We start from the raw sequence: 55,530 nt of genomic DNA, 5'->3' as shown, positions 1-55,530 counted from the left end.
CGAGCATCACCGGCGGCGATTTTTTTCGATAAAGTCGCGAACGACAGACGCCTCGGAGGACAGCTTCTCGAAGACTTCAGTGCGCCCGGTCAGGCCAGCCACTCTTTCAGGCAGCGGACAGTTGCGGCCTGTCGCTTCTTCAACCGTCTCAGGAAACTTGGCTGCATGCGCGGTCGCAAGCACAATGTCCACTGTCTCTCCATCGGAGTTGAGGTTTCGGGCCGCGTGCGTACCCACGGCCGTGTGCGGACAGATCAGCCAGCCCGTCTCGCCCAACACCTGCCGCATCTCTGCAAGTGTCTGGGCATTTGAAACAGATGCCGCCGAAAGTCCGCTACATCCCAGCGGCCCCTTGATCCGGTCGGGCAATTCGACATCGCCGGACTGGGCGAACTGCTCGTAGACCCGCCGGAGCATCTCGGCGTCGCGTCCGGAGACTTCGAACGCAAGACGCTCAAAATTGCTTGGCACCGAAATATCCATGGCCGGGCTCGGCGTGGCCCGCGCCGGACGGCGCAGCATCCGGCCCTCGCCGAACAGGACATTCAGCGTGTCATTCTCATTGACGGCACAGACCGCTTCGAAGCCGGCCATCAGGCCACAGCGCGCCGCGACATAGCCGGCGAGCGCGTCGCCCATATTACCGCTCGGAACGATAAATCTGAGCGGTCTGTCCGCGCCCATCGCCGCCTGCGCGGTCGCATAATAGACAGCCTGCGCCGCAATGCGCGCCCAGTTGATCGAATTCACGCCCGACAGATTGGACGATTTCACAAAGTCGCGGTCGGCAAACAGTGATTTCACGATGGCCTGACAGACATCGAAATCGTCATCAATTGCAATATTGTGCACATTGCTCGCGCCCGTGGTCGTCATGAAGAGACGCTGGACCGGAGAGACGCGCTCAAAGGGATGCAGGATGAAGAGGTCGACCTGTGAGGCCCCCGCAAAGGCCGCTGCCGCTGCGCCGCCGGTATCCCCCGATGTTGCACAGGTCACGCTCATACGCTGGCCGCGCGCCGTCAGCACTTCATCGAACAGCTGGGCGATCAGCTGCATCGCAACATCCTTGAAGGCCAGCGTCGGTCCGTGATGAAGCTCCATGATGAAACGGTTGGGGCCCCACTGGACCAGAGGGGCGACGCTCTGATGCGCGAAGTTCGCATAGGCCCGCTCGCAGAGTCCCTGCACCGTCGACTCCGGCAGCTCCTCCTCGGCGAACGCAGAAATCACACGGCTTGCGACCGAGACATAAGGTTCATCCGGGCGCGCCGGCGCAATGGTCGGCCAGCGTTCGGGCACATAAAGCCCGCCATCCGGTGCAAGTCCCGACAGACAGGCATCGACAAAACCGACTGGAGGTGCCTCGCCGCGCGTAGAGATGAATTTCACTTGGATCTCCTGAAACTGAGGCGCCCTTGCGAGCGATGAAAGGCGAGATACACGCCGATCAGCCCGATTGCCATGCCCCACCAGGTGATCGCGTAACCGAAATGCCGTTCTGGCGGCAACGGATCACGCCCCTTCAGGGTGGCATAGGGGTTTTCGGTCTGTCGCGATCTCGACATGTCCTCGCCAAGGCGCACCGTCATCTTGTCCGGTTCGACAACGCGCGGATCACTCGTCTCATAGCCAAAATTATCCAGCATCGCCGGCCCATTGAAACCATACCAGAGGTCACGCTCAGGCTTGCTTGATGCGGCGAGCCCCCCCGTCTGTGCTGGACGCTCAAAGACGTTTGCACGGCCCTCAAAATCGCCAAGCCCATCTATGGCAAGAGGCATCGGATCCGTGCCTGCAACAGCGTCCCAGAGGAGAAGCACCAGAGGACCTTCGCCATCTATGCGGCCGGGCACATAGCGGCGCCAGACGGCTTCACCGTCGACAATACCGTAAACCTGCTGAGCACGACCGGACTTCGTTTGCGCCACCTCGACCCGAACAGTCTCGAAAGGATCATTGGCGACCGCACCCTGCGCCTTCTTCTCGCTATAGCGGGCATATTGCCAGTTTCCGAGAAGTATGAGGATGACCAGACTGGCAATCGTGAAGAGGGTCAGGAGCGGCATGGGCCGGAATGTCATGAGGCAGACCCGTCGCTATCGTTCCAGCGGACCTCTTCGGCATTATGCTTCCATTGCAGGGCAAACATCAAAGACTTGAACGGACGCAGGAGCCAGGCGCCAAGAAGCACGATCAAGGGTCCCCAAAGGATAACGTGGACCCAGACTGGTGGCGCAAAGACAATCTGTACCAGCAGCACAGGTGGCATGATCAGGATTGCCAGAAGGAACATTACAAAAAAAGCCGGCCCGTCTGCGGCGTCGGCCTTTGAAAAGTCGGCGCCACACGCAGGACAACGCGGTGCCATCTCCAGAAAGGATTTGAAAACCGGCCCCTCACCGCAGGCCGGGCATCGACAGGCGAGCCCAGCCTTTATGGGTGAGACGTAAGCTGCCAATCCGGCCTCCTAGTGACCGAGCACCAGATAGGGGATGACGTAAACAAAGGCGAAGAGGAACAGCCACACGACATCAACGAAGTGCCAGTACCAGGCAGCAAATTCGAAGCCGAGATGCTTTTTCGCGCTCATGCCACCGGTCATCAGGCGGATCAGACAAACGGTCAGGAAGATCGTGCCGATGACCACATGCGCGCCGTGGAAGCCGGTCGCCATGAAGAAGGCAGAGCCATAGAGCGTACCGTCATAGGTGAAGCCGGCATGCGAATATTCCAGCACCTGGAGCCCGGTGAAGGCGAGGCCAAGCAGCACGGTCAGGGCGAGCATATTGATCGCCGTCTTGCGGTGGTCATGCTGCAGTGCGTGGTGCGCGGCCGTAACGGTCGTCCCTGAAAGCAGAAGGACCAGCGTGTTCATGAGCGGCAGGTGGAACGGGTCGAACAGCTCGACACCAGCCGGCGGCCACTGACCGCCAACCGCCTGAAGCGCCTCGGCATAAAGCGGGTTCGATGCATCGAAGGAGTCACCGACACGGGCGCCGTGGAAGATGGCAAACTCGAAGAAGCTCCAGAACCACGCGACGAAGAACATGACCTCCGACGCGATGAAGAGGACCATGCCGTATTTAAGGCCAATCGAGACAACCGGCGTGTGATCGCCTGCATTGCCTTCCTTGATGACCTCACGCCACCAGCCGAACATCACGTAAGCGACGAAGGCGAGGCCGATCATCAGCAGCCACGGCGTGCCTTCCGGCATGCCAAACAGGCCTTTCATATAGGTGACGGCCCCGATTGCCAGAACAACCATCGCCATCGACCCCAGAAGCGGCCAAGGTGACGGGTTCACCAGGTGATAGTCATGTTTCACTTCATCATGTGCCATAGCCCGGAATCCCTATCGTCCATGTAATTCTTGCGCCTTTTAGCCCGCAGGCTATCGGAGTCGCAACCATCTAGTTAAGTGCCGCCGATTTAGCCGCACCCTGAAAATTGCCTGTTTCGTAAAACGTGTAGGAGAGCGTGATCGTGCGTACGTCGGCGAGATTTGAATCGCTGTCCATTTCCGGTGAGACAAAATAGACGACCGGAAGCTTCTTCGTCTCGCCAGCCTTTACGATCCGCTCGGAAAAACAGAAGCATTCAAGCTTGTTGTAATAGATGCCCGCCTTGTGCGGCGTCACATTATAGGAGGCCATCAGGCTGACATCGCGATCAGAGGTGTTGGTGACTTCAAAGAAGGCAAGGCCGTGCTCGCCAAGCTTGACGTCCATACCCGTCTGAAGCGGGCGAAACCGGATGGGCGCATCTATGACGTTCGCATCAAACCGTATGTGAACCGACCGGTCGAGCACATCGCTGGGCGCCGCTTCGGCGATCTGCGTCGTGCCGCCAAACCCTGTCACCCGGCAAAATGTGTCGTAAAGCGGCTTCGACGCGAAGGCGAGGCCCAGCATACAAAGCGCCGCAACTGAGAGAATGACCGAGATTTTCAGATTGCTCATTACATACGCTCCGGCACACCGCCGCCAAGCCGCAGCATTGTGGTTACCGCAACCAGCACCACAAAAGTCACGAGCGCCAGAGCGAGCCAGAGATTCCGGCGCTTCTGTGCCCGGCGGGCATCCTCATCGAGTTTTGCAGGTTCGAAACGCTCCTGGTTCATAGGATCCCCGCAAGGTCAAAATGGGCCCCCGCCCCGTGTTCGATCATGAGTGCGGCAAACAGAAGGAAAAGGTACAGGATCGAAAAGGCAAAGAGACGCTTTGCCGCCTTTGCGCTTTCCGGCCGAACGGGAACGGCGCCTGCATCGCTGCGCCAGACATCCACGGCAAGCTTCACGAAAACACCGCCGAGAAGCGTGGCCGTAGCCGCATAGATAACACCGCCCAGTCCGGTAAGGACCGGCGCAAGGGCCAGCGGCGCCAGAAGCAGCGTGTAGATGAGAATCTGGTTGCGGGTGACCTTTGCCCCGTGCGTCACGGGCAGCATCGGCACGTTTGCCTTCTTGTATTCGCCATGGGCCAGCAGGCTGAGCGCCCAGAAGTGCGGCGGGGTCCAGAAGAAGATAATCGCAAAGAGCAGCCATGCGTCGAGCGGCGCATTGCCGGTGACAACGGCCCAGCCAATGACCGGCGGGAAGGCCCCGGCCGCGCCGCCGATCACGATGTTCTGCGGCGTGCGGCGCTTGAGCAGCATGGTGTAGAACCAGCCATAATAAGCAATAGACAGCGCGAGCAGCCCCGCGGCCACTGCATTGGACGCCATCCACATCAGCAGAACCGAGACACCGCTCATGACGAGGCCCATGGCGAGGGCTTCCTCGCGGGGCACTGCTCCAGAGGGGATCGGACGGGTGGATGTGCGCTTCATCACCGCATCGATGTCCGCATCATACCACATATTGATCGCGCCTGCGGCGCCTGAGCCAAGCGCAATGGCCAGCGTGGCAATGGCTGCCATCACCGGATTGATCGCAATTCCCGTTACGCCGTGCGCGCTCACAAGCCCGGCCAGACCCGTGAAGACGACAAGCATCATGATGCGCGGCTTCATGAGCTGCACATAATCACCGGCCGTCGCGTATCGCGGCGTCTCCGGCGTCATATCTGCTGTATCGACATGCGACATTGGATCTGCGTGCTCCATCAAGATGGAAACGGCCCCTCGCGGCGTTGAACGCGAAGGGCCGTCCTGTTTCTGTCGTTCAACGGCCCGTTAGTGGTGGCTCTGCGGCTTCACTTCAGGCAGCTCGTTGAACTGGTGGAATGGCGGCGGCGATGAGAGCGTCCACTCCAGTGTGGTGGCACCCTCGCCCCATGGATTGGCGACACCCTTGCGGCGGCGCACAGCGGCCTCGATCACACCGATAAAGAAGATCGTCGTGGCAACGAGGGTCACCGCATAGCCCATCGACGACCAGAAGTGCCAGGTCGAGAAGGCGTCTGCATAGTCAATATAGCGGCGCGGCATGCCCTGGAGGCCCAGGAAGTGCTGCGGGAAGAACAGAAGGTTCGAGCCCACGAACATCGTCCAGAAGTGCGCATAGCCAATGAACTTGTTGTACTTCACGCCGAACATTTTCTCGAACCAGTAGTACCAGCCGGCAAACAGGCCGAACACGGCGCCAAGCGAGAGCACGTAGTGGAAGTGGGCAACGACGTAATAAGTGTCGTGCAGGACGTGGTCGATACCCGCATTGGCAAGCACCACACCCGTGACACCGCCGACGGTGAACAGGAAGATGAAACCGATGGCCCAGACCATGGGCACGGAGAAATCAATCGAGCCGCCCCACATTGTCGCGATCCACGAGAAAATCTTGATCCCCGTCGGCACCGCGATGACCATCGTGGCAGCAACGAAATAGGCCTTCATGTCGACCGGCATACCGACGGTGTACATGTGGTGGGCCCAGACAATGAAGCCGATCGCGCCGATGGAGACCATTGCATAGGCCATGCCGAGATAGCCAAAGACCGGCTTGTTCGAGAAGGTCGACACAATGTGCGAGATGATACCGAAGGCCGGAAGGATCATAATGTAGACTTCCGGGTGACCGAAGAACCAGAACAGATGCTGGAACATGATCGGGTCGCCGCCCCCGGAGGGGTCAAAGAATTGCGAGCCGAAATTCCGGTCGGTCAGGAGCATGGTCAGCGCGCCTGCCAGAACCGGCAGAGCAAGCAGCAGCAGGACGGCGGTCACCAGCACCGACCAGGCAAACAGCGGCATCTTGTGCAGGGTCATGCCCGGTGCGCGCATGTTCAGGATGGTCACGATGAAGTTGATGGCACCGAGGATCGACGCAATACCGGCCGTGTGAAGGGACAGGATCAGAAGGTCCATGGACGGGCCGGGGTGGCCGGTCGTGCTGGAGAGCGGCGGATAAAGGACCCAGCCGCCACCAAAGCCGAGGAACTGGCCGGTGCCCGGGATCAGCATGGAGATACACGCCATGATGAAAGCGGCAACCGTCAGCCAGAACGAGATATTGTTCATGCGCGGGAACGCCATGTCAGGCGCGCCAATCATCAGCGGGACGAACCAGTTGCCGAAACCGCCAATCAGGGCCGGCATCACCATGAAGAAGATCATGATGAGACCGTGATAGGTGATCACGACATTATAGAAATGCTTGGCATGCTCGATAGCCTGGTCGCCGGAATAGCCGAACCACTCCATGAGGCCTGTAAGCGGGCCGATGCCCGGCTGAGCCAGCTCAAGACGGATGAGGCCAGAAAGCGTGTAGCCGACAATGCCCGCGCAGATCGCGAAGACGAGGTACAGCGTACCGATGTCCTTATGGTTCGTGGACAGGAACCAGCGCACAAAGAAGCCCGGCTTGTGATCGTGGGCGTGGTCGTCGTGGACAGTCGAAACTTGATCCATTGCCATGTCAGAGATCCTCTCGGGTTCTACTCGGCCTGGGCAAGACGCGTTTCCGCGCTCGTCCGGTCGGAATTATTTGCAACTTGGGCGCTATCAATTCCCTCAAAGGCACCTTCGAAGTCACCTTCGCGAAGCGACGTGATCCAGGCGTCATAAGTGTCCTGATCGACAACGCGAATCTCGATCGGCATGAAGGCGTGGTCCTTGCCGCAAAGCTCTGAGCACTGACCGTAATAGGTGCCTTCTTCCTCGACGAGGAACCAGCCCTCATTGAGACGGCCAGGGACGGCGTCGGTCTTGATACCAAAGGCCGGCATCGCGAAGGAGTGAATCACGTCGGACGCTGCGGTCTGATAGCGGATGTAGCGGTTCACAGGCAGCACCAGCGGATAATCGACGGCAAGATTGCGCGGACCGCGCGCGGCGTCGAGATTGTCGCTGGAAAGACCACGTTGAAGCGGGTTGGACACAAACTCCACCGGATAGCCGCCATCATCGAGCTCATCGGGGAAGGAATAGGTCCAGTTCCACTGGTTGCCCTGGGCCTTCACCGCGATCCAGCCCTGCTCGGCTGCATCGGGATAGATGTTTGGATTGTCACCCTCGGCTGCGGCGATGGCTTCCAGATCCGGCTCGTTCTCCTGATAGAACAGGTTCGAGAAGGACGGACCGGCAATCGCAACGAGGATGAGGACAGGAACGACCGTCCAGATGATCTCGATCGGCGTATTGTGGCTGAACTTGCGGGCCACGGGATTGGCGCGCTTGTTATATTTCACGCAGACCACCACCAGCAGTGCCAGCACGAACAACGTGATGATCGTAATAATTACCACCAGATAATTATGAAACCAGTGTAGACGCTCCATGATGCGTGTCGCTGCATCCTGGAGATTTATTCCACCCTGCTCAGGAACGGCAGCGTGAGCAGCTGCGCCAATCGGCAAGATCGAAAGAAGAGCGACGAGAAAACGCACAGCCCGACTCCTTGGTAAAAACTTGTGTGATGCCATAGCTCCGACGACTCCCTGCGTCCACCCGGCCCTTCAGTGAATTCGAATTTGTCGCAGCCGCTTCGCTTTATCTCTCCCTAGCGCTATATTGCGCCCAACAGAAGAGGAGGTGGAAGAAATGTCGCGTGTCCTTCTATGCAGCCTTGCTTGCCTTGTCTGCGGCGCCACAGCCAGTGCGCAGGTCTTTGTCGTTGGCAGCGGTCTGGCACGTGACTGCTTCGACCAGGTCAAGTCCGGAAATTATTCATTCCGCTCAGCGGACGAAACCTGTTCGCGGGCTTTGCGCGAAGAAACGCTGACGCGGGAAAACCGCGCAGCCACTTATGTAAACCGCGGCGTCATCCGCATGCGGGAGGGCGACTATGACAGGGCGCTCGCCGATTATTCAAGCGCCACTGACATCCTGCCCTCGCTGGGGGCTGCCTACCTCAATGAAGGCGCGGCGCATATTTATACACGTAATTTCGATGAGGCGCTTGTCGCCCTAAACCGCGCAATCGAACTGGAAACGAATGACATTTTCGCGGCCTATTACAACCGCGCCATAGCCCGTGAAAACACCGGCGATGTACCGGGGGCGTACTTCGATTTCCAGAAGGCGCTCGAACTGCGTCCCGGATGGGAACTTGCGCAGCGCCAGCTCAGCCGATTCGAGGTTCAGCAGCAGTAAGCGTCCCCTGCCCGCTTGCAGGTCAGTCCGTGAATGTCCATTCTCTCTGAATGCTAGAAACAGACCTTCCTTTCGACCGCGCCGAGGCAACCCGTATCCTTGCCGAAGCCTGCGACGGCGCCGATGATGGCGACATCTATGTCCAGCGCGCCCGCTCTGAAAGCTTCATGTATGATGATGGCCGCCTGAAATCGGCGGCTTTCGATACCTCCCAGGGGTTCGGCCTCAGAGTTGTTGCGGGTGAAGCGAGCGGGAATGCGCATGCCGGTGAGTTGACACTCGATGCTATCCGGCGAGCCGCGACAACCGCCGCCGCCGCCAAGCGTGGCTATTCCGGCTCGCTGGCCGCCGGACCGATCCCGACGAATCGCAAGCTCTATGCGCCCATAGATCCGACCGAAGCCCCCGGCTTTACGGTCAAGACGGGTCTTCTGGCCGAAATCGACGCCTGGGTCCGCGCAAAGGATCCGCGTGTGGTTCAGGTCTCTGTTTCACTCGCCGGCAGTCATCAGGAAATCGACATCCTGCGCCCGGCTGGCGAAACCTTTCATGATGTGCGCCCGCTTGTGCGCCTCAACATTTCCGTGACGCTCGAAAAAGATGGCCGGCGCGAATCGGCCTCTTCGGGTGCCGGTGGCCGCGCCGAGTATGAGGAATGGATCAAGCCGGAACGCTGGCAGGCCATGGCGGAGCGCGCGCTCAGAAAGGCAGAGATCAATCTGGAATCCATCCCTGCCCCGGCTGGTGAGATGGAAGTCGTTCTGGGACCAGGCTGGCCCGCTGTCCTGTTGCACGAAGCGGTTGGCCACGGTCTTGAAGGGGATTTCAACCGCAAGCAGACCAGCGTCTACGCCGGAAAGATCGGCCAGCAGGTCGCCGCAAAGGGCGTCACGATTGTCGATGATGGCACAATTGATGCGCGCCGCGGCTCCCTTTCCTTCGATGATGAAGGCACACCGACGCAGCGTAATGTGCTGATCGAGGACGGTATCCTGAAAGGCTATATGCAGGATCGCCAGAATGCCCGCCTTATGGGCATGGCGCCAACCGGCAATGGCCGGCGGGAAAGCTATGATGCGGGCATCATGCCGCGCATGACCAATACGATGATGCTCGGCGGACAGGATGATCCGGACGAGATCGTCAAATCCATCAAACGTGGTATCTGGGCGGTCGATTTTGGCGGTGGCCAGGTCGATATCACGTCAGGGAATTTCGTCTTCCAGTGCACTGAGGCCTATCTGGTGGAAAACGGCAAGGTCATTGCCCCGGTCAAGAATGCGACGCTGATCGGGCACGGGCCCACTGTGCTCAACAAGGTTTCCATGATCGGCAATGATTTCGGGATGGATGACGGTGTCGGCACCTGCGGCAAGGCCGGTCAGAGCATCCCGGTCGGCGTCGGTCAGCCCACCCTCAAGGTCGACGCGCTGACTGTTGGCGGGGCCGGTTAGCGAAGGGTACACTCCGCCGAAGCTCGAATTAAAAACCCCCGCAAGTTTGCACCTTGCGGGGGTTTTTCAAATCTGGAGAGCGAAACCGGTTTAGCTCTCAGTCCGGTCCATCGACACGCCGGCCGGATCGACTTCGCTGCGCCGTTCCTTTTCATGCGGCCCAAGGCTGCGTTCGGCATGCTTGGTGAGATTGCGCAGCCAGGGGCTTAGAACCAGTAGCAGAACACCCAGACCGACCGCGGCGCCGCCAAGCTGGAGATAGACCGCATTGTAGGCTTCAAGACTGACCTCAGTCGGCGCCCCTTCAGGGACCTGCGTCGCCTGTGCAACCCCGGCGGCAATAACGTTCGCGTAAGAAGATGCCAGGAACCAGTAACCCATCATGAAGCCGACAATCTGCTTTGCCGACAGTTTGGTCACAGCGGACAGCCCCACTGGTGACAGGAAAATCTCCCCGGTCGTATGCAGCAGATACATCAGCATGATGAACAGGACGGAGATGCGAAGCGCCCCGTCCGCATCCGGCACGGCGGTCTGGATACCGAGGTTCAAGACGAAGAACCCTGCGCCGATCTGAATCATGGCCAGACCGAACTTGATGAAGCTATTGGGTTCGATTCCCTTATTGCCAAGCCATGTCCACATGACGGCGATAAGCGGGGCGAAATACATGATGTAGAGCGGATTGGCCGACTGAAGCACAGGTGCCGGGAATGGAGAGCCCATGACCTGATTGTCGACGTGGGCGGCTGCGAAGAGGTTCAGAGACGTCGGCCCCTGATCGAACAGCGCCCAGAACAGAACCGAAGAAACGGTGAGGATAAGCAGGCCGATCATCGCATTTCGTGTGTCGGCTTCCAGCTTGGTCAGCATGTAAACAATGATGCCCAGCGTAACGACCGCGAAGACGCCATGCATGGCGAGCGTCATGATGCTGGCGATCTGGAGCAGGAAGAAAGCGGCGACGGCGAAAGCAAGGCCTGCACCATAGACCAGCCATTCGCGGTTGAGGCCGGCAAAAACCGGAGTCTTCAGGTCCACACCGGCTGGCGGATCGGCACGGCCTTCAAGCCAGCTCTGGCCCCACACGAAAACGATGAGACCGGCCAGCATGCCGACAGCGGCCAGTCCAAACCCGGCCCACCAGCCAAGAGTCGCCGCTGCAAGCGCACAGAAAATACCTGAGAGGAATGAGCCGAGATTGATGCCCATATAATAAAGCGTGAAACCGGAGTCTCGGCGCCGGTCCCCCTGCTCATACAGGGCGCCGACACAGGTGGAGATATTGGGTTTCAAGAACCCGACGCCGGCCACGATGAGTGCGAGGGCAGCAAACAGGATCGTCGTGAAGAACGGGTTGCGGCTTTCCTCAAGCGTACCGACCAGAGTCGTTTCTTCACCATTCTGGACGAAGGTCACTTCGCGCGTGGTGGAGCCTTCCTCCGGCTGAACAAATCCGTCGACCGCTATCTCTTCACCGTCGATCACGATGAAGCGCTCGCGCGCTTCACTGTATTCAGGCCGCTCAAGCTCATAGACGGTGCCATCGACATTCAGGGTCTCTTCGGCGGAAGGACCATGAAGTCCCATAAGGCCGTGGCCGGCAACAAGCATGAGCGCCCCGAATGTCACCGCCTTGCGGAAGCCGATATATTTATCCGCGAGCCAGCCGCCGAGAAGTGGCCCGAGATACACAAGCGCCACATAGGCCCCATAAAGAGTGAGCGAGAAGCTGCTCTCGAACAGGAAATGCCAGGTCAGGTAAAAGATGAGGAGCGCGCGCATCCCGTAATAGGAAAACCGCTCCCACATCTCTGCGAAAAAGAGAATGTAGAGGCCTTTGGGATGTTTCCTGAGCTGCCACATGGTGAATCCAAGCGGCGGGACTGCCAATAGCGACAAGAACACAGAAAACATAAGCTGGATCCCTCAACCTCTGAACGCGCGCTTCCACGCTTTTAAGCGCTCAGTTTGACCACGCAGTTTCGCGTGGCTCAAGCAAAGATTTGCCATTTCTGCAGGGATTGGCGCAAATGCAGCCTAATAGGCCAATGCCTCAAAGGCGGGTTCAACCCGCCGATTCCACTTGCCGTAATAAAGCTCCAGCAGCCGGTCCGCTGGTGTCAGGCCGCTTTCGGCGATCTCGTCCAGTTCGCCAATGAAACCGGTCTCATCGTCGCCCGCACTGTTGTAGCGGGCACGCGCCTTAAGACCGTTGCGGCTGATCATCAGGACGTCCTTGGCCAGATCCTGCAGGGTGCGCCCGCCAGGAATCGGCGTTCTGAGACCAAGGACGCGGACAGACTGGCGGATCGATTCGCGTTCGGCCGCGGTCCAGTCCTTCACCAGCTCCCAGGCAGCATCGAGCGCGGCCTGATCGTAGAGAAGCCCCGTCCAGAAACCCGAGAAAGCACAAAGACGGCTCCACGGGCCTGAATCAGAACCCCGCATCTCCAGAAAACGCTTCAGGCGCACTTCCGGAAAGATTGTCGACAGATGGTCGACGAAATCATCCATGGCCGGCTTTTCACCAGGCAGAAGCGCCAGCTTTCCATCCATGAAGTCGCGGAAACTCAGGCCGGACGCATCAAGATACTTTCCGCCGCGGCGGACAAAATACATAGGTACATCAAGCGCATAGTCGAGATATCTCTCAAAACCTGCGCCATCCTCAAACATGAAGGGCAGCATGCCGGAGCGGTCCGGGTCGGTATCTGTCCAGATATGCGAGCGATAGGAGAGGAAGCCATTGGTACGCCCCTCGGTGAAGGGCGAATTGGCGAAGAGCGCGGTGCCGAGAGGCTGCAGCGCCAGAGAGACCCTGAATTTCTTCACCATGTCGGCTTCTGAAGAGAAATCGAGGTTCACCTGTACGGTACAGGTGCGGAACATCATTTCCCGGCCCAGCCTGCCAACCTTCAGCATATAGTCACGCATGATGGCGTAGCGGCCCTTGGGCATCATCGGCGTCTCGTCCATCGACCAGAGCGGCGAGGACCCCATGCCCAGAAAGCCTATGCCTAGCGGATCAGCAATCTCGCGCACCTCTTTGAGGTGATCGCCGACCTCATTACAGGTCTGGTGAATATGGTCGAGCGGAGCGCCCGAAAGCTCGAACTGGCCGCCTGGCTCCAGACTGACACTCGCACCGTCCTTCTTCAGACCGATGAGCAGGCCGGATTCCTCGATCGGTTCCCAGCCGAACTTCTCGGACAGGCCTTCCAGCATGGCCCGGATGGACACCTCTCCGTCATAGGGAAGCGGGCGCAATCCGTCCCTGATGAAGCCGAATTTTTCATGTTCCGTGCCGATCTTCCAATCGGTACGCGGCGTACAGCCCTGCTCCATCCACTCCACGAGCTCATTTCTGGACTCGATACGCGGGGCGCTCTCGTCAATGTCGGACGTCGGTGTCGTCATGGAAGGCCCCTTTAGCCGTTTCCGGTCTCAGGCAGATAGGGATGTTCCTGCCAGTCGCCAACACCGGATTGCCAAAGTGTGAGCGCAGCAACAACAGCTGTTTCAGCACGCAGGATACGTGGGCCTAGCGTAACGGGCTGAATATTCGGGTGTTTCCGGATCCAGTCGCGCTCCTTCGGAGAAAAGCCTCCCTCCGGCCCGATGAGGAGGCCTGCTGCCCCGCCCCGCGCCTCCTCTAGAACGTTCCGCATCGGCCGCGCATCGCCCGCCTCATCGCAATAATAGAGAGGCTGGCCATCCGGCCATGCCTCGAGTGCGGCCTGAAGGGTTATATCATCGAAAACCTCAGGCACATCCATACGCTCGGTCTGCTCGGCCGCCTCGATGACGACCGACTGCAGCCGGTCACGGCGCACGCGGCTCGACTGGGTGCGCTCTGTCATGACGGGCTGGATCCGGCGCACCCCTAATTCGCATGCCTTTTCCACGACGAAGTCGGTACGTGCCTTTTTCAGGGGCGCAAAGAAAAGCGTGAGGTCGGGCGTCTCCACTTGGGGGCGCGTTTGCCGCTCAGGCACAATTGAGGCACGTTTCCCGCTCTCGGGTCGAAGACGTGAAAGCCACTCTCCGTCGCGCCCATTGAAAACGCGTACTTCGTCGCCTTCCGACAGGCGCATCACCCGCAGAAGGTAATTGGCCTGATTGTCGCTCACTGGCGTTGCAGCGCCTGCGGCAAGGTCAGCATCAATGAAAAGGCGTGGCACGGAACTCATGGCGCCCATATAGGCTTCTGTTGTCAGAGAGTTAAGCCATAAACCAGCGAGGCCTGCCCATGAGTGTCAGCTCGATCAATCCCGCCAATGAAGAAGTCATCGAGACCTTCACCCCACACACAGAGGTTGAGGTCGATGCCGCCCTTGCCAAAGCGGAGGAGCATTATTCAAACTGGCGCCTCACCACTTTCGATGAGCGCGCAAAGCTCATGAACAAGGCGGCCGAGGTGCTGGAATCCCATGTCGATGACTGGGGGCCAGCCATGAGCCGGGAAATGGGCAAGCCGCTGGCACAGGCGCAGGGCGAGCTTAAAAAGTGCGCCTGGGTCTGCCGGCACTATGCCGAAAATGCCGAAACCTATCTGAAAGACGAGCCGATCAAGACCGATGCAAGCAAGGCATTTGTGCGGCACCTGCCGATTGGGCCGGTGCTCGCCGTGATGCCCTGGAACTTCCCTTATTGGCAGGTCTTCCGCTTTGCCGCACCGGCGCTAATGGCTGGGAATGTCGGACTGCTTAAGCACGCCTCCAATGTCTGGCGCAGCGCGCTAAATATCGAAGACGTCTTCAAGGAAGCGGGTTTTCCCGAGGGCTGTTTCCAGACTCTGCTTATCGGCTCAGACAAGGTGGAGAAAGTGGTGCGCGACCGGCGTGTGCGCGCCGCAACGCTTACCGGCTCTGGGCCGGCTGGCGCCTCGGTCGCCAGTATTGCAGGCGACGAGATCAAGCCGACCGTACTGGAACTTGGCGGGACGGACGCGTTCATCGTCATGCCCTCTGCCGATCTCGATGCGGCGGTCGATACCGCCATCGATGCGAGGACGCAAAACAACGGACAATCCTGCATCGCGGCGAAACGCTTCTTCGTCCATGGCGATATCTATGACGAATTCCGGGATAAATTCGTTGAAGGCATGAAGGCGCTGAAAGTCGGCGACCCGCTTGCGGATGGAACGAATATCGGCCCACTGGCGATGAAGTCGATCCGGGATGACCTTGCCGAACAGGTGGACAAATCTGTCGCGGCAGGTGCGAGAGCGCTTCTGGATCAACCCGATCTGCCCGAAAAGGGATGGTGGTACGCGCCCCAGATACTGGAAGAAGCGCCTGAAAACGCCCCCGCAGCCAAGGATGAAATGTTCGGCCCTGTGGCCTCCCTCTGGAAGGTCACGAGCCTCACCCAGGCCATCGAGCGGGCAAATGACAGCCCCTTCGGTCTTGGCTCCTCTGTCTGTACGACCGACAAGGGCGAGATGGAGCAGGCGATTCGCGATCTTGATGCAGGATCGACCTTCATCAATTCGAAGGTCGCCAGTGATCCGCGCCTGCCCTTTGGCGGTGTGAAAGCTTCCGGCTATGGCCGGGAACTCTCCAGCGACGGCATCCGCGCCTTCATCAATCGCAAGACTGTGTCTATCGCCTGAGGCGCGATTGCGGTTATACCGGCCTCATGAACGAGACGAAGACGCCTGATTCCGAGCCGCCAAACCCAGATACCGCAGCGGATGCCGAGCCCAGCTCGCGCGCGCCGGCAGACAGCGCCCTGCCCGTCTGGCTGACAACTCTGCCGGAAACGCTTCGGCCGTACGCCGCGCTTGCCCGGCTTGACCGGCCCATTGGCACATGGCTCGTCATGCTGCCGGCGTTCGCATCGCTGGCCTATACGCGCATAGAGACCGGCTTCTTCTGGATCGACATCTGGTGGGATGTGCTGATCGCAATCGGTGCCATAACCATGCGCGGGGCTGCCTGCACATGGAATGACATCCAGGACCGCGATTTCGATGCCTCTGTCGCACGGACTGCCAGGCGTCCCCTGCCCGCCGGTGATGTTACCGTCCGGCAGGCCTATATCTTCCTCGCACTCCAGATTTTCGTTGCGTTCATTGCCTGGCTCTGCATCCCGCTGGACGCCAAGATCGTCGCGCTCCTCGCCCTGCCGCTGATCGGCGCTTATCCTTTCATGAAGCGGGTGACCTGGTGGCCCCAGGTCTGGCTTGGATTCACAATCAACTGGGGCGTCCTGGTCGCCGCCGCGATGGCTACACATGTCTCGCTCGGCACGGTCATCCTGTATCTCGGCTTCGCAGCCTGGACGGTGGGGTATGACACGATCTACGCCATGCAGGACCGTGAGGATGATGCACTGATCGGCGTGAAGTCGAGCGCGCGCCTGCTCGGTGAGCAGACCATCCTGGGCGCCTTCTGCTTCTATCTTGCTGCCACCGCCTTTTTTGGCGGCGCCGTGGCTGCGAATGGCGCGACTCGCCTCGGCGCGCTGACCGTGATTGCCTTCATGGGCCACGCAGTCTGGCAGGTCTACAAGATGAACCAGGACGACGAGAACGCCCTGATGGTGTTCAAGTCCAATGCCTGGGCAGCGTTGATCCTCGTCCTCGGTTTCACGGTGACGGCGATCATCTGACGGTTCCAATCAAGTAATTGAGAGCCCATAGTAGAGAGATACGCCAGTAAGCCGCCCGACGGAGCAAATGTCATGACACGTCTAACCATCGAAATGGTCTCCGATCTTGTCTGCCCGTGGTGCTGGCTTGGGCTCCGGCGTATCCAGAAAGCGATTGACCTTGCCGAAGGCATTGAGGTGGACCTGCTCTTCCGGCCCTTCGAGCTTGATCCCACCATCCCGCAGGGCGGCGTCAATTACCGCGATTACATGGCACAGAAATTTGGCCCCGAAACCGAAGAAAATCGCTGGGCCACGATGCGCGAGGCGCTGATTGAGTTCGGTAAGGAAGAAGACATTCCCTTCAATTTCGGTGACCTGCGCCACCGCCCGAACAGTTTCGATGCACACAGGCTGGTGCGCTGGGCCCAGGGGCAAGGCAAGGGCGCCGAGGCCAAGGAAGCGCTATTCTCGGCATATTTCGAACATGCCCGCGATATCGGCGACTATAGTGTGCTGGCTGATATCGGAGAGGACATAGGTCTGGACCGCTCCATCGTGGAAAAACTGCTGGATTCCGGCGCCGACGCAGAGGCCGTCCGCGAGGAAGAGAACACGTTCCGCGAAATGGGGATTGGCGGTGTACCGACCTATATCGCCATGCGCCGCATCGCGGTTCAGGGCGCGGAGAGTTCCGAAAAGCTCGCCAAATTCCTCGTGGCGTCCGCCAAACAGATGCCGCAGCAGCGCAGCTATGGCTAGCTGAGCTGCAGCTCGACAAGCTGTTTGTAGAGCCCGCCAAGCCGGATCAGTTCCTGATGCGTGCCCTCTTCGGCAACCTGGCCATCATCCAGCACGATGATTCTGTCGGCAGAGCGCACGGTGGAAAGCCGGTGGGCGATGACCAGCGTGGTGCGATCCTTCGCATACTCACTCAGAGCCGACTGTACCTTGGCTTCGCTCTCGGCATCGAGCGCTGAGGTCGCCTCGTCGAGCAAGAGGATCGGTGCCTGGCGGATGATGGCGCGGGCGAGCGCAATGCGTTGGCGCTGGCCACCGGACAGATTGCGTCCCATCTCTCCGCAGGGGGCTTCATAGCCGCCCGGAAGGCCCAGGATGAATTCATGCGCATTCGCCGCGCGCGCAGCCTCCTTGATCTCCTCACGACGCGCCCCGATCCGCCCGAGGGCGATATTGGCCGCCACCGTATCGTCGAAGAGCAGGGCTTCCTGCGCCACTAGCGCAGTCGACCGGCGAAGGCTGGCTTCGGTATAGGAGCGCACATCATTTCCATCGATCAGGACCGTTCCGGAAACCGGATCATAAAGCCTCAACAACATGTTGAATATCGTAGACTTTCCGGCCCCGGACGGCCCAACGAGAGCGACCGTCTCTCCCGGATTTGCCGAGAAGGACAGCCCCTTCAACGCTTGCGAGCCATCGGGATAGGCAAAGTGCACATCGCGAAACTCAATACTGCCGCGCGCGCTCTCGAGGTCGCGCGCATCCGGCCGGTCCTGAATCTGTGGTTTTGCGTCGGTGATCTCGAAAACACGGTCCGCTGCCGCGCCGCCTTCCTGCGCGACAGCATTCAGAGTCCCGAGTGCCCTAACCTCAGGCGCGGCCACCGCAACGGCCCCGATAACGCCTACAAAGTTGCCGAGCGAGGTGTCGCCGTCCGCGATACGCCAGGCCGTAAGCGCGAGAATACCAACCAGCGCAAGACCGCCAGTGATCTCCAGTATCGGGTCTACCGCAGCCCGATCCGTCAGCACTTTGAGGAAAAGGCGGGACCGCTCTACGAAGCCGCGCTTTGCGCGCGCTTTCTGATAGTCCTCAAGGCCATAGGCCTTCACGACCCGTGCAGACTGGAAACTCTCCGAGAGGAGCGAGGCCACTTCCCCAATCTGACGCTGGGCTTGTTTGGAACGCCGGCGTACCCGGTTCCCCAGCCCGATGACCGGCCCGAAAGCGATCGGATAGACAAGCAACAGGACAAGGGTCAGCTTCCAGTCCATGATGAACATGGTGACCAGCACGCCGAATACCGTCAGTACGCCCTTGGTCAGGTTGTTTGCAAGCCTCAGTCCGGCATCGCGAAGCGCGTTCACATCATTGATGAAGCGAGACACGAATCCGCCGGATCGGTCACCGGACAGGCGGGCAAAATCCCCATCCGTCAGCGCGTCGAACTGATCGGTCTGGATATCGATAATGGCCCGCTGGACGCCGGTGTTGTTGGCCAGCGTCATACCGTAGAGTGATAGAGAGCGCACCGCCGCAGCAAAGCCGATTATCCCGATCAGCCACCACAGCGACGAGGGAACGGCCACCGAATCCGGTCCGGCAAGCTGCTCCAGGCCCTCGACAACGAGCTTGAGGAGGTAGCCATAGGACGCAGCGGCTGCGGAGGTCACAGCAGCGCAGGCCGTGCCTATGGCAAACCATCTCCAGTGCGGCTTGAACCGTTCGGTTGTCAGCCGGAAAAGGCTGCGGCTGCGTTCTGGCTCGCCTGCCATATCAGACGTGATGATGCGACCCGGTCTCAGGATCGAGCAGACGGTGCGCATGCAGGATGAAATAGCGCATCTCTGCATTGTCTACTGTGCGCTGAGCGGCATTCTTCCAGGCGTCATAAGCCGCCTTGTAGCTCGGAAAGGCGCCGACAAAGTCGATCTTGGAAAGGTCCTCGAACTCAATGCCGCGCACATCTTTCAACTCACCGCCAATGACGAGGTGAAGTAGCTGCTTGGTGTCCGGCGTGTCAGCCATCTTGGTCTGCTCCGTTGCGTTCGTCTTTTCGTATGGCCTGACTGTCCAGTTCGGGTCGGGCAGCCTGACGTCTTTGACGCGCTCCACTAACAGAGGATGCAGACGCTTTCCAGCCGCAATGAGACTGCGCTGGGCAGGTTCACTGCGATTGAAGACGAAGCTTTCGCCAAGATGTGTGGAGGCTGAGCCGCCCGCTTCCTCAACGATGATTGCCCCCGCGGCAAGATCCCAGTCCGATTTGCGCCAGAGCGCCAGGGTTGCATCCCACTGCCCGGTCGCCACCCAGCACATACGCAGCAGCGTCGCATTCGGTTTGGGACGCGCGAGCTCCATCTGCGGCCATGGCACGCTCCAGGCCGGATGAGTAAGCATGGATTCCGAGGCGATCATTCGGCAACCGGTTTCCTCGTCCTGGCTGCTGGTGAACAGACGTCTTCCATTAAGCCAAGCCCCCTTGCCAAGTTCAGCCCAGTACGTCTCGTCAAGCGCGGGCGCATGGACCACACCAATAACTGCACGGTTTCCAGTGACGAGTGCGCCGGCAATCGCCCAGTATGGTTCCCCGCCCATAAAGGCTCGCGTGCCGTCTATGGGGTCCACGCACCAGACGGTTTCATTCAGATGCGTGTCACGTGCGAGCGCGGTCTCTTCCGACAGCCACCCATAGTCCGGGCGCGCCCGTGTCAGCCGTTCTTTAAGGATGCGATTGGCTTCGAGATCGGCGCTCGTCACAGGATGGCCGGGAGACTTCTCCCACGACCGGGTATCGCCCCGCTCATATCTTGCCAGTGCCATACGGCCAGCCTCGACCACCGCTTCGTGCAGAAGCTTCAGATCGTCGCTGAAAGCCGCATCAGTTTCCTGCAATCGACATATCCTCCACCAGGAGACTCGGCGAATTCATGCGGCCCCGAAACTCGAGATCGGACGCTGGAATGAGCCGGCCGAAGATCGACGGCAGATCACCGGCAATGGTGACCTCTGAAACCGGGTACTGGATTTCGCCATTCTCGAACCAGAAACCGGCCACCCCGACCGAATAGTCGCCCGTATTAGGATTGATGGAGGGCCCGAACATATCTGTGACCAGAAGTCCTTTCCCCGCGCCCTGCATCAGTTCATCCGGTGATTTTGCCCCGGCCTCGATATGCGTGTTCGAGGTCCCCACGCCCGGCGGGTGACCAAAACCGCCGCTCGCAAAACCGTTCGGCTCCAGTCCGAGCTGGCGGGCCGATGACGTGTTCAGCAGCCAGCGTGTCAGCACACCGTCCTCAACCAGCGCCTTGCGGGCGACGGGCAGACCTTCACCGTCATGATTGCGGCAGCCAAGCGCCCGCTCAAGGAAGGGGTCGTCTATGATATTCACACCACCTGCGAAGACCTGACTGCCCATCCGGTCTTTCAGGAAGCTCACACCGCGCGCCACCGACGGGCCGGATATCGCCGACAGGAGCGCCCCAATCAGGCTGGATGCGACCCGCTTGTCATAGATGACGGCGGCCTTCTGCGTCTTCACCTTGCGTGGGCCAAGCCGCGCGACGGCGCGCTCACCAGCCGTACGTCCGATCTCCGCCGGAGATGGCCGGTGGGCCATCTTGCGCACGTTCCAGCTGTCATAATCGCGCTCCATCGCATCGTCGCGCATGGCGACGGCGGCGAGGCCCAGCCCAGTGGAGCCGCCGGAGAGATAGGAGGTGAAGCCATTGCTGGCCGCGACCCATCGTTCCATCCGGCTCCAGCCATTGCCGCAACCGGCAACCGTCTTCACCCCTTCAACCGCAAGCGCCGCCGCCTCGGCCTCGATGGCATCTGCTTCAAGCCTGGCAAGTTCGATCTCGCCATCGCCGGCGAGGTCGAGTTCGGGTGGGTTGGTCTCAAGCAACTCAGCGTCCGGCAGGCCGGCGAACTTGTCCTCCGGCACGGCCTTCGCCATCGCTACGCACCGCTCTGCCATGGCAGACAGCGCCTCGTCCGAAAGATCCGAGCCAGACACATGGGCCTGACGCTTACCGAACAAGGCGCGCAGGGACACACCTTGCGCCTCACTGCGCTCGACATTTTCGAGCTTGCCATCGCGCACATCCACGCTGACCCCGTCAGAAACGGCGAGCGAACAGTCGACCGCGGTCGCCCCTTCAGAGAGGCAACGGTCGATCAGCTTGGCGAGAATGTCCTGGGGCGGTGTCTTGAAACTGGAAGTCATGGAAGTGGAGGTAACCCTCTCCTGCGAAAGCGGCAACGGGCGCGCCGAGGCTTTTGCATACGCTAGGCCTGCTGAACGGCCTCGATGGCGCCGGGGGCCAGCGCACGGACGGCATCGAGGAGCACATGAAGATCGCTCTCGCGGGTCCGGTGGTTCGTCATGTTGACGCGAATGGCGAGCTTTCCGTGGATGCGCGTCGTGGAAGGGGCGGCAATCCCCGACTCGTGCAGCCGCGTGACGATCTCCTCATTGAGTGCATTGAGGTTAATCGGCTCCCCACCCGCAGGAACATAGCGCAGACAGCAAATGCAGGTCTCAACCGGAGACAACCGCTCCAGATCCTCCGAACCGTCTACCAGCCCGGCAAGCGTATCGGCCAGCTGGCAATTCATGCCGATGGCTTGACCCAGACGGCTCGGGCCGAATTCCGTGATGTGCGCCCACACCTTCAGGGCCCTGAAGCCCCGCGACAGTTCCGGTCCATACTCGACCGGCCACGGATCCCCCGCGGCGAGCCCTCTGATCGTCCCTTTCAGATAATCCGGCCGCGAAGAGAAACTGCGCCGGTGCAGCTCGCCATCGCGCACCAGGACAAAGCCCGCATCATAATTGACGTGCAGCCATTTATGGAAATCAAAGGCAAGCGAATTGGCCCGCTCAATACCGGAGAGCTTATCGCGCAGCCGCTCGCTTAGCTGCCCGGATGCCGCAAACGCGCCGTCCACATGAAACCAGAGGCGCTCATCCGAAGCGATGGCAGCCAGCTTCTGAAGCGGATCGATCGCGCCCGTATTGACGGTACCAGCCGTTCCAATAATGGCAAATGGGCGCAGACCGGCCTCACGATCAGCCTTTATCGCCTCTTCCAGCGCACCGGTGTCCATCCTGAAACCGGCATCGACAGGGATTCGCCGCAAGGCATCGGAACCAAGGCCGAGAATATCGAAAGCGCGTGCATTACAGGCATGAGCCTCGGCAGAGGTGTAGGCGACGAGTCTGGATTGATCGACGCCCTGCTCTCTTGAGCGAAAATCGAGGGCCGCGTCGCGCGCCACCTTCATGGCAACGACGGTCGCCATGGACGTGCCCGACATGACCAGCCCGCTCGCGCCTTCTGGAAAGGCGAACACCTCCCGGATCCATTCGACAAGCGCGCGCTCTACCCGCAACCCGACATGATTGCGCCCCCCGCAATTGGCGTTGATTGCCGCCTCCGTCATCGCGGGGAGAAGACCGAAGGGTGTGCCGCTACCATGCACCCAGCCGAAAAAGCGCGGATGAGTATTACCAACGCCATAGGGCAATAGCTCCGCCAGCGCCTTATCCACGCCTTCCGCAGACAGCGGCGCCATAGCCAGTGCCTTTACCAGACCTGCCTCGACCTCTTCAGGTACAGGCGTCCAGACGCGTCCACTCGCGGCCTGCTCCATCTTGTCGATCGCGCGGTCCAGCGTCTCATGCGCCCGTCTGCGAAAAGCGGCCCAGTCCTCAGGGTCCAGATAACCTTTGGCCTTGTCGCTGTCAGTCAATTGTCGCCACCTTGTCTATTGCATTCGCCAGACCGTCTGGCGCCTATTGCCTGTCATGGCAATTGCGCGAATGCGTGACCCCACGTCCAGCCAGCCTGCCCGCGTCAGCTTGACCTAACGGCCGCAAACCCGCACATCGCGGGGCATGACAATCGAACCGATCCACATCATTGGCGGCGGCATGGCAGGCTCCGAAGCAGCCTGGCAGGCTGCAAATATGGGCGTGCCCGTCATCCTGCACGAAATGCGCGGCGTCCGTGGCACCGAAGCCCACCAGACCGACAAGTTGGCAGAGCTCGTCTGCTCGAACTCTTTCCGTTCGGATGACCACACCTCCAATGCCGTCGGGGTGTTGCATGAGGAAATGCGCCGGGCGAATGGCCTGATCATCACCAAAGGGGGCCAACATTCGGTGCCGGCAGGCAGCGCGCTGGCTGTGGACCGTGAAGGTTTCTCCGAAGACGTCACGGCCACGCTTGAAGCCCACCCGAACATCACCATCGTGCGTGAGGCGATTGACGACTTCCCGCCAGAAGACTGGGACAGCGTCATCATCGCAACCGGCCCGCTGACCTCGATCAAGCTCGCAGAAGCCATCCGCGGACATACGGGGGAAGAGGATCTCGCCTTCTTCGACGCCATCGCCCCCATCGTCTACTTCGACAGCATCGACATGGACAAGGCCTGGCGCCAAAGCCGCTATGACAAGCCCGGCCCCCACGGCGAAAAGGCGGCCTACATCAACTGCGCCATGGATGAGGAGCAATACAACGCCTTCATCGATGCGCTGATCGCCGGTGAAAAGACAGAATTCAAGGACTGGGAAAAGGACACGCCCTATTTCGAAGGCTGCCTGCCCATAGAGGTGATGGCCGAGCGTGGCCGAGAAACCCTGCGCTTCGGCCCCATGAAGCCCGTCGGCCTAACCAATCCGCACGACCCCGACATCAAATCCTACGCGGTTGTGCAGCTTCGCCAGGACAATGCGCTCGGCACGCTGTGGAACATGGTCGGCTTCCAGACCAAGCTGAAATATGGCGCTCAGGCCGACATCTTCCGCATGATCCCCGGGCTGGAGAATGCGCAGTTCGCCCGTCTTGGCGGGATCCACCGCAATACCTTCCTGAATTCACCGAAGCTGCTCGACAGCCAGCTGCGCATGAAGTCCATGCCGCGCCTTCGCTTCGCCGGTCAGGTGACAGGCGTGGAGGGCTATGTGGAAAGCGCTGCGATGGGTCTGCTAGCTGGCCGGTTCGCGGCTGCGGAACGTCTTGGGCGTGAGCTCGCGCCGCCACCGCCGACCACGGCGCTCGGCGCACTGGTCGGACACATCACGGGCGGCCACCTTGAAGGCAAGCAGAGCTTCCAGCCGATGAACATCAATTTCGGTCTTTTCCCCGATCCCGACCCGGAGACGATTCCGAAGAAGGACGAGGAAGGCAAACGCCTGCGTGGCAAGGCCAAAGGCCGGGCAAAAAAGGGCGTACAGGCCGCGCGCGCTTTGAACGATATTGATGCCTGGCTCGATGGCCAGCGCGAGGCGGTCGCTGCGGAATAGACGGTCATGCGTGTCCTGCTCACCGGTTCCACAGGCTGGCTCGGCCGCCACCTAGCCCCAATGCTCTCAAGAGCGGGACATGCAGTCACGGGCCTCGACGTCGCGCCGGGTCAATACACGCAGGAAATTGGCACAATTGCCGACCGCGCCTTCGTCGATGATGTGGTTTCCCGCCGTGGCATCGAGGCGATCATTCATGGCGGCGGCCTACACAAGCCGGACATAGCCCGCTTTCCAAGACAAGCCTTCATCGACGTAAACATGAGGGGCACGCTGAACCTTCTGGAGGCGGCGGTGGCGGCCGGTCACGACCGGTTGATCTTCACCTCCACTACGTCACTGATGATCTCCAAGGCGATCCGGGCAGAGGAAGGCGATCAGGCGGTCTGGCTGGACGAAGAGCATTCTGCGCTTGCGCCGCGTAACATTTACGGGGTCACGAAACTTGCCGCTGAAAATCTCTGCCGCGAGGTGCATCAGGAAACCGGCCTCGCCTGCCTTGTCCTTCGAACTTCCCGCTTCTTTCCCGAAGACGATGACACGCTCACAGATCCACAGCCTGAGAATCTCAAGGCGAACGAATTCCTGAACCGCCGGCTGACCGTCGAGGATGCGGCGCGGGCGCATATCGCTGCGCTGGACAAGGCACCCGCGCTCGGCTTTGGCATCTATCTGGTCTCGGCGCCGCCGCCGTTTAAGCGGGAAGACTGCGTCGCCCTAAAGCAGGACGCCGCAGGCGTGATTATGCGCTATTTCCCGGACGCCGCCGACCTCTATGCAAGGCGCGGCTGGACGCTTCCCACCTCCATCAGCCGGGTCTATGATTCCTCGGCTTTCGAGCGCGACCTCGGCTTCAGGTTCCAGACAGACTTCAACGCTATTCTATCGGCATTACGATCGGGCGAGGAATTGCCCTTTGCGCATGATGCAGGCTACCCCTCGCCAAGCGTCGAGGGTGCGAATCTGATCTGGCCGGGGCAAGCCTAGCCAATCGCTGCCTTCGCGCGCTCCCGCCACTTGCCGATATTCTCGAACTCTTCGTGCGGCTTCCATTTCATGACGCCGGCAAAGCCGGTGAAGCAGTAGAGTGTGATGTCGGCGATGGAGAAGCGGCCGGCAGCAAGGAAGTCATTCTCGGCGAGGTGCGCGTCGATGCGTTTCGCCATGGCGCGTGCGCCTTTTTCCGCTTTGGCACCGGCTTCGGGCAATTGCGGAACTTCCAACGGCGCCATGGCAGGGTGGGTGTTGCGGAACCAGGTCGCGAACTGGATGAACAGCATCAATTCCACCCGCCGGTCCCACATCTCGATCAGCGCTTTCTCTTTCGGGTCGGCGCCCATCAAATTCGGCTCCGGAAAGATCCCTTCGAAATAGGTACAGATGGCGCGGCTCTCGGTGAGGGTCGTACCGTCATCGAGAACCAGCGAGGGGACTTGCGCAAAGGGTGAGACCTTCCGGTAATCCTCCGTCTTGTGCTCCTGCTTCATGATCGAGATTTCCTCGACCTCCACCTCGCCAAGCTTGCCCTTGGCTTTCAGGAAATTGGTGACGCGCTCCGGATTCGGGGCCTGTGGGCTGTGATAGAGCTTCATGGCATGTCCTCCTCATTTTGCGGGAAGGTGTAGCGCGGACGGCATCCTGATTGAAAGACTTTCCGCCGGGGTGCCTGCCGCTTCATCCATCAATGGGCTCAGGATGAGGCTGGCGCTAGTTGAACCGTTTCCTGACACCAAAAGTCGCGTTCAGCGGCTCGCCCGGGAAATAGCGATTGCCGCCAAAGGCAAAGTCCGCCCTGTCGGCATAGTTGAGGTCGAACAGATTGCGGACGATGACAAAGCCTTCCAGCGTTTCTGTGAACTCATAGGAGGCCCGCGCCTGCGTGACCGTGTGGCCGGGATAGGTCTGCGTATTGCCGGGGTCTGTATAGTACTCACCGATATATTCTGCCGACAGGCTGGCTTCGAACGCATCTGTCGGATGCCAGGTGAGCCTCAGATCCGCCAGCCAGTTCGGTGCGGTATCGACCTCGTTGCCATCGCGAATGATCTCAGAGCCCGCTGCCACCACACGGTCGAATGTATAAGTGTGCTCAGCATAACTTGCGGTACCGGAGATGGTGAACGCCTCGTTCACCAGCCAGTTGGCTCGCCCCTCGACACCCGTGTGTCGGGTCGAGCCGTCGGTGACATTCAATCCATCGGAATCGCGGAAGAAGAAGTTTTCCTTCTCTGCATAATACGCCGCGACATCGAACAGGATCGCGCCATTCAGGGCCTCACCGCGCGCGCCAACCTCGAAACTGTCCATCGTCTCGACATCGGCTTCGGCAATGCCTTGCTGGCTCTGCAGGCGGTAGAGATCGGAGGCCTGCGGCGCGCGCTCGCCACGCGAATAGTTGGCGTAATAGCTGATGGTGCCATTACCCGGCGTCCATATCGCACCCAGCTTCGGGGTCAGCAGGTCGAAGCTGTCTTTACGGTCATCAGGCACAAGGAAGCGGCCATTCGGTCCAGGCGCGACATCTGTCGTATAGTCATAATCATGCGTTTCGCCGCGCAGACCTGCCAGAACAGTGATGGTATCCGAGACCGCCCACTCCGCCTCACCCCAGAGGGCAAGCACGGTGGTATCGACGGTGTAGTCATAGTGCACACCAACCGGAAAGCGCGTATCACCCGGGAAGAAACCGAACGGCTCAAGCTGGGTTTCCTTCAGCCAGCCAGACGCGAGATCCGCATCCGCACCAAGGCGAAGGATGACATCATCGCTCGCCGAGAACTCATATTCCGACTGAAGCCCGAACGCATCATGCCCATTCTCCTCAATTCCGCCATTTGGCAGGAAGTGCTGGGCAAACTCCATTTCCTGCCAGCGATAGAAAGGTGTCAGCGTCAGCTCACCCACCCCGAGCGTCCGGGACAGTCGAACGGCCCCCATCGCCCACTGCGCATCGCGATAGGCTTCGGGGTTCGGGTTGGAAGTTGCGGTGTCATCATCACGATAGGCCTTGTATCCTTCGATGAAGCCGCCGGTTTCCTGATTGAGGCTGGAGCCACTGATAAAGGCCAGGCCTTCCCATCCGCCAAGGTCGAAGGCGTACTGTGCCGAAAGCTTCTGTTGCTCGACGCCTGTATTGTCGCGCCAGCCCGCATCATCCTGCAAGGACAGCGAGAGGCGTGCCCGGCTATCGAGATTGCCCGTAATATCGGCCTTGTAGCGATTGATCGTCGAGCCTGAGAGCCGCGCATCGGCATAGGTGGCCGGCTGTGGCTCTGCGAGGATCACATTGATCAGGCCATGGACTGCATTCGACCCATATTTCGCGGACCCCGGCCCCCGCACGATCTCGATAGCATCGGCCACCTCGTGATGGATCTCGAACAGGGAGTTCACGTTCCCGAAGGCCGGAGAACGTGTCGGTAATCCATTCTGCAGGATCAGGAAGCTGCCCTGCCCGGCGCCGCCTGTCAGGACGGGTGACCGCAGCGCGATCAGGTGCTCCTGACCGGAATTCATCTGTATGTTCACGCCAGGAAGTTCGTTCAGGATCTGCGCCGGATGGTCTGCGTCGACCGTCGCGATGGTCTCCGCATCCACCATGGCCACGCTGCCGGGCTGGTCGCTCGTGCGGTCGCCATAGACGAAGACCGGAGACAACCGCTCGCCCGGATCGCCAGCCTGGGCGTGCACACTGCCTCCAGCGATGAGGGCAATACTGGCGGATGTCGCGAGCAGAGAGCGAAGCGGCATGGAAGGACCTGACAATCAGAGGAAGGGTGCTCCACATGTTCTAGGGCGCACCAGCTGCGCTGACGAGTCCCCGCGCTGCGTCAGCCTGCCCCGCCTGTGAACAGCTGGACCGGCAGCGCACCAACCACGGCACCTGACAGGCACGTCGCCAGCGTCCCGGCAATAAGCGTCTTCCAGGCAAGCTCCAGGAAGGTCGAGCGGCGCTCCGGGCAGATGATGTTCAAGCCGCCGATCAGGATGCCGATGGAGCCGAAATTGGCAAAGCCGCAGATGGCGTGCGCGGTGATGATCCTCGTGCGTGGGTCCATCGCGTCCGCGGGCACATTGCCAAGTTCGATGAAGGCAACAAATTCCGTCAGAACCGTCTTGATGCCCATAAGCGAGCCGGACAAAGCCGCCTCCCCCCAAGGCACGCCGATCATGTACATCAGCGGAGAGAAAATCCAGCCAAGCACGCGCTGGATCGACAAGGGCGCACCCAGCACTTCTGGCAGTGCCCCAAGTGCCGCATTTGCGAGCCAGAGCAAAGCCAGTGCCGCGATCAGCATGGTCGCGATATTCAGGACGATCTGGAGACCGTCCGCCGCGCCCGTCGCAAAGGCGTCCATCGTGGAATTGTATTTGAAATCCGGCTCGTGCGCGCGTTCGGAAGAGTCTGTCTTCTCCGGAATCATGACCAGCGCCATCGCTACAGCTGCCGGCGCCGCGATAATGGACGCGGTCAAGAGCTGCGCGAGTGGGTTCGCCATCACGCCATCAAGAAAGGTCGTATAGATAACGAGAACAGAGCCCGCGATGGTGGCAAACCCTGCCGTCATAAGGATGAAAATCTCTGACCGGGTCATGCCCTTGATGTACGGCTTCACCAGGACCGGGGCTTCTGTCATCCCCATGAAGACGTTGGCGGATACCGCGAGCGAGGTCGCTCCGCCAAGGCCCATTGCCTTGCGAAAGACAAAAGCGAAGCCTTTCGTCACCCAGCGCAGGATATGCCAGTGCCAGAGGATGGCGGACAGCGCCGCAACCACGATGACAACAGGCAGGATCTGGAAGAAGAAGAGCGGCGGGGCGTCGCCCGTCATGATCTCACTGGCGGCCTGATTGTCCCCGACATAGCCGAAGACGAAACTTGTGCCGTTGCGGGTTGCCTCCTGCAAGGCGTCCACGATGAAGTTCGCCTGGAACAGAATGTTGCGGATGAAAGGCACGCCGAACAGCAGGAGAGCGAAGGCAAACTGCATGGCGACAGCGCCCAGAACAAGGCGCAGCGGAAAGCGGCTCCGGTTCTCGGACAGTGCCCAGCCGATTGCAAAGATCAGCGCGATCCCAATCAGCGCGCGCGCATTGTCCCAGCCCCATTCCATATGGCAGACTCCCTGACATCCTCTTGGATATTCTGCCTTATCGCGCGTGTATCGCATCGACCAGACCCGCAAGTCAGATCAATTGTCGGAACGCGGCGTCTGCGTGCACGTTGGTCAAGCATACGAAGTCCGGAACAAGGAGCGAAAATGAAACGCAAGACTTTCACCCCGCTACGCGATCAGAACATCAATATGGAGCCGCGTCCCGTCACAACCGATCAGGTCGATGGCGTCATGAACTCCTCTGACGCGCTCGATGTGAAGATGACCAAGCTGAATGATCTTCGCCAGAGCCATGAGGACTGGGCAAACCGTCAGCCGGAAACCGACGGCAAGCCGCTGCTCAGCTATATCGACGAGTCTGTTCAGCGCCTGCTCCACGATGACAAGCTGGAAGACAAGATCGAGACGGCCTGAGACAGTCTCTGACAAGCTGAAATGAAAAAGCCGCGGCGCCTTATGGGTCCGCGGCTTTTTTTAGACATCGAAAGACTGCTAGCCGAGTTTGCAGACGCAGATCTTGTTGCCGTCCGGATCACGGAAATAGGCGCCATAGAAGGTCGGCATACGTTTGCCGGGCTCCCCGTCCGGCGTCGCACCGAGCTCGATCGCCTTCGCATAGGCCTTGTCCACGGTCTCATTGTCCGCGCAGGCGAGCGCCGGCATCACACCATTGCCAACCGTCGCTTCTTTTTCATCATAAGGACCCCCAATCGCCAGCATGGGTTGTCCAGGTCCCGTCCCATAGAAATAGAGCCGGCCATTGTCGAAGAAGCGTTGTGCGCCGATCACCGGCATGAAGCCGTCATAGAATTCGAGGGCCTTCTCGATATTGTTTGACCCCAGCGTCACATAAGCGAGCATCTCAGTCCTCCTTGCTGATTATGGGGTCTCTTGCATCATGGCTTCGATAGCCCGGCAAGCACTTCCCCAGCGCGAATGCTTGACCTTTGCGTGACCGGGTGCTGCAAGGCTGACCGTCAGTTTTACCCAGTGCAGGAGACACACATGGCAGACATCCGTTTTGACAACCAGGTCGCAATCGTCACAGGCGCTGGCGGCGGACTTGGCCGCTGCCACGCCCTAGAACTTGCCCGCCGCGGCGCAAAGGTCGTGGTCAATGACCTCGGAGCCTCGATGGATGGCTCGGGCGGCAGCTCGGAAGCGGCCAATGACGTCGTAAAGGAAATCGAAGCCATGGGCGGCGAAGCCATCGCAAACGGCTCTTCGGTAACCGACGATGCCGGCGTGAAGAAAATGATCGACGACGCCATGAACAAATGGGGCCGCATCGACATCCTGATCGCAAATGCCGGGATCCTGCGCGACAAGTCCTTCTCGAAGATGACGATGGAAGACATCCAGCTTGTCGTCGATGTGCACCTGATGGGTTCATTCAAGCCGATCAAGGCTGCCTGGGACATCATGAAGGAGCAGAATTTCGGCCGTATCGTCGTTACGACGTCCTCAACCGGCCTCTATGGCAATTTCGGGCAGGCCAACTATGGCGCGGCCAAGCTCGGCCTTGTCGGTATGATGAACACGCTGAAGATCGAGGGCGCCAAGAACAACATCAAGATCAACGCCGTCTGCCCGGTCGCTGCGACCCGCATGACAGAAGGTCTTATGCCAGAGGAAGTCCTCGCCCAGCTGAAGCCTGAATATGTGACGCCGGGCGTCATGAACCTCGTCAAGGAAGATGCCCCGACCGGCATGGTTCTTTCGGCTGGTGCCGGTGCCTTCTCCATGGCTGAGATTGTCGAGACCAATGGCGCCTATGTCGGCCAGGGCGACGCCCTCACGGCCGAAGCTGTTGCAGCGAAATGGGATGAGATCACCGACAAGAAAGTGCAGACCCACTTCAATGCCGGCGGTGAGCATGGCCAGAACATCTTCCGCCTGCTGGCTGAAGGCAAGAAAGGCTAGGTCGGCACAATTGCTCGATTGAAAAAGGGGCCATGCCGGCAGCTTGATTTGAGGCTGCAGGCATGGCCCTATCCTTTTGTGACCTGACAAATGATTTGAGGATTCCGATGCGCCTTGCCCTGCTCTGCTCCAGCCTTTTCCTGCTCGCCGCCTGCCAGCCAGCCCCTGTGCCGGACAATAACGGACCGGTTGGCGCGCCTGAAGGCGCACGTGCCGAAGGTGAGATGTGCGGTGGAATCGCGGGCCTGACCTGCGGTGGGGGTCTATATTGCGCCTACCAGGCGGGCGACTGCAGACGCGTGGCCGATAGTGCGGGGACCTGCGCGCCGCGTCCCGAAATGTGTACTCAGCAATATGATCCGGTCTGCGGCTGCGACGGCAAAACGTATGGCAATGCCTGCACGGCGGCCTCTGCGGGTGTCAGTATCGCTTCAAAGGGTGAGTGCTCGGAGAGCCGAACGCGCTAGAGCGCGGCCGCGACACCATCAATGAGACGCCCGAGCGGCTCGGCAATCGGACTGTCTGTCCGGCTGCCATCCTTCGATACGCTGCGGACAACCTGCCTACTGCCCGCCTCCACGGGCGCGACAAGCACGCCCCCACGCGCGAGCTGCGCCATCAAAGCTTCGGGTATCTCACTGACCGCGCCTGTCAGCAGGATACGGTCGAAGGGGGCATGCTCGCGCCAGCCACCAAGACCATCCCCCTGGCGGATATCGACATTGCGCACCTTGAATGCGGCCAGCCGCGTCTTTGCGCGGGTGACCAGCTCCCCATAGCGGTCGATCATCCAGACATGTCTTGCGATCTGGGCAAGAAGCGCGCCGACATATCCGCTTCCAGCTCCGACCAGCAGGTGGCGCTCACCCTGCCCCGCATTCGCCCGAAGCGCGCCGAGCAGCTGGGCAACGACAAGCGGCCTTGGCAGGGTCTGCCCGCAAGGCAGAGGCAGGACGGCATCCTCCTGGGCAAGCTTACGCAGCGAGGCATCCACAAAGGCGCCCCGATCCACCGTCTCCATGGCCGACAGGACTGCATCATCGCGTATGCCTTGCCGGCGCAGCTGCAGGATGAGGCGCGCTGCCCGGAAAGGATCGGCAATCAGGTCTGCCATGTCGCTTTCAGCTTCTCGAGATAGCGGTTGTGGGTGAGGTCCACATGAAGCGGTGTCACAGATATCCGCCCCTCATAGATCGCCCGAAGGTCTGTACCTTCTGGGGGTTGCGAGAGGCGGCCGCGAAAGCCGATCCAGAAATAATCATTGCCGCGCAGATCCTCACGCCGCTCTGTATGAATGATCTGCTCGTCGCGAAAACCCTGGCGCGTAATCTCGATCCCGGCAACGTCGTCCGGCTCTCGGTCCGGGAAATTGATGTTCATGACGACATCGTCCGGCCAGCCCTGGTCGATCAGCGGCTTGATGACCCGGGCGCCCCAGCTCTTCGACGTTTCCCATGGCAGGGAGCCGCGCTCGCGAAAGCTCTGCGCCTGGCTGAGTGCAATAGAGGGTACACCAAGATGCATGCCGAACATGGCCCCTGCGATTGTGCCGGACAGGCTTGTATCTTCGGCAATATTCTGGCCGCGATTGACGCCGGACAAGATAAGGTCCGGTTTGCCGTCCATCAGCTCATGGACGGCCAGCAGCACGCAATCGGTCGGCGTTCCCATCACCGCCCAGCACTTCTCGCGCACCTCGCGCGTGCGCACAGGCTGGGTCAGCGTGATGGAACGCGACTGGCCAGACTGCTCGACCTCAGGCGCCGCGATCCAGATGTCATCGGAAAGCTCACGCGCAATCGACTCCAGAACCGAAAGGCCCGGCGCATGGATACCATCATCATTGGTCAGGAGGATTCTCAAAACGCGTCAGTCCCTTCTTGCCCAAAATCCACTCGGCTCAGCATGAGCAGTCAAAAGCCTACGCCTCGATCACCTCAAGCCCACCCATATACGGCCGAAGCACGGCCGGCACCGCGATGGAGCCGTCTTCGCGCTGATAATTCTCCAGCACAGCAACCAGTGTCCTGCCCACGGCAAGGCCAGAACCGTTCAGCGTATGAACAAATTCAGGCTTCGGCTTCGGATTGTCGCTCCCAGGCGCCGGGCGCCAGCGGGCATTCATCCGCCGAGCCTGAAAGTCCCCGCAATAGGAGCACGAGCTGATCTCGCGATAGGTCTCCTGGCTCGGCAGCCAGACTTCAAGGTCATAGGTCTTGCGCGCGCCGAACCCCATATCGCCGGCACATAGTAGCATGCGGCGATATGGCAGCTCCAGGCGCTCAAGAATGGTCTCGGCGCAGCGCGTCATGCGCTCCAGCTCTTCAAGGCCCTCCGCCTCATCCTTCACGATGGAGACAAGTTCCACCTTGTTGAACTGATGCAGGCGGATCATGCCTTTGGTGTCGCGGCCCGCACTGCCGGCCTCTGAGCGGAAGCATGGCGTGTGCGCCGTCATCCGGCGCGGCAGAAACTCGGCCTCGAGGATGGAGTCGCGCACCGTATTGGTCAGCGAAATCTCAGACGTTGCGATAAGCCACATGCCATCGGTCGTTTCAAACGAGTCCTCGCCAAACTTGGGAAGCTGGCCCGTCCCGACCATGGCCTCCGAACGCACCAGAAAGGGTGGGCTGGTCTCGCGATAACCATGCTCACCCGTCTGAACGTCCAACATGTAATTTGCCAATGCGCGCTCAAGACGCGAAAGCCCGCCCCGCAGGACAACGAAGCGGGAACCGGACATCTTTGCCGCGGCCTCGAAATCCATAAGCCCAAGCGCCTCGCCGAGATCGGCATGGTCTTTCGGCGCAAAGCTCAGCGCGGTCGGCGTGCCCTCCTTCTTCTGCTCGACATTGGCTTCTTCGTCTTCGCCTTCCGGTACATCCGGCAGGGGCAGGTTTGGCAGGCCGAGAAGAAACTCGTCCAGCGCTGCACGGGCCGCAGCTTCCTGTTCACCGGCTGCCTCGATTGTTTCCTTCGCGGCGGCGACTTCGGTGCGGAGCTTTTCAAACTCCGCTTCGTCGCCGCTCGCCTTGGCCTTGCCGACAAGTTTCGATTTGGCGTTACGGGCGCTCTCGGCTTCCTGCTTGTCGGTGATGGCCTGACGCAGCGCCGTGTCATGGGCGAGGATATCATCCACCTTGTCACCCAGTCCGGATGCCCGCCGGTTCCAGGCGTCGCGGAAATGGTCTGGGTTCTCACGGATAGCGCGAATATCGAACATGGATTTGGCCTTCAGGCAGTTCTTCTTTTCCTGCCGATGCGTCTAGTGCAATTGGCGCGCGAGCGGAACCGTCTGAAGTGAGGAGAAGGCCCTTAGCCATCACCTGTATCGATCGCTTCGTCCTCAGCGGCCTTCTTCTCCATCATGGTGACGCACCAGATGGAAATCTCATAGAGGCCGTAGACCGGCACAGCGAGCATTACCTGGGAGATGAGGTCCGGCGGGGTAAAAAAGGCCGCCGACACAAGGATCGCGACGATTGCATATTTGCGGCCGGAGCGCAGCGTGTCGGCGCCGATAATACCTGCACGCCCCATCAGGCTGAGCACAACCGGCAACTGGAAGCTCAGACCAAAAGCCAGCATCAGCGCCATGACGAGAGAGAGATATTCAGAGACCTTGATCTGCGGCGTGATGGCTGCGCGTCCCTGAGCCGCTTCCTGTTCAAACGATAGGGCGAAATTCGAGATCAGCGGCAGCATCACGAAATAGACGAAGAGCGCACCGAGCGTGAAAAGCACCGGGGCCGCGACAAGAAAAGGCAGGACCGTGCCTTTCTCGCGCCTGTAGAGACCGGGCGCCACGAAAGAATAGATCTGCCAGCCCATGATCGGAAATGCCAGAAAGACACCGGCAAAGAGCGACAGTTTCAGCTCCACAAAAAAGACTTCCAGCGGGGCTGTATAGATCAGCTCGAACCGTGTCTCGCCCCTCTCCACTTCGGCCACGCGCACCAGCGGCTCCAGCAGGATATTATAGAGCGGGCGGGCAAGGAAAAAGCAGAGAATAGTCGCCACAGCGAGCGCAGCAATGGACCAGATGAGCCGCGAGCGAAGCTCGATGAGATGATCGAGCAGAGGCGCACGCGTGGCCTCCATCTCCATGTCGTCATCGGTAAAATCCGGCCGCTCGTCTTCACGCATGTCGGCGCTCATGTCGAAGACGCTTTCTTCTGATCCGTCGCATCGCCGGTCTCGCCAGCTTGCGCCGGATCTGTCTCGGCATCCGGGGCCGCGCCCGCAGGCGGCGAAGTCTCCGGAAGCTTGCCAGCGCTCTCGGCTCCTGACTCATCCTTTGACGTCCCGTCCTCGACCACGCCGGGACCGCCTTCCTTGCCGGCCTGCGGCCAGGGATTTTCCATCATGACGCGGCGGTTGATATCGCTCTCGGTCTTCTTGAGCTCATCGACCGCCTCGGTGAGTGCGTTGTCGCGGCGAAGGTCCTGGATTTCCTTGCGCAGCTCATCCAGCTCGGCCTGACGGGCAATGTCGTCGAAGGCAGACTGGAACTCACGCGCCATGGCGCGGCCCTTGGCCACAAACTGGCCGAGCTTGCGCATCATCAACGGCAGGTCTTTTGGACCGACGACAATAAGCGCGACGATCGCCACGAGCATGAACTCGGTAAGGCCAAATTGTGGAAGCATTATGCGCCGGCCTCACTCGCCAATCAGCTGGAGGTCTTCGACTTGTCCTTCTCAGGCGTGACGTTGACCATCTTGTCATCGCTGAGGTGGTGGGACTTTTTGGACTCGTCCTTGTCCTTCCCCTCTTCGTCATCGTCATTCAGGCCCGAGCGAAAGCTTCGCACGCCCTTGGCCATGTCACTCATGATCGAAGAAATACGCCCGCGTCCGCCAAACAGGAGGAGGGCTACGATCAGCACGATAAGAAGCTGCATCCAGCTAGGGGCCATGGAACGTCTCCAGAATTTCTTCTGAACCAGTAGCGCCCAAATCTGTAAGTCTCAATGGGTCACGATCACTCAGTTGGCTCAGTCGTCCTCGCCATCCATGAAATCGGTCATGAATGCACGATCTTCGTGCGGTCCGTCATCATCATTGTCGGCTTCGCTGGCCGGCATGTCGATATCACCCGGATCGAAGTCCGGCGGCACGACATCGGACAGCAGTCCGCCAGCCTCAAGCTCGGCCCGGCCCGGCAGGACATCGAGACTCTCCAGTCCGAAATGCTCAAGAAAGGCATCCGTCGTGCCATAGGTCACCGGACGGCCCGGCGTCTGGCGGCGCCCCTTTATACGCACCCAGCGCGCTTCCATCAGCTGATCGATGGTGCCCTTTGAGACAGCGACGCCGCGCACGGCCTCGATCTCGGCGCGGGTGACCGGTTGGCCATAAGCGATAATGGCAAGCGTCTCGAGCGCGGCCTGTGAAAGTTTCTTCTGCTCCTGACGCTCTTCCACGAAGAGATAGGAGAGATCTTCTGCTGTCTGGAAGCGCCACTTGCCGGCCACCTCCACAAGCGTCACCCCGCGATTGGCATAAGCCGCCTTCAGCGACATCAGGATCGTCGCGGCATCGACGCCCTGCGGCAGCACCTCTGCGACCTGCTCGGCCGAGAGCGGTGCGCCAGCCGCAAACAGGATGGCCTCGGCCCGGCGCAGCGCATCGGACACAATATCCGCGCTGCCGTCCGCTTCACGCCTTAGAAGGTCTTCAGAACGCTTGTACGCAAAGGATAGCTGGCGCACGGCATCACGGATTTCTTCCGGCGCGTCTTCCAGCTTCTCGTTTTCCAGGCGGGGTATCGCGTTCATGCACTCATCCCTTCTGTCTCTTCCTTATGGCCGCGCACATAGAGCGGGCTGAAATGGGCGTCCTGGCGCAGCTCAATATCGCCGTCGCGCGCAAGCTCCAGCGCCGCCGAGAAAACGCTCGCCGTTACCGAACGCGGCGGAATATTCTCAGCGATATCGCTCATGCGGGCGCGCAGTTCTTCAAGGCTCGCCCAGCTGTCGATCAGCTTGCTCAGACTTTTCAGTGAGTCGCGCGCATGCTCCAGCGGCAGGACATATTGGTGCACAACCCTGTGCGGGGCGGCATCCTCACGGCGCTGACGGATGCTGCCGAAGGCCTGCATCAGATGCCAGAGCGATGTGTCGTATTCTGTCGTCTTGATGACCCGCGGCTGCTCGGGCGCGCCGCGCAGGAAGACATCCTGTCCCAGCCGGCCAAGCTCCATCAGCTCATCGCCCGCCTCCCGCATCGCTTCCAGCCGTTTGAGACGAAAAGCGAGACGCGCTGCCATTTCCTCGCCGTCGATCTCGTCATTGGCCGCCTTTTCGGGCTTTGGCAGCAACAGGCGCGACTTCATGAAAGCGAGCCATGCCGCCATGAGCAGATAGTCTGCCGCCAGATCAATGCGCTTCTCGCGCGCGTCCTCAATGAAGCCGATATACTGATTGGCCAGTTCCAGCATTGAGACCTTGAGCAGGTCCACCTTCTGGCGCCGCGCCAGATCGAGCAGCAGATGCAGCGGGCCCTCATATCCATCGATATCGACAGCGAAATAGTCCCCGGCTTCGAGGTCGTCGCGGTCGATCAGGTCGCTGGAGACGAGTTCCGAACTCATGCCTGCATAGCCCCCGCCGTCGGGATCAGGGATTTGAAGCGCTCCCAGCCTGCTTCGATGTCAAAATCCATGGCGCGCTGGGATGCCTGTTCGGCAGCTTCGGCGCGTTCAAGGGCCCGCCCGGACAGCTCCGGCGCGGCCTCGGCAACTTCGGTCATCTCGGCAAGTATGGCCTTGCTGTCCTTCAGAAAGCCGGAACAGTGCAGAAGCATGTCGCAGCCAGCCGCAATCGACGCGTCCGCGCGCTCTGTCAGCGTGCCGCCAAGGGCCTGCATGCCAAGATCGTCCGTCATAAGCAGACCATCAAACCCGATTCGGCCCCGGATGACTTCATTAATCATGACTGGGGAGACAGTTGCCGCGCGGCCTTCATCGAAATGATCGTAGGAAATATGCGCCGTCATCGCCATTGGCGCGTGCCGGACATGGTGGAAAGCGGCAAAATCCGAGGAGAGCTCATCCTCGCCCGCCGTGACGCGCGGAAGCTCCATATGACTGTCCGCCATGGCCCGGCCATGCCCGGGAATATGCTTGATGACCCCGGCGACGCCGCCATCCTCCAGCCCTTTAAGCGCTGCAGTCGCAATCGCGCCAATCGTGTCGGGATCGGTGCCGAAGGCACGGTCGCCGATGATATCGTGGGCGCCGGGTTGTGGAAGATCGCAGACGGGCGCGCAGTCGGCATGAATGCCCATGGAGGAAAGCTCATATGCCATCAGCCGGTGTCCGAGCCATGTGGCCTCCAGCCCAAGCTCCGGATCACGCGCATACAGCGCTCCATAGGCCTTACCGCTCGGGAAAAGCGGCCATTCAGGGGCCGTGAGCCGCGCCACACGCCCACCCTCCTGATCGATGAAGATCAGGATTTCGCGGCCCACCGCGTCCCAGATATCCTGCACACAACGGATGACCTGGTCACGCGACTGGCAGGACCGCCCCATCAGGATCACGCCCCATGGCTTCTGCTCTGAAAAAAGGGCCGCTTCCTCCTTTTGAAGAACCGGCCCCGAAATGCTCAATATACAAGCCTTGTTGGTCATGACGTCTCGCGAATGATGATACAGTCTCCACCCGCCTGTTTATAGGATTCGCAGAATTCCCCTGCATCCGCGCGTGTGGCGAACCGCCCTGCCCGGACCCGGAAAAAGATGCCGTCAGCGCCGAGGTCGGCGCGTTCAATTAGTTTCTGCGCGCCGGAAAAGATGTCCGGATGGCGGCTGGATACGCGCTGCCAGGCCTCGTCAGCCGCGGCTTGTGTGCGCACGGCAGAAATCTGCACCAGGAATTCACCGCCCGCTGCAAAGGCAAAACGGCCATTGCCTTGCCCCTGCAGCGCCGGGCGCGGCTCTGGCGCTGTCTCTTCGACGGGGGGCGCCTCATCGACATCGGCAACCGAATGCTGCGTGGGCGGGGTATCGCCAGAAGGCTCTTTCAGCGGTGGCAGGTCCTCGCTTTCCACATCGGCCGGTGCGACGCCGCTCTCGCCCGCGGAGGAGGACGGACGAAGATCGCGCGGCGGGCCAGCCAGAAGGGCCATCTCGCGCTGTGCGGCGACAGGCTGGGACTCCGGCGGACGCGTTGATCCGTCAATCGTGTCATAGAGCCGGCGGTCAAGGTCATCGATCTCAATGCCGCCCGGGTCATCCGGCGCATGCTTGTAGGGCTCGGTGTCGGCCATCACCATGGGCAGCTCACCGTCCTCTTCGCGCACGCCCTGGCGATAGGTGTTCCAGACGACGGCAGCGAAGACGATAAGCACGCCGATGGCGAGCGCGAGGATCAGCGGGCCGCGTCCGGAGTCGTCGTCGCGGATATCAGCCCCGCGATATTCGTCCTCATAGGATGCGAAATCATATCTTCTGTCCTGGCTCATCGTGCCTGACCCTTCATCGCCGCTATCATTGGTTAAGAAATTGCCACCGCTTTGTTAATGATACTTGAATGGAGCTGGTCGCGCATCCCGCAATTGCTCACACCATGCCCTCCAGCGTGAACAGTTTGCGGTGCAGGTCGATCGCATAATTGTCTGTCATTCCAGCGATATAGTCACAGACAAGACGCGCCCGCCGGGCTTCTGGCGCCTGTTCTGCATCCTGCCGCAGCGGTGGGGGCAGTATGTCGGGCTCTGCTAGGAACAGCTCGAACAACTCCTTCAGCACGCGCTTTGCCTGGCTGCGCATGCGGTTCACCTTGTAATGCTTGTACATCCGTTCAAACAGGAAGGCCCGCAAGGCCCTCTGCTGGCGGTCGAAATCCTCAGAAAAGGCCACAAGCGGTTCTGGCAGCGCGCGCACTTCTGTGGCCGACTGGGGCTGGTATTGCGCCACGCGGCGCTCGGTCTCCTCAATCAGGTCCCCGATCCAGAGCCCGATGAGGCGCCGTACCGCCTCATACACCGTGCGCTGGGTATCGAGGACCGGATGCTCGATACGCACCGACCGGAAGACGTCACCGACCAGCGGCAGGTGCAGCATGTCATCTATGGTGAAGAGACCCGCAGCAATGCCATCGTCAATATCGTGGTTGTTATAGGCGATATCGTCGGCGAGCGCGGCGATCTGCGCCTCCACGCCGGCAAACTGATCCACTTCCAGCCGTTCCAGCTGGGCAAAATCGCGGAAAGCTGCGGGCAGCGCTGAAATCGGTGTGCCGTCTGTCACAAGGGGGCCATTATGCTTCACAAGCCCTTCCAGCATTTCCCAGGTGAGGTTCAGCCCGTCAAAATTCGGATAGCGCTGCTCCAGCCGCGTCACCACACGCAGGGTCTGGGCATTGTGGTCGAACCCCTCATAGGTCTCCATACAGGCATCGAGCTGGTCCTCGCCCGCATGGCCGAAGGGCGGATGGCCAAGATCGTGCGCCAGAGCCATCGCCTCGGCCAGATCCTCATCAACGCCCAGCCTGCGCGCGACAGAGCGGGCAATCTGCGCCACTTCCAGCGAGTGGGTGAGCCGCGTACGGTAATGATCGCCCTCATGGGCCACAAAAACCTGCGTTTTCTGCTTCAATCGCCGGAATCCGGACGAATGAATGATCCGGTCCCGGTCTCGCTGAAACGGCGTGCGGGTCGCAGATTCAGCCTCATCATGAAACCGGCCGCGCGAATTTTCCCACAGTGTCGCAAACACAGCTCTCTTTTCTGGGAGCGCAGGTTTACCTATCTTGTGTTCCATGACCGACGTCACCCTTTCAGAGAATGCTGCCCGGCGCATTAATGCGATTCTGGCGAAACAGTCCGGCAAGGACTACCTTCGCGTCTCCGTCGAAGGTGGGGGCTGTTCGGGCTTTTCCTACAAGTTCGACCTTGAGGACACGAAGAATGACGATGACATCGTCGTTGAGCGCGACGGCGCACGGGTCCTTGTGGATGAGATGAGCCTGGAATTCATGCGCGGGTCTGAAATCGACTTTTCGACCGAGCTGATCGGCGCCGCTTTCAAGATCAACAATCCGAACGCCACCGCCGCCTGTGGCTGCGGCACCAGCTTTTCGCTCTGATCTGAAGACGCGTGATTTTCTGTAAAAATCCGTAACTCTTGGAACACGCCCGGCGTGTGATGGTTTGTTCTGCCACAACATCTACAGGCAAAAGGGCTTGTAGAGAACGCAAGTTCAGGAGGCAGAACGCCATGACACTTTCCAAAACACTTCTGCGAAATTCAACGCTCGCTGCAGGCGCAACCATGCTGTTGGCAGGTGCACCCGCTTTCGCCGATCACCACAAGGAAGATGGCGCCTACAAGGCCGGCGACCACGAGATCGAGCATGTTGCCGATGCAAAAGCCACGCTCGCTCACTGCCGCGAGGTCGCCGAGACCTGCAGCGCCGATATCGATGGCGCAGCCGGGGTCCTCGTTTTCCCCGAAGTCTGGAAAGCCGACCTGATCGTTGGCGGCGCTGGCGGTGAAGGCGTCCTCTTCATCGATGGCGAGCCGCAAGGCCAGTATTATATCGGCAAAGGCTCCGTTGGCCTGCAAGCCGGTGTCGACCAGTCAGAAATGGTCTACGTTTTCCGCGAGCAGGATGCTCTTGACGAGCTGATGGATGGCGACGAATGGGAAATGGGCGCCGCTGCCGGTGCAACCGTCGTTGAAGCCGACGCCAATGCCATGGCGGCAACTGGCGATCCGCGCATCTACATCCTCAATGCTGAAGGCCTGAACGCCGAACTCAGCATCAGCGCCCTGCGCATCTGGCAGGACGACGATCCGGAAGCCGACGATGATGACGACATGGACGACGTCGATATGGATATTGATGACGACGATGACATGGATCACATGATGCATGACGATGACGACATGGATATGGACGACGACGACTAGTCCATTCGTCCCTCATCAATCCTGCGAAGGGCGCTCCAGCTGAGCGCCCTTCTTTTTTGGGCGGCGCCTAGTGCTCTCTTGGGGTCCAGTCGCTTTCGTCGGTGCGGCGGCTGAGACGCAGGGCAAGCCCGACCGCCACGCCCACACCAATCGCCACGGTCAGGTCCACCAGCACTGTCAGCACCATGGTCAGCATCATGAGCGCCAGATCACTCTTGCCGGCGCGGACATATTCTCCCCATTTGTGCGGCTCACTCATATTCCACGCCGTCATTGCCAGAAGGGCGGCCAGCGCCGGCATGGCGAGATAGCCCGCCAGCGGTGCTGCAACCAGCATGATCAGGAGGATCACCAGCGCATGCACAATGCCGGCGACCGGTGTCTTGCCGCCTGCGCGCACATTGGTAGCCGTCCGGGCGATGGCGCCTGTCGCGGGCAGGCCGCCAAACAGCGATGAAGCAAGGTTCGCAGCGCCCTGTGCCGTCAGCTCTGCATTCGGGCGGTGGTGACCGCCGATCATCCGGTCTGCAACCATGGCCGAAAGAAGTGATTCCACGCCTGCCAGGAAGGCGATGATAATGGCAGAGGGCAGAAGCTCGACCAGCCGGCCCCAGCTTATCTCTGGCAAGTGCGGCATGGGCAGATGGTTGGGCAGTGCACCAAACCGCGAATAGAGCGTGTCTACGGGCAAGTTCATGAACGCGACAGCTGCCGACCCAAGCCCGACCGCCACGATCAGACCGGGATATTTCGGAGCCGCCTTGCGCAGCACGATGATCAGGACAAGGGTCACAAGGGCGATAGCGAGGGCGGCGAGGCTCGCCGTTTCCCGCGCCTCCCAGAGTACAGGCAGCTTTTCGATGAAGTCAGCCGGCACATTGGATACCGTCAGCCCGAAGAAGTCGCTGATCTGGCTGGTCGCGATGATGATTGCGATGCCGATGGTAAAGCCGTTCACGACAGCTTCCGGAATGAAGGCGATGAGGCGCCCTGCCCTGAACCAGCCGGCCACCAGCAGGATGAGCCCCGCCATGAAGGTCGCAAGGACCAGGCCGTCATAGCCATGGTCGGCAATGACCCCGAAGACCACAACGATGAACGCCCCTGTCGGCCCGCCGATCTGCACGCGCGAACCGCCGAGCAGCGAAATCATGAAGCCCCCGACGATGGCCGTCACCAGCCCTTTGGCGGGGTCTGCGCCCGAGGCGATGGCAATGGCGAGGCTGAGCGGCATTGCGACCATGGCAACGGTGGCACCGGCCATCAGGTCGGACAGAAAAATCGACCAGGAATAGTCCTTTATCGTGGTCAGTATCTTGGGCTTGCGCATGGGACAGGGCCGTTAGCACGATCAGTTTGCGCCGAACACTGCGGCTGAGGCCCGCACCTTGCTCGAAAGGGGCTTCCCTTCCCCGGCGTCGGTTTCCTAAGTGTGATTTTGAAAGCCCTAATGGAGACCCAAGATGGACGTATCGCAGGCCGTGGACCAGCGCATTTCGACGCGCGCCTTTCTCGACAAGAAGATTTCAGCCGATGAGGTTCGCGACTGGCTGACCGCCGCGCAGCGCGCGCCGTCCGGCGGCAACCTCCAGCCCTGGCGGGTGATCGCCGTCGCGGGCGAGGAAAAGCAGGCCGTGATTGATCTTGCGCAGAAAAAGCTCGCTGGAAATCCGCGCGGCGAGCCGACCGACCGGCCGATCTACCCGGCCGATCTCTGGGAGCCGCACAATGCGCGCCGCTTCCGTGTCGGGGAGATGATGTATGAGAAGCTGGGCATTCCGCGCGACGACAAAGCCCAGCGAATTCAATGGTTTTCGCGCAATTTCCGGTTCTTCGATGCGCCGCTGGGTGTCTTTTTCGTGATTGATGAGCGTATGGGTCACGGCCAGTGGGCCCATACCGGCATGTTCATGCAGACCCTCGCCCTGCTGGCCGAAGAGCGCGGCTGGGGCAGCTGTTTTCAGGAGTGCTGGGGCATCCTGCGGCCGACGCTGAAACAGCATTTCGGGCTTGGCGAGACAGAGATGGTCTATTGCGGCATGTCTGTCGGCTACCCCGATCCAGACCATCCGGTGAACCAGCTTCGCGCCGAGCGCGCGGATGTCGATGAGTTCGCCGAGCTCAAGGGATTCTAGGCAGACTTTCCGGCGGGGATGCCCAGATACTGTGCGACCGGAATATCGGGCGGATTCTGTCAGAAATCACGGTGCACCGGCGGTGCATGGACGGTGTCTGGGCGGTGTTTTGAGAGGCCATCGCCTGCGAGCTTGACGGTTCTCGAAAAGCGACATATCGTTTTTCGATGAGAAACGCGCATGATTACAGCCCCGGCGATGTCGTCTCCGTCCGTTTCGGGGGCGTGTTCCGCCATTATGGCATTGTCACCTATGGCGGCCGTGTCATTTCCAACAGCCGCGCCGGCGGCGGCGTGATCAACCAGACGCTGGAAGCGTTCGCGAATGGACGCCCGGTGCGCAATCATGGCTGGCGCGAGGGAAGCGACTACCTCGCCCTTGAGCGCGCGCAAAAGCGCCTTGGCGGCGACTATCACCTCACCGGCTCGAACTGCGTCCACTTCGTGCGCCACGCCAGAAGCCGCAAACCCACCGCGACACAGATCGCACGCGGTACGTTCGAAGCGTTCCGCGACATGCTGGGCCCACCGCGTAAACGCTGGTAGCGCACCCTTCCCTATTCCGGTTGAGGTGCGCTGGCCCAGGCAATGGCAGCTTTCAGCCGCCCGACCGGCAGGACACCCTCACGGTCGGCGAAGTTCTGGAACTGGCGCAATGTCTCGCGACCGCCCGGCCGATAGACAATGCGAAGTTCGGCTTCCGGCGCCAGCGCCAGCAGATCACGCGTGCGGGCCTGGTCGAGAACGAACGCGCCCTCTGCCATGAAGTTGTTGCCGCCAGAGCGCACGGCCACCTCCATCTCCACCGGCTCCATCCCGTCGGCGCGGATCTCAACGGCATCGGCCGCCCCCGACAAGTCGACCGACAGCGTGCCGTCATCATGGGCGTAGAGCTTTCCTTGAGCCCCAAGCGCGCCTTCCGTGGTCAGCGGCACACCGACCAGCCGGCCAGTACCTCCGACCGGCGTGCGATAGGCCGAGACCGGGAATTCATCGAAATCCTCGAAAGCGAAATAGCGATAGGATGTCCATGGTCCGAATTCGGCGATACTCGTCTTCTCACCTGCGGCCGTTTTCTCTTCCAGCGTCTTCCGGCTCTTCCAGGCATAGGCAGGCTCAAGATCGGGCGAGTAACCGTTCGCCGCGCATTGCGCCTCCATCCCTTCCGCCATGTTCGCGCTCATCTCTTCAAGCTGCGGGCGGTATTTCAGGCTTTCATAGCGCGCCAGAACCTCCTGACGGATCGCCGTCATTTCAGACCGCGTGAGACTTGCGCCATCCGGGCCAACCGCGCAGGAGGCAATGGCATCTGACATGGCGCCGGGCGACGCGAGAACGCTGTCGCCATACACCTGGGCCTGCGCAACGAGGTCCCATTTGTCTTCATTGGCGTCGCGCGACAGACACCCCTGCCACTGCTCTGCCGCAACGCCCCTTACCCGTGCCTCCTCAGCGGCCACCCCGTCCGGATTATAACGCGATCTCAGCACGCCGAGCATGGCCGAGTTCAGCTGAGAAACGGCTTCGCGCTGAAGATGCGAGAAGACCTGACATTCATCGTCGACTTCGAGACCATAGCTGGTGGTCAGGAAGACAGAGAGCTGCGGATCCTGTTGCGGGCTGGTCTGAGCGATAGTCAGACAAGGCAAAGTCGCTGCCGCAGCTGCGGCGAGCAGGAAATTGAGCGATTTCATTGGTGTGTCCCCGGTATACTGTATACGTCCCAGCATGATTTAGAGCGTGAGCCGCAGCGCCGGGCAAGACAAATCGGGAAAAAACCTGCCGCCTAGCCTTTCCAGTTTTTCGGGGCTTTGCCGTGCTTGCCGGTGCTCTGCCACTGGGCCTCTTCAGCCTTGTTGGCGAGCTGCAGATTGAACAGCGTCGCCTTGAACGGGGGCAGCAGCGCAAGCGCAGCGCCGATCATGGCGCCAATCAGGACCACGAAGAGCAGAAGTTTGAGCCAGATCGCCATCTCCAGCATCGGCAGGATGAAGTAGAATGGCGCGAAAAAGATCATGATCAGGAAGCCGACGAAGAAGGCCGGGCCATCGGCGGTATCGGCGGACCTGAAGTCTTGCCCACAGACCTCACACTCATCACGAAAGACGAGATAACGCGAGAAGAGCCTGCCTTCGCCGCAGGTTGGGCAACGGCGCTTGAGTCCGCGGATGATGGGCTGCTTTGACATGGCCCTTATCTGGCGACATCACGCCGTTCGCGATAGTGCGACGCGACCGCGCATCAGCCCTGATCTGCGCCGTGGCCTGTGGCATGGGCCTCACCAGCCGGGCGTTTCTTGCGGGCGATCAGGTTCAGCACCTCGACAAAGACCGAGAAAGCCATGGCCGCATAGATATAGCCCTTGGGCACATGGACGCCGAAGCCGTCCGCGATGAGCACCATGCCGATCATCAGCAGGAAGGCGAGCGCCAGCATCACGACGGTGGGATTGGCATTGATGAAGCGTGCCAGCGGGCCGGCCGACAGCAGCATGACAAGCACCGCCACAACGACAGCCACCACCATGATCGGCAGGTGATCGGTCATCCCGACAGCGGTCAGGATGGAGTCGATCGAGAAAACCATGTCGAGCAGGATGATCTGCACAATGGCGCTGGTGAAACCCAGCCCGGCCTTGCCGCCGCTGAAGACTGTCTCGCTCGGCTCAGGATCGATATTGTGGTGAATCTCTGTCGTGGCTTTCCAGACAAGGAAAAGCCCGCCTGCGATAAGAATGATGTCGCGCCAAGAGAAAGCTGTCTCGAACGTCACCTCGCCATGTTCCCCGGGCGGTCCGGAGATGCCGAGGTCGATGACAGGCGCCGTCAAACCAACGATCCAGGCGATCCCGGCAAGGAGGACAAGGCGGAGAACAAGCGCAAGGCCGATACCGATGCGCCGGGCCGCAGGACGCTGCTTTTCCGGGAGCTTGTTGGTGAGGATGGAGATGAAGACGAGATTGTCTATGCCGAGAACAATCTCCAGCACGATCAGCGTTGCGAGAGCTGCCCAGGCTTCGGGCGTTGCAAACACAGAAAGAAAATCAGCCAATTCTATCCCCTGCTGTCACCATACAGAGTAGAAAGCCTGCGAAGCGGCACCGGGTTCCGGAAAGCGTTCTCTTGGCTGCCGCAGCGGCAGCGATCTAGCTTGCGCGCCAGACACAGAGCCGATTCCGGTGAGAGGGAGAGTTAGAACATGGATTACGAGACCGTCGTTCGCGAGCGCCGCAGCATCCGGGGCTACAAGAAGAAACCCGTCCCGAAGGCGCTAGTGCGCGAGGTGCTGGAGATCGCCATGCGGGCGCCTACCTCGCTGAATACCCAGCCCTGGAATTTCTATGTCGTCTCTGGCGAGGTGCTGGACAAGATCCGCGAGGGAAATGTGGAACGCAATGTCGCCGGCGTGCCGGACAGCCGCGAGTTCCGCATGGGGCCCGGCTATGAGGGGGTTCACCGCGAACGCCAGATCGAGATCGCCAAACAGCTCTTCGCTGTGATGGGCATCGAGCGCCACGACAAGGAAGCGCGCATGGACTGGGTGCTGCGCGGCTTTCGCCAGTTCGACGCGCCGGTTTCCATCGTGGTGACCTATGACAAGTCGATCCAGGGCAGCGACATCGCGCCGTTCGACTGTGGCGGCGTGGTCAACTGTATCGTCAATACGGCCTGGTCGAAGGGGCTTGGCTGCGTCATCAACAGCCAGGGCATCATGCAGAGCCCGGTTGTGCGCGAGCATGCGAGAATCCCGGACGATCAGGTTATCCAGACCTGTATCGCCATGGGTTGGCCAGACGATGATTTCCCGGCAAATTCCGTGGTTTCCCACCGCAAGTCCGTTGACGAGGCAGCGACCTTCCTCGGTTTCGACGACTAGTCGGGCACGGTGTCGTCATCGCTGGTATGGGACGCCCCAAGCTTCCAGATGGCCGCGATGAAGACACCCTTGGAGCGCGGCAGAAGGGCGAGACACAGACCCACCGCCAGCACGCACATGAGCGCGGTGCTGAGCCAGAGCGGCAAGGCATCGCTCATGAAGAGAAGCGCCAGAAACGGGGCAAGAAGGTGGCCGACCACGAGAAGCGTTAGCCAGGGCGGGCCGTCATCTGCGCGGATCTCGCCGATTGGCAGGCCACACGTCTCGCAGTCGTCCACGGGCTGCAGGTAACCGGCGAGCAGCCTGCCCTGCCCGCACTTCGGACAACGCAGTTTCAGCCCCCGCACCAGTGCGGCGCCGAGGGTCGGGCTGGCTTCATTCGATGACGTCATCAGGCCTTCAGTCTTTTGCTCGCGAGGCCGTCTGTTGCGCCTTTTGGGGCCCGCTGCCCATGTGTGACAGCGCCGCAGGCAGCTGAGCTGTTTTGGATATTTCGTTTCAGGCGGGGGGCGGCCAGCCGGGCGGCTCTGGAACCCTGACGCGGTCCGGCGGCTTGATTCAGCAAGCAGACAATGAGGACATGGACGATGGCATTCTCCTTCAGGCCCGGCGAGGAAAGCGCTGAAGACGGGCTGAAACGTATCGGCCGCAGCCAGATCGAATCCGGACTGGACGAATTGCGCGACGAGGAGCTTGTGCAGGCCGAAAAGGTCCATCAGGTCCGCAAGCGGTGCAAGAAGATGCGCGGCCTGCTGCGCCTCGTCCGGCCAGCTTTCGGGGCCTACAAGGCAGAGAATACCTGCTTTCGCGATGCGGCCCGGACCCTGTCCGGTGTACGCGACCGCACGGCCGTCCTTGAAACCCTTGATGAGCTTGAAGCGCATTTTGATGCCGAGCTGAAAAAAGCGGCCCTTCGCCCGCTGCGGACGAGGCTGGAGGCGGCGCACGCCAGGCTGGACGAGACGGAAGTGGAAGAAAAGCTCGCCGATATGCGGCTTGTCTTTCGCGAGGCGCTGGACCGGGTGGAAAGCTGGACGCTGGACGGCAATGGCGCCGAGGCGATCTCTAAAGGGGCGGCCAAGACCTACAAACGCGCTGTGAAAACGATGGAAGCGGCCGCCGGGTCAGGAGAGGCAGACGCGTTTCATGACTGGCGCAAGCGGACGAAATACCACTGGTACCACCTGCGACTGATGCGAAAAGCCTGGCCCGATGTGCTTGGTGCCTATGCCGATCAGGCCCATGCGCTGTCCAGCCTTCTGGGCGATCATCATGACATGGCCGTGCTGACAGAGACCGCGCGTGACCATCTTGGTGAAGAAGATGAGACGTATGAACTCCTCGCCGGACTTTGCCATACACGCATGACAATAATCGCCGACGAGGCATTGTCGCTCGGCGAGCGGCTCTTCTGTGAGGACAAGGGCGCGTTCAGGCAGCGGACCGGCGCGATCTGGGCGGCGGCCGTCTCAGATGCGGCCTGACATCACAGCCCGCAGGACGCAGAGGCGTTTGGCGAGCGGGCCCGGCGGGACGGCGCGCCTGTAGAGCTTGCGCAGGCGGAAATGGGCAAGGGCAGGCCTGATCGTGGGCTCCACACGATGCGGGGCCGGGCTTTCCGTAACCGCTTCGCCCCGGCGCCGGGCGGCAAAGACAGGGGCAAGCGTGGCTATGATCTCGTTCGCGGATGTGTCCGGATGCACGATCTGGACGGCAAGCGATGCGATCTGCGCTTCGGGTTCGAGGCTTCGGTCCCCGTCTTCGAAGGCGTTTTCGTACGCATCGACGACCGATTGCAGCTTTTCTGCCGTGACGTCTGTTTTTTCGAGAAGTTCTGCGACGGCGGCCACAACATCATGGGCGCGGGGCGGCTGGCCTGCGGCAAGTTCGTCCAGCGCGTCACGCCACCACTGAAACCGGATCGCGCCCAGAGCCGGCTCTGTCACGATCAATCTGACGCGCGCCAGCTCCCAGCAAAAGCCATAAAACGCGACGAGATGATGACGCGCCGGCAATGGCGCATAGCGCGAGGAAAGCCAGCGGTCTTCGTCGCCTGTGCGCAGCCTTCGGTCGATATTTGCCCAGATTTCAGGGCCGGGCGGGGTGGAACTCATCGTCATCTCAACCATATCTGTTGCGAGAAGCCAGAATAAAGCTGGCAGTACAGCAAGGAGTGACCCAATGGCATTTGAACTTCCCCCCCTTCCCTATTCCCGTGACGCACTGTCCCCGCATATCTCTGAAGAGACGCTGAACTACCATTATGGCAAGCACCATCAGAAATATGTCGACAACCTCAACGGCCTGATCAAGGACACGCCGCACGCCGATGCGCCGCTGGAAAAGATCATCAAGGATGCGTCCGGCGACGATTCCAAGGCGGGCCTTTTCAACAATGCCGCGCAGGTCTGGAACCACACCTTCTACTGGCATTCCATGAAGCCGGGCGGCGGCGGCAAGCCGAGCGGCACGATCGCCAAGAAGATCGACGAGGATTTCGGCTCCTATGAGGACTTTGCCAAAGAGTTCAAGGCAGCTGGCGGCGGGCAGTTCGGCTCCGGCTGGGCTTGGCTTGTCCTGAAAGACGGCAAGCTCGGTATCCGCAAGACGCCGAACGCCGAAACGCCTGTCACCGAGGACGGCGCGACCCCGCTCCTGACCATGGATGTCTGGGAGCACGCCTATTACCTCGATTACCAGAATGCGCGTCCTGACTACATGCAGGCCTTTCTGGACAATCTGATCAATTGGGACTTCGTGAACCAGAACCTCGCCGACGCGAGCTAGTTTCCGGTTCGATCCACAGTATTGGATGGCCCGTCTTCCTCAGAAGGCGGGCCATTTCTTATGCGCGGCAGCCAGACCCTTTCGCAACTGCGGAAATTCGGCTATGGCGGCGCCATATGTTCTTCCGGGCATGGAAAAGCGCCCGGTCCATAGCCGTCATACGGACGGCTCTTCACCGAGCGTATTTTACCATCCTCCCGAAAGAGACCAATTTGACCGATACAGAAAACGACATTCCGAAAACGACCTTTGCCGCACTTGGGCTGGGTCCGAAAATCCTGCAATCCATTGAAGAAGCCGGCTATGACACGCCGACGCCGATCCAGGCAAAGGCGATTCCGCAGGTCCTGCTGGGCGGCGACGTGACCGGCATTGCCCAGACCGGCACCGGCAAGACGGCGGCCTTCGTTCTGCCGATGATCCACCGGCTGGAGCGCGGGCGCGCCAGAGCGCGCATGCCGCGCACGCTGATCCTCGCGCCGACGCGTGAGCTCGCCGCGCAGGTGGCAGAGAATTTCGAGAAGTATGGCAAGAATCTGAAGCTTGAAATGGCGCTGCTGATTGGCGGCGTTTCGTTCAAGGAGCAGGAACAGAAGCTGATGCGCGGTGTCGACGTGCTGATCGCGACGCCCGGCCGCCTGATCGACCAGTTCGAGCGCGGCAAGATCCTGCTGACCGGCGTTGAAATCCTCGTCATCGACGAAGCCGACCGGATGCTCGACATGGGCTTCATTCCGGACATCGAGAAGATTTGCGCCCTGCTGCCGCCGCGCCGCCAGACGCTGCTTTTCTCTGCGACCATGCCGCCGGAGATCAACAAGCTCGCCCAGCGCTTCCAGAAGGACCCGATGAAGATCGAGGTTGCCCGTCAGGCGCAGACGGCCGAGACGATCACGCAATATGTGGTCAAGCTGTCGCGCAATGACGACAAAGCCAAGCGGACCGCGCTGCGCCGCATCATCGAAGCGCGCGATGTGAAGAACGGCATCGTCTTCTGTAACCGGAAACGCAATGTCGATATCGTGGTCAAATCGCTAAACAAACACGGCTTCGATGCCGCCGCCATTCATGGCGATCTGCCGCAGGCCTACCGGACACAGACGCTGGACCGGTTCCGCGACGGTGATTTGAAACTTCTGGTGGCGTCAGATGTGGCCGCGCGCGGTCTGGATGTGCCGGCCGTGTCCCACGTCTTCAACTATGCCCCGCCTCCCAAGGATGAGGACTATGTCCACCGCATCGGCCGCACGGGCCGCGCCGGACGCGAAGGCGAGAGTGTGACCATCGTCACGCCAGAGGACGAGAAGTCCTGGGAAGGCGTGCTGAAACTCATCGATCAGGAGGTCAAGGACCTCGAGATTCCGGGTCTGGCCGAGGAGATCGAAAACCTTCCGGAAGACACAGGCGGGCGTGGACGCGGCCGGGGCCGTGGCCGCAGCAACTCAGGCCGTGACAGCGATGGACGCAGTGGGGGACGCTCACGCGGCGGCCGCTCACGCAGCCGGAATGAGAGCGTCGAAGACACCTCCGACAAGAAGAGCGAAGCGCCGGCAAAGGCGAAGACGAAGGATGACACCAAGCCGGAGTCCAAGCCGAAGCCGTCACGCGGCAATCAGGATGAGAGCAAACCGAAATCCGGCCGCCGCTCCGGCTCAAAGGGCAAGTCCCGCAAGGACGACCTCCAGCCCGCCGCCGACGGCGTGCGCGGTTTCGGCAATGACGTTCCGGATTTCCTGAAGCGATAAAAGTTTCCCTCCACCTAAGGTTTCCTGTTGCAAGCCAGCAAGAGGGGACCTAGGAAAGCGACCTCAGGGCACGTTAACTTGAGGGGCTTGAGGGCGTTGATCTGTAAACTGATGATGTCAGTGCTTGCTGCAGCAAGCATCGCATATGCGAGCCACGCACAAAGAATTCAGCCGCCGGTTGAGACGTACGGACGCCTACCAAGCGTGATTGATGCGGAGATCTCGCCGGACGGAACAAAGGTCGCATTTCTCAAACAAATCGGGGACGGACGGGAAGTCCAAGTCTACGATTTGGCAAACAGAACCTACACACACAGATTTGACGCAAGTCATCTTGAGACCAGAAACATTGAATTTGGTGACAGTGACCACGTCCTTCTTTTCGCGTCAGCGGCGGCGGGGCCAAAGCGGTCCTGGAACCGGCGCGCTGAACTGGACGCGGTCATCGCGCTGAGTCTCAAGACCGAGAGGACGATCGGTCTTCTGTCTCGTGAAGATCGCATACTTCCCTATCAGCTTGATCTTGGGGATATTGTCGGACGTCTCGATAATGGGCAGCTGCTTATCCCCGCCTATGTCGGCAACAAGGGCGGCGCGATACGGCGCAACCTGCTGCGCGCCGACCCGGATTCCGGGCGTGGCTTCACGCATGGGACTGGAGAATTCGACACACAGGAGTGGTATGTCGACCGTTCAGGCAGTCCGCTCGTTCGTGAGAAATACGACTTCAAGACCCACGACTTCGCGCTGGAAGTTCATCAGAATGGAAAATGGAAGAGCTTCTATTCCGAACGCGGCGCTGTGGAATATCCGCTGCTAACGGAGGCCGTTACCGAGAATGGGGACGGTCTTTACTTCCGTGATTATCTGGAAAGGGCAGGCAGCTACGGTGATCTGTCGGTCATTCGATTTGACGGAAGTATCGAACGCGGTCTGCCAGGCGATATTGACCATATCCTGACAGACAAAAACCGACACGCGCTGGCTTTCCAATATGCGGGCGCTTCACCGACCTATCGTTTTGTCGATGACACGCTAGGCGAGAACTACGGGACAGTGCGGACAAATCTTCCCGGTGCAACGATACTCATCTCCTCCTGGTCAGAGGACCGAACGCGCGTTCTCTATCGCGTCTTTGATGGCACTCAGGTGGATTATCTGATGCTTTACGACAGCGAGACGGGAAAAGCGCTCAGGCTGGCCTCAGTGCGTGAGGACATTCCTGCAGAGGCGGTGGGGCGCGTCTACACTGTAAACTACCCGGCGGCAGACGGAACACAGCTCTCTGCGACCTTGACACTGCCGCCCGGCAAACCCCTTGAGGCAGGTCTAAAACTGCCAATGATCGTGCAGCCGTTTGTAAGCGTCCTTGCTACGGACCATCAGGATTTCAACTGGCTCGGCCAGTTCTTCGCCAGCCGCGGCTATGTAGTCATGCAGCCAAGCATGCGCGGCAAGAGCATCTTCGGCGGCGCTTACATATCCGAGGAGGACGAAGACAGCCGGCAGGTCCAGCTTGAGGATATCGAAGCGGGCGTCCGGGCCATGGTTGCTGACGGCATCGCCGATCCAGAACGCATTTGCGCCGTCGGGCTATCGGATGGCGGCTTCACCGCACTCATGAGTGTGGCTGCTTACCCCGACCTTTTTGCGTGTGCGGCCTCTTATGGCGCTGTGACCAATCTCGCCACACTGCTTCAGGACTATCAGAACCGTTATTTGGATGATCAGATAAATGCGGGTTGGCAACGACTTATAGGCTCGACTGACCGGCACGTTCTTGAGGCAGCTTCGCCTATGGGTAATCTGGATTCCATCGACGCGCCTCTCCTTCTCATTCACGGAGATGAGGATCTTACAGTGCCGCCCTCCCAAAGCAGGCGTATGACACAGGCGCTAGAGACTGCAGACAAGGCGGTGGAGCTGATCATCCTCGACAAGGGAGACCACTGGCTATCGGAGAGCGAAACGCGGCTCGCTGCGTTGAAAGCGTTTTCGCGTTTTGTCGACAGGCATATCGGTGCTGGACAGCCCGCGCCCTGAAACCAGGGCGCGGGTTAACAAGTTTCCGACCGCCTCTATTTCTTCAGGCGGCCTGAGACGAGCTTGCGGTATTTTTCGCCATAGGGTGGACGGGCAACAGCCATGAGGTCGGCGCCGACCTGGGTGTAGACCGATTTGCGGTGGCTGAATTCGCGGAAGCCATCGACGCCGTGATAGCTGCCCATGCCGGACGGGCCGACACCGCCAAACGGCAGGTCTTCCTGAGCGACATGGAAAATGACGTCGTTGACGGTGACGCCGCCAGAGGTCGTGTTGTTGAGCACATGCTCACGCTCATCGGCGTCCTGGCCGAAATAATAGAGACCGAGCGGGCGGGG

General features: G+C 60.3%; 56 protein-coding genes and 1 pseudogene (1 of these 57 only partly in view). 19 read left to right on the top strand and 38 right to left on the bottom strand.

The window, feature by feature from the left end:
- Positions 1–6: 6 nt before the first annotated feature.
- From thrC to coxB, 9 genes are all read right to left on the bottom strand, one after another.
- Positions 7–1,392, bottom strand: coding sequence for a threonine synthase (thrC, locus tag ABNU55_RS06810; protein WP_290748459.1), 1,386 nt, complete (start codon positions 1,390–1,392; stop codon positions 7–9).
- Positions 1,389–2,069 carry an SURF1 family cytochrome oxidase biogenesis protein gene (locus ABNU55_RS06805; RefSeq protein WP_290748456.1) on the bottom strand — a complete coding sequence of 227 codons (681 nt, stop codon included), beginning with the start codon at positions 2,067–2,069 and terminating at the stop codon, positions 1,389–1,391. The genes thrC and ABNU55_RS06805 overlap by 4 nt, the downstream gene beginning before the upstream one ends.
- 11 nt (positions 2,070–2,080) lie before the next feature.
- Positions 2,081–2,461, bottom strand: coding sequence for a DUF983 domain-containing protein (locus tag ABNU55_RS06800; RefSeq protein ID WP_290748454.1), 381 nt, complete (start codon positions 2,459–2,461; stop codon positions 2,081–2,083).
- Positions 2,462–2,470: 9 nt separating this feature from the next.
- Positions 2,471–3,346, bottom strand: coding sequence for a cytochrome c oxidase subunit 3 (locus ABNU55_RS06795; RefSeq protein WP_290748451.1), 876 nt, complete (start codon positions 3,344–3,346; stop codon positions 2,471–2,473).
- Positions 3,347–3,416: 70 nt separating this feature from the next.
- Positions 3,417–3,965 (bottom strand): cytochrome c oxidase assembly protein, encoded by a 549-nt coding sequence (locus ABNU55_RS06790; protein ID WP_290748448.1) that lies wholly within the window; start codon positions 3,963–3,965, stop codon positions 3,417–3,419.
- Complete coding sequence (locus ABNU55_RS06785) at positions 3,965–4,126, bottom strand: hypothetical protein (RefSeq protein WP_290748445.1); 162 nt, start codon at positions 4,124–4,126, stop codon at positions 3,965–3,967. The genes ABNU55_RS06790 and ABNU55_RS06785 overlap by 1 nt, the downstream gene beginning before the upstream one ends.
- A complete protein-coding gene (locus tag ABNU55_RS06780; protein WP_290758747.1) occupies positions 4,123–5,091 on the bottom strand; it encodes a heme o synthase in 969 nt (322 codons plus the stop codon). The genes ABNU55_RS06785 and ABNU55_RS06780 overlap by 4 nt, the downstream gene beginning before the upstream one ends.
- 87 nt (positions 5,092–5,178) lie before the next feature.
- A complete protein-coding gene (ctaD, locus tag ABNU55_RS06775) occupies positions 5,179–6,852 on the bottom strand; it encodes a cytochrome c oxidase subunit 1 (RefSeq protein ID WP_348764286.1) in 1,674 nt (557 codons plus the stop codon).
- 26 nt (positions 6,853–6,878) lie between these two features.
- Positions 6,879–7,829, bottom strand: coding sequence for a cytochrome c oxidase subunit II (coxB, locus tag ABNU55_RS06770; protein ID WP_290753627.1), 951 nt, complete (start codon positions 7,827–7,829; stop codon positions 6,879–6,881).
- 154 nt (positions 7,830–7,983) lie between these two features.
- Here coxB and ABNU55_RS06765 point away from each other — a divergent pair, with 154 nt between their 5' ends.
- Together ABNU55_RS06765 and tldD are read left to right on the top strand one after the other, a co-directional pair.
- A complete protein-coding gene (locus tag ABNU55_RS06765; protein WP_290753630.1) occupies positions 7,984–8,535 on the top strand; it encodes a tetratricopeptide repeat protein in 552 nt (183 codons plus the stop codon).
- 50 nt (positions 8,536–8,585) lie between these two features.
- Entirely contained in the window at positions 8,586–9,989 is a 1,404-nt protein-coding gene (tldD, locus tag ABNU55_RS06760; protein ID WP_290753633.1) for a metalloprotease TldD, read from the top strand.
- Positions 9,990–10,079: 90 nt separating this feature from the next.
- On the opposite strand, the gene ABNU55_RS06755 is transcribed toward tldD, so the two are convergent.
- The 3 genes from ABNU55_RS06755 to ABNU55_RS06745 all read right to left on the bottom strand — a co-directional run bounded on the left by ABNU55_RS06755 (position 10,080) and on the right by ABNU55_RS06745 (position 14,182).
- Positions 10,080–11,855 carry a peptide MFS transporter gene (locus ABNU55_RS06755; RefSeq protein ID WP_290753635.1) on the bottom strand — a complete coding sequence of 592 codons (1,776 nt, stop codon included), beginning with the start codon at positions 11,853–11,855 and terminating at the stop codon, positions 10,080–10,082.
- A gap of 174 nt (positions 11,856–12,029) precedes the next feature.
- A complete protein-coding gene (locus ABNU55_RS06750; protein WP_290753638.1) occupies positions 12,030–13,409 on the bottom strand; it encodes a glutamate--cysteine ligase in 1,380 nt (459 codons plus the stop codon).
- 11 nt (positions 13,410–13,420) lie between these two features.
- Positions 13,421–14,182 (bottom strand): 16S rRNA (uracil(1498)-N(3))-methyltransferase, encoded by a 762-nt coding sequence (locus ABNU55_RS06745; protein WP_290753640.1) that lies wholly within the window; start codon positions 14,180–14,182, stop codon positions 13,421–13,423.
- A gap of 59 nt (positions 14,183–14,241) precedes the next feature.
- Here ABNU55_RS06745 and ABNU55_RS06740 point away from each other — a divergent pair, with 59 nt between their 5' ends.
- The 3 genes from ABNU55_RS06740 to ABNU55_RS06730 all read left to right on the top strand — a co-directional run bounded on the left by ABNU55_RS06740 (position 14,242) and on the right by ABNU55_RS06730 (position 17,348).
- On the top strand, positions 14,242–15,606 hold the full coding sequence (locus tag ABNU55_RS06740; RefSeq protein WP_290753642.1) for an NAD-dependent succinate-semialdehyde dehydrogenase: 1,365 nt from the start codon (positions 14,242–14,244) through the stop codon (positions 15,604–15,606).
- A gap of 26 nt (positions 15,607–15,632) precedes the next feature.
- A complete protein-coding gene (locus ABNU55_RS06735; RefSeq protein ID WP_290753645.1) occupies positions 15,633–16,607 on the top strand; it encodes a 4-hydroxybenzoate octaprenyltransferase in 975 nt (324 codons plus the stop codon).
- A 72-nt stretch (positions 16,608–16,679) separates the two neighbouring features.
- A complete protein-coding gene (locus ABNU55_RS06730) occupies positions 16,680–17,348 on the top strand; it encodes a DsbA family oxidoreductase (protein ID WP_290753647.1) in 669 nt (222 codons plus the stop codon).
- On the opposite strand, the gene ABNU55_RS06725 is transcribed toward ABNU55_RS06730, so the two are convergent.
- From ABNU55_RS06725 to ABNU55_RS06710, 4 genes are all read right to left on the bottom strand, one after another.
- Positions 17,345–19,105: an ABC transporter ATP-binding protein gene (locus tag ABNU55_RS06725; RefSeq protein ID WP_290753649.1), complete on the bottom strand. Its 1,761-nt coding sequence runs from the start codon at positions 19,103–19,105 to the stop codon at positions 17,345–17,347. The genes ABNU55_RS06730 and ABNU55_RS06725 overlap by 4 nt on opposite strands.
- A gap of 1 nt (position 19,106) precedes the next feature.
- Positions 19,107–20,225: an inositol monophosphatase family protein gene (locus ABNU55_RS06720; protein ID WP_290753651.1), complete on the bottom strand. Its 1,119-nt coding sequence runs from the start codon at positions 20,223–20,225 to the stop codon at positions 19,107–19,109.
- Entirely contained in the window at positions 20,212–21,561 is a 1,350-nt protein-coding gene (locus tag ABNU55_RS06715) for a TldD/PmbA family protein (protein WP_290753653.1), read from the bottom strand. Before ABNU55_RS06715 ends, ABNU55_RS06720 begins: the two co-directional genes overlap by 14 nt.
- A gap of 62 nt (positions 21,562–21,623) precedes the next feature.
- Positions 21,624–23,090 (bottom strand): pyridoxal-dependent decarboxylase, encoded by a 1,467-nt coding sequence (locus ABNU55_RS06710; RefSeq protein ID WP_290753655.1) that lies wholly within the window; start codon positions 23,088–23,090, stop codon positions 21,624–21,626.
- Positions 23,091–23,235: 145 nt separating this feature from the next.
- On the opposite strand from ABNU55_RS06710, the gene trmFO reads away from it, so the two are divergent.
- Complete coding sequence (gene trmFO / locus ABNU55_RS06705) at positions 23,236–24,648, top strand: methylenetetrahydrofolate--tRNA-(uracil(54)-C(5))-methyltransferase (FADH(2)-oxidizing) TrmFO (RefSeq protein WP_290753658.1); 1,413 nt, start codon at positions 23,236–23,238, stop codon at positions 24,646–24,648.
- Between the two features lie 6 nt (positions 24,649–24,654).
- The gene (locus ABNU55_RS06700) at positions 24,655–25,635 is read left to right on the top strand and encodes an NAD(P)-dependent oxidoreductase (protein ID WP_290753661.1); all 981 of its coding nucleotides are present in this window, start codon (positions 24,655–24,657) and stop codon (positions 25,633–25,635) included.
- On the opposite strand, the gene ABNU55_RS06695 is transcribed toward ABNU55_RS06700, so the two are convergent.
- From ABNU55_RS06695 to ABNU55_RS06685, 3 genes are all read right to left on the bottom strand, one after another.
- A complete protein-coding gene (locus ABNU55_RS06695) occupies positions 25,632–26,240 on the bottom strand; it encodes a glutathione S-transferase family protein (protein WP_290753663.1) in 609 nt (202 codons plus the stop codon). The genes ABNU55_RS06700 and ABNU55_RS06695 overlap by 4 nt on opposite strands.
- A 115-nt stretch (positions 26,241–26,355) precedes the next feature.
- Positions 26,356–28,398 (bottom strand): TonB-dependent receptor, encoded by a 2,043-nt coding sequence (locus ABNU55_RS06690; protein ID WP_290753665.1) that lies wholly within the window; start codon positions 28,396–28,398, stop codon positions 26,356–26,358.
- A gap of 80 nt (positions 28,399–28,478) precedes the next feature.
- Positions 28,479–29,762, bottom strand: coding sequence for a nucleoside transporter C-terminal domain-containing protein (locus ABNU55_RS06685; protein WP_290758784.1), 1,284 nt, complete (start codon positions 29,760–29,762; stop codon positions 28,479–28,481).
- Between the two features lie 147 nt (positions 29,763–29,909).
- Here ABNU55_RS06685 and ABNU55_RS06680 point away from each other — a divergent pair, with 147 nt between their 5' ends.
- Entirely contained in the window at positions 29,910–30,179 is a 270-nt protein-coding gene (locus ABNU55_RS06680) for a hypothetical protein (RefSeq protein WP_290752407.1), read from the top strand.
- Between the two features lie 78 nt (positions 30,180–30,257).
- On the opposite strand, the gene ABNU55_RS06675 is transcribed toward ABNU55_RS06680, so the two are convergent.
- On the bottom strand, positions 30,258–30,626 hold the full coding sequence (locus ABNU55_RS06675) for a VOC family protein (protein WP_290752408.1): 369 nt from the start codon (positions 30,624–30,626) through the stop codon (positions 30,258–30,260).
- 144 nt (positions 30,627–30,770) lie between these two features.
- On the opposite strand from ABNU55_RS06675, the gene ABNU55_RS06670 reads away from it, so the two are divergent.
- Both ABNU55_RS06670 and ABNU55_RS06665 read left to right on the top strand, forming a co-directional pair.
- The gene (locus tag ABNU55_RS06670; protein ID WP_290752411.1) at positions 30,771–31,688 is read left to right on the top strand and encodes an SDR family NAD(P)-dependent oxidoreductase; all 918 of its coding nucleotides are present in this window, start codon (positions 30,771–30,773) and stop codon (positions 31,686–31,688) included.
- 62 nt (positions 31,689–31,750) lie between these two features.
- Positions 31,751–32,155, top strand: coding sequence for a Kazal-type serine protease inhibitor family protein (locus tag ABNU55_RS06665; protein WP_290758790.1), 405 nt, complete (start codon positions 31,751–31,753; stop codon positions 32,153–32,155).
- Here the strand turns inward: ABNU55_RS06665 and ABNU55_RS06660 are convergent.
- The 11 genes and pseudogenes from ABNU55_RS06660 to ABNU55_RS06610 all read right to left on the bottom strand — a co-directional run bounded on the left by ABNU55_RS06660 (position 32,152) and on the right by ABNU55_RS06610 (position 41,455).
- A complete protein-coding gene (locus ABNU55_RS06660; protein WP_290752417.1) occupies positions 32,152–32,802 on the bottom strand; it encodes a protein-L-isoaspartate(D-aspartate) O-methyltransferase in 651 nt (216 codons plus the stop codon). The two genes, ABNU55_RS06665 and ABNU55_RS06660, sit on opposite strands and share 4 nt — an antisense overlap.
- Positions 32,790–33,551, bottom strand: a complete 762-nt coding sequence (gene surE / locus ABNU55_RS06655; protein ID WP_290752420.1) for a 5'/3'-nucleotidase SurE — start codon at positions 33,549–33,551, stop codon at positions 32,790–32,792. The genes ABNU55_RS06660 and surE overlap by 13 nt, the downstream gene beginning before the upstream one ends.
- 58 nt (positions 33,552–33,609) lie before the next feature.
- Entirely contained in the window at positions 33,610–34,911 is a 1,302-nt protein-coding gene (gene serS / locus ABNU55_RS06650) for a serine--tRNA ligase (RefSeq protein ID WP_290752423.1), read from the bottom strand.
- A 92-nt stretch (positions 34,912–35,003) separates the two neighbouring features.
- Complete coding sequence (gene tatC / locus ABNU55_RS06645; protein ID WP_290752426.1) at positions 35,004–35,846, bottom strand: twin-arginine translocase subunit TatC; 843 nt, start codon at positions 35,844–35,846, stop codon at positions 35,004–35,006.
- A gap of 278 nt (positions 35,847–36,124) precedes the next feature.
- A pseudogene (tatB, locus tag ABNU55_RS06640) lies at positions 36,125–36,337 on the bottom strand (Sec-independent protein translocase protein TatB); the annotation flags it as partial.
- Between the two features lie 23 nt (positions 36,338–36,360).
- On the bottom strand, positions 36,361–36,606 hold the full coding sequence (gene tatA / locus ABNU55_RS06635; RefSeq protein WP_290752431.1) for a twin-arginine translocase TatA/TatE family subunit: 246 nt from the start codon (positions 36,604–36,606) through the stop codon (positions 36,361–36,363).
- A 78-nt stretch (positions 36,607–36,684) separates the two neighbouring features.
- Positions 36,685–37,467, bottom strand: a complete 783-nt coding sequence (gene scpB, locus ABNU55_RS06630) for an SMC-Scp complex subunit ScpB (protein WP_290758794.1) — start codon at positions 37,465–37,467, stop codon at positions 36,685–36,687.
- Positions 37,464–38,282: a ScpA family protein gene (locus ABNU55_RS06625; RefSeq protein WP_290752435.1), complete on the bottom strand. Its 819-nt coding sequence runs from the start codon at positions 38,280–38,282 to the stop codon at positions 37,464–37,466. The genes scpB and ABNU55_RS06625 overlap by 4 nt, the downstream gene beginning before the upstream one ends.
- On the bottom strand, positions 38,279–39,322 hold the full coding sequence (gene nagZ, locus ABNU55_RS06620; RefSeq protein WP_290752438.1) for a beta-N-acetylhexosaminidase: 1,044 nt from the start codon (positions 39,320–39,322) through the stop codon (positions 38,279–38,281). The genes ABNU55_RS06625 and nagZ overlap by 4 nt, the downstream gene beginning before the upstream one ends.
- Complete coding sequence (locus tag ABNU55_RS06615) at positions 39,319–40,155, bottom strand: SPOR domain-containing protein (protein WP_290752441.1); 837 nt, start codon at positions 40,153–40,155, stop codon at positions 39,319–39,321. The genes nagZ and ABNU55_RS06615 overlap by 4 nt, the downstream gene beginning before the upstream one ends.
- A gap of 97 nt (positions 40,156–40,252) precedes the next feature.
- Positions 40,253–41,455 (bottom strand): deoxyguanosinetriphosphate triphosphohydrolase, encoded by a 1,203-nt coding sequence (locus tag ABNU55_RS06610; RefSeq protein ID WP_290752444.1) that lies wholly within the window; start codon positions 41,453–41,455, stop codon positions 40,253–40,255.
- On the opposite strand from ABNU55_RS06610, the gene erpA reads away from it, so the two are divergent.
- On the top strand, positions 41,454–41,780 hold the full coding sequence (gene erpA, locus ABNU55_RS06605; RefSeq protein ID WP_290752447.1) for an iron-sulfur cluster insertion protein ErpA: 327 nt from the start codon (positions 41,454–41,456) through the stop codon (positions 41,778–41,780). The genes ABNU55_RS06610 and erpA overlap by 2 nt on opposite strands.
- A 131-nt stretch (positions 41,781–41,911) precedes the next feature.
- A complete protein-coding gene (locus tag ABNU55_RS06600; RefSeq protein WP_290752449.1) occupies positions 41,912–42,607 on the top strand; it encodes a YSC84-related protein in 696 nt (231 codons plus the stop codon).
- Positions 42,608–42,674: 67 nt separating this feature from the next.
- On the opposite strand, the gene ABNU55_RS06595 is transcribed toward ABNU55_RS06600, so the two are convergent.
- The gene (locus ABNU55_RS06595; protein ID WP_290752452.1) at positions 42,675–43,937 is read right to left on the bottom strand and encodes a SulP family inorganic anion transporter; all 1,263 of its coding nucleotides are present in this window, start codon (positions 43,935–43,937) and stop codon (positions 42,675–42,677) included.
- A gap of 133 nt (positions 43,938–44,070) precedes the next feature.
- Between ABNU55_RS06595 and ABNU55_RS06590 the strand changes: the two genes are divergently transcribed.
- A complete protein-coding gene (locus ABNU55_RS06590) occupies positions 44,071–44,742 on the top strand; it encodes a nitroreductase (protein WP_290752455.1) in 672 nt (223 codons plus the stop codon).
- Between the two features lie 167 nt (positions 44,743–44,909).
- The gene (locus ABNU55_RS06585) at positions 44,910–45,287 is read left to right on the top strand and encodes a hypothetical protein (RefSeq protein ID WP_290752458.1); all 378 of its coding nucleotides are present in this window, start codon (positions 44,910–44,912) and stop codon (positions 45,285–45,287) included.
- An 11-nt stretch (positions 45,288–45,298) separates the two neighbouring features.
- On the opposite strand, the gene ABNU55_RS06580 is transcribed toward ABNU55_RS06585, so the two are convergent.
- The 3 genes from ABNU55_RS06580 to ABNU55_RS06570 form a co-directional block, all read right to left on the bottom strand.
- Complete coding sequence (locus ABNU55_RS06580; protein WP_290752461.1) at positions 45,299–46,435, bottom strand: hypothetical protein; 1,137 nt, start codon at positions 46,433–46,435, stop codon at positions 45,299–45,301.
- A 92-nt stretch (positions 46,436–46,527) separates the two neighbouring features.
- Positions 46,528–46,929, bottom strand: a complete 402-nt coding sequence (locus tag ABNU55_RS06575; RefSeq protein ID WP_290752464.1) for a DUF983 domain-containing protein — start codon at positions 46,927–46,929, stop codon at positions 46,528–46,530.
- 53 nt (positions 46,930–46,982) lie between these two features.
- Positions 46,983–47,792, bottom strand: coding sequence for a TerC family protein (locus tag ABNU55_RS06570; protein WP_290752466.1), 810 nt, complete (start codon positions 47,790–47,792; stop codon positions 46,983–46,985).
- A gap of 147 nt (positions 47,793–47,939) precedes the next feature.
- Here ABNU55_RS06570 and ABNU55_RS06565 point away from each other — a divergent pair, with 147 nt between their 5' ends.
- Complete coding sequence (locus tag ABNU55_RS06565; RefSeq protein WP_290752468.1) at positions 47,940–48,617, top strand: nitroreductase; 678 nt, start codon at positions 47,940–47,942, stop codon at positions 48,615–48,617.
- On the opposite strand, the gene ABNU55_RS06560 is transcribed toward ABNU55_RS06565, so the two are convergent.
- Positions 48,614–49,009: a DUF983 domain-containing protein gene (locus tag ABNU55_RS06560; protein ID WP_290752471.1), complete on the bottom strand. Its 396-nt coding sequence runs from the start codon at positions 49,007–49,009 to the stop codon at positions 48,614–48,616. The genes ABNU55_RS06565 and ABNU55_RS06560 overlap by 4 nt on opposite strands.
- 195 nt (positions 49,010–49,204) lie before the next feature.
- On the opposite strand from ABNU55_RS06560, the gene ABNU55_RS06555 reads away from it, so the two are divergent.
- Positions 49,205–50,101: a CHAD domain-containing protein gene (locus ABNU55_RS06555; RefSeq protein WP_290752474.1), complete on the top strand. Its 897-nt coding sequence runs from the start codon at positions 49,205–49,207 to the stop codon at positions 50,099–50,101.
- Here ABNU55_RS06555 and ABNU55_RS06550 read toward each other — a convergent pair.
- Positions 50,087–50,731: a squalene/phytoene synthase family protein gene (locus ABNU55_RS06550; RefSeq protein ID WP_290752476.1), complete on the bottom strand. Its 645-nt coding sequence runs from the start codon at positions 50,729–50,731 to the stop codon at positions 50,087–50,089. The two genes, ABNU55_RS06555 and ABNU55_RS06550, sit on opposite strands and share 15 nt — an antisense overlap.
- A gap of 67 nt (positions 50,732–50,798) precedes the next feature.
- Between ABNU55_RS06550 and ABNU55_RS06545 the strand changes: the two genes are divergently transcribed.
- The 3 genes from ABNU55_RS06545 to ABNU55_RS06535 all read left to right on the top strand — a co-directional run bounded on the left by ABNU55_RS06545 (position 50,799) and on the right by ABNU55_RS06535 (position 55,192).
- Positions 50,799–51,404 carry a superoxide dismutase gene (locus ABNU55_RS06545; RefSeq protein WP_290752479.1) on the top strand — a complete coding sequence of 202 codons (606 nt, stop codon included), beginning with the start codon at positions 50,799–50,801 and terminating at the stop codon, positions 51,402–51,404.
- Positions 51,405–51,616: 212 nt separating this feature from the next.
- Entirely contained in the window at positions 51,617–53,149 is a 1,533-nt protein-coding gene (locus ABNU55_RS06540) for a DEAD/DEAH box helicase (protein ID WP_290752482.1), read from the top strand.
- Between the two features lie 111 nt (positions 53,150–53,260).
- Positions 53,261–55,192 (top strand): prolyl oligopeptidase family serine peptidase, encoded by a 1,932-nt coding sequence (locus ABNU55_RS06535; protein WP_348764275.1) that lies wholly within the window; start codon positions 53,261–53,263, stop codon positions 55,190–55,192.
- Positions 55,193–55,227: 35 nt separating this feature from the next.
- Here ABNU55_RS06535 and ABNU55_RS06530 read toward each other — a convergent pair whose 3' ends face one another.
- A protein-coding gene (locus ABNU55_RS06530) for a coniferyl aldehyde dehydrogenase (protein ID WP_290752488.1) crosses the window boundary here: on the bottom strand, positions 55,228–55,530 show its 3' end. 1,131 nt of this gene lie beyond the right edge of the window; 303 of the gene's 1,434 nt are visible here — the last part of the coding sequence; its start codon lies off the right edge, out of view; it ends in the stop codon at positions 55,228–55,230.

This window comes from uncultured Henriciella sp., from assembly GCF_964005855.1.
Classification (GTDB): Bacteria; Pseudomonadota; Alphaproteobacteria; order Caulobacterales; family Hyphomonadaceae; genus Henriciella.
Note: the sequence above shows the minus strand (reverse complement) of the source record. Positions and strands in the feature narration are given on the sequence as shown.

Excerpts from the sequence above, each read along its gene's own strand:
- ABNU55_RS06805 (WP_290748456.1), bottom strand. The coding sequence starts at position 2,069 with ATGCCGCTCCTGACCCTCTTCACGATTGCCAGTCTGGTCATCCTCATA.
- ABNU55_RS06795 (WP_290748451.1), bottom strand. The coding sequence starts at position 3,346 with ATGGCACATGATGAAGTGAAACATGACTATCACCTGGTGAACCCGTCA.
- ABNU55_RS06790 (WP_290748448.1), bottom strand. The coding sequence starts at position 3,965 with ATGAGCAATCTGAAAATCTCGGTCATTCTCTCAGTTGCGGCGCTTTGT.
- ABNU55_RS06785 (WP_290748445.1), bottom strand. The coding sequence starts at position 4,126 with ATGAACCAGGAGCGTTTCGAACCTGCAAAACTCGATGAGGATGCCCGC.
- ABNU55_RS06780 (WP_290758747.1), bottom strand. The coding sequence starts at position 5,091 with ATGTCGCATGTCGATACAGCAGATATGACGCCGGAGACGCCGCGATAC.
- ctaD (WP_348764286.1), bottom strand. The coding sequence starts at position 6,852 with ATGGATCAAGTTTCGACTGTCCACGACGACCACGCCCACGATCACAAG.
- ABNU55_RS06765 (WP_290753630.1), top strand. The coding sequence starts at position 7,984 with ATGTCGCGTGTCCTTCTATGCAGCCTTGCTTGCCTTGTCTGCGGCGCC.
- tldD (WP_290753633.1), top strand. The coding sequence starts at position 8,586 with ATGCTAGAAACAGACCTTCCTTTCGACCGCGCCGAGGCAACCCGTATC.
- ABNU55_RS06755 (WP_290753635.1), bottom strand. The coding sequence starts at position 11,855 with ATGTGGCAGCTCAGGAAACATCCCAAAGGCCTCTACATTCTCTTTTTC.
- ABNU55_RS06750 (WP_290753638.1), bottom strand. The coding sequence starts at position 13,409 with ATGACGACACCGACGTCCGACATTGACGAGAGCGCCCCGCGTATCGAG.
- ABNU55_RS06745 (WP_290753640.1), bottom strand. The coding sequence starts at position 14,182 with ATGAGTTCCGTGCCACGCCTTTTCATTGATGCTGACCTTGCCGCAGGC.
- ABNU55_RS06740 (WP_290753642.1), top strand. The coding sequence starts at position 14,242 with ATGAGTGTCAGCTCGATCAATCCCGCCAATGAAGAAGTCATCGAGACC.
- ABNU55_RS06735 (WP_290753645.1), top strand. The coding sequence starts at position 15,633 with ATGAACGAGACGAAGACGCCTGATTCCGAGCCGCCAAACCCAGATACC.
- ABNU55_RS06730 (WP_290753647.1), top strand. The coding sequence starts at position 16,680 with ATGACACGTCTAACCATCGAAATGGTCTCCGATCTTGTCTGCCCGTGG.
- ABNU55_RS06725 (WP_290753649.1), bottom strand. The coding sequence starts at position 19,105 with ATGGCAGGCGAGCCAGAACGCAGCCGCAGCCTTTTCCGGCTGACAACC.
- ABNU55_RS06715 (WP_290753653.1), bottom strand. The coding sequence starts at position 21,561 with ATGACTTCCAGTTTCAAGACACCGCCCCAGGACATTCTCGCCAAGCTG.
- trmFO (WP_290753658.1), top strand. The coding sequence starts at position 23,236 with ATGACAATCGAACCGATCCACATCATTGGCGGCGGCATGGCAGGCTCC.
- ABNU55_RS06700 (WP_290753661.1), top strand. The coding sequence starts at position 24,655 with ATGCGTGTCCTGCTCACCGGTTCCACAGGCTGGCTCGGCCGCCACCTA.
- ABNU55_RS06695 (WP_290753663.1), bottom strand. The coding sequence starts at position 26,240 with ATGAAGCTCTATCACAGCCCACAGGCCCCGAATCCGGAGCGCGTCACC.
- ABNU55_RS06690 (WP_290753665.1), bottom strand. The coding sequence starts at position 28,398 with ATGCCGCTTCGCTCTCTGCTCGCGACATCCGCCAGTATTGCCCTCATC.
- ABNU55_RS06685 (WP_290758784.1), bottom strand. The coding sequence starts at position 29,762 with ATGGAATGGGGCTGGGACAATGCGCGCGCGCTGATTGGGATCGCGCTG.
- ABNU55_RS06680 (WP_290752407.1), top strand. The coding sequence starts at position 29,910 with ATGAAACGCAAGACTTTCACCCCGCTACGCGATCAGAACATCAATATG.
- ABNU55_RS06675 (WP_290752408.1), bottom strand. The coding sequence starts at position 30,626 with ATGCTCGCTTATGTGACGCTGGGGTCAAACAATATCGAGAAGGCCCTC.
- ABNU55_RS06670 (WP_290752411.1), top strand. The coding sequence starts at position 30,771 with ATGGCAGACATCCGTTTTGACAACCAGGTCGCAATCGTCACAGGCGCT.
- ABNU55_RS06665 (WP_290758790.1), top strand. The coding sequence starts at position 31,751 with ATGGCCCTATCCTTTTGTGACCTGACAAATGATTTGAGGATTCCGATG.
- ABNU55_RS06660 (WP_290752417.1), bottom strand. The coding sequence starts at position 32,802 with ATGGCAGACCTGATTGCCGATCCTTTCCGGGCAGCGCGCCTCATCCTG.
- serS (WP_290752423.1), bottom strand. The coding sequence starts at position 34,911 with ATGTTCGATATTCGCGCTATCCGTGAGAACCCAGACCATTTCCGCGAC.
- tatC (WP_290752426.1), bottom strand. The coding sequence starts at position 35,846 with ATGAGCGCCGACATGCGTGAAGACGAGCGGCCGGATTTTACCGATGAC.
- tatA (WP_290752431.1), bottom strand. The coding sequence starts at position 36,606 with ATGGCCCCTAGCTGGATGCAGCTTCTTATCGTGCTGATCGTAGCCCTC.
- scpB (WP_290758794.1), bottom strand. The coding sequence starts at position 37,467 with ATGAACGCGATACCCCGCCTGGAAAACGAGAAGCTGGAAGACGCGCCG.
- ABNU55_RS06625 (WP_290752435.1), bottom strand. The coding sequence starts at position 38,282 with ATGAGTTCGGAACTCGTCTCCAGCGACCTGATCGACCGCGACGACCTC.
- nagZ (WP_290752438.1), bottom strand. The coding sequence starts at position 39,322 with ATGACCAACAAGGCTTGTATATTGAGCATTTCGGGGCCGGTTCTTCAA.
- ABNU55_RS06615 (WP_290752441.1), bottom strand. The coding sequence starts at position 40,155 with ATGAGCCAGGACAGAAGATATGATTTCGCATCCTATGAGGACGAATAT.
- erpA (WP_290752447.1), top strand. The coding sequence starts at position 41,454 with ATGACCGACGTCACCCTTTCAGAGAATGCTGCCCGGCGCATTAATGCG.
- ABNU55_RS06610 (WP_290752444.1), bottom strand. The coding sequence starts at position 41,455 with ATGGAACACAAGATAGGTAAACCTGCGCTCCCAGAAAAGAGAGCTGTG.
- ABNU55_RS06600 (WP_290752449.1), top strand. The coding sequence starts at position 41,912 with ATGACACTTTCCAAAACACTTCTGCGAAATTCAACGCTCGCTGCAGGC.
- ABNU55_RS06595 (WP_290752452.1), bottom strand. The coding sequence starts at position 43,937 with ATGCGCAAGCCCAAGATACTGACCACGATAAAGGACTATTCCTGGTCG.
- ABNU55_RS06590 (WP_290752455.1), top strand. The coding sequence starts at position 44,071 with ATGGACGTATCGCAGGCCGTGGACCAGCGCATTTCGACGCGCGCCTTT.
- ABNU55_RS06585 (WP_290752458.1), top strand. The coding sequence starts at position 44,910 with ATGAGAAACGCGCATGATTACAGCCCCGGCGATGTCGTCTCCGTCCGT.
- ABNU55_RS06580 (WP_290752461.1), bottom strand. The coding sequence starts at position 46,435 with ATGAAATCGCTCAATTTCCTGCTCGCCGCAGCTGCGGCAGCGACTTTG.
- ABNU55_RS06575 (WP_290752464.1), bottom strand. The coding sequence starts at position 46,929 with ATGTCAAAGCAGCCCATCATCCGCGGACTCAAGCGCCGTTGCCCAACC.
- ABNU55_RS06565 (WP_290752468.1), top strand. The coding sequence starts at position 47,940 with ATGGATTACGAGACCGTCGTTCGCGAGCGCCGCAGCATCCGGGGCTAC.
- ABNU55_RS06560 (WP_290752471.1), bottom strand. The coding sequence starts at position 49,009 with ATGACGTCATCGAATGAAGCCAGCCCGACCCTCGGCGCCGCACTGGTG.
- ABNU55_RS06555 (WP_290752474.1), top strand. The coding sequence starts at position 49,205 with ATGGCATTCTCCTTCAGGCCCGGCGAGGAAAGCGCTGAAGACGGGCTG.
- ABNU55_RS06550 (WP_290752476.1), bottom strand. The coding sequence starts at position 50,731 with ATGAGTTCCACCCCGCCCGGCCCTGAAATCTGGGCAAATATCGACCGA.
- ABNU55_RS06545 (WP_290752479.1), top strand. The coding sequence starts at position 50,799 with ATGGCATTTGAACTTCCCCCCCTTCCCTATTCCCGTGACGCACTGTCC.
- ABNU55_RS06535 (WP_348764275.1), top strand. The coding sequence starts at position 53,261 with ATGATGTCAGTGCTTGCTGCAGCAAGCATCGCATATGCGAGCCACGCA.